This is a genomic window from Betaproteobacteria bacterium (genome assembly GCA_009377585.1).
Lineage (GTDB): Bacteria > Pseudomonadota > Gammaproteobacteria > Burkholderiales > WYBJ01 > WYBJ01.
Map to the genome: position 1 here is coordinate 1 of WHTS01000041.1, position 46,580 is coordinate 46,580.

Sequence of the window (46,580 nt, forward strand, 5' to 3'; positions counted from 1 at the left end):
GGAACACGCGCACGTCCTCCCCCAGCTCGCCCAGGTATTGCACCAGGTTGTAGGTGAAGGAATCGTAGTTGTCGAGCATCAGCAACATAGTTACTTATCCAATTGATTTTAAAATCAATTTCACGGCGTACGATTAATATAATATACACACTTGTATAGGCGCGACAAGGGGACGCAGTTTCCGGCCAGCTCAGCAGTTCGTGTGATTGTGATCTCGGACCCCGATCGGGAACTGGAATGGACGTGTTACTTCGGTCAGTCGGCGAGCGAAGCCTCGAACTCCGGGAAAACCTGCCGGGCGTCCTGCCGTTTAGAGACCAGCCCCTGTGCAAGCTGCTCGTCGCATAGCATCTGAATGACCTTCAGGTTCTGCTCGATGCCGTAAGGGGACCAATCCTCCCCGAAGAGAGTCGTAGTGTCCTCGATCTCAGCCAACGTCCAAGGAGTGAGGTCCGCTAGCTGCTTCCGATTCGCCTGCCAGCGCCGCTTTGAGTCCTCGAGCGCGTTGAACAGTCTTCGCAGTATGTCAGGGTCCCCGCTGGTAGACTTCCCGCCGCACCCCGACGATGTGAAAGATGGGGAAAATCCCTGTGTCACGATAGTAGTTCATCTCCGCCTGCCGGAAATTGCGCAGCAACCGGATGACCGGACTGCCTTCGACGTAGAACCCTTTTGGCGGCACGGGACACATCAAAGCATCCAACTCGCCGGCGAGCAGCATCGAGAGCAGCGCTTTGTCCGTCACCGCCTGCACGTGCGCCGGAAGAATTCCCTGAGGGCGGCTGGAGGGTGCGCCATCGATCGACCCGACCGACCAACGAATATCCTCGATGCGCACACCGGCATGCCGCAGCGCTGCACGACTCCACTTGTTGCCTGTCGCCGGCCACTCGTTACAACCAATCCGCTTACCCTGTAGCTGCTCCAGACTTTCGAGCTTGCTGTCATGGCGAACGAAGAAACAGCGGTGCCTAAAGCTGCGCGAAGGGAATACTGGAATCCCCACGAAGCTCGCATCCCCCTGTGCCAGCCGACTGAGGTGACGGCTCAACGACAGTTCGCCGGCGCCGATGCTGGTGTCGCTAAGGGTTCGATCTAGGGCGTTGGGACTATCCCGCTCGATGACAAGATCGATCCCCTCGGGAACGACATCGCCGCTCACAAGCGGCGATATGTGTCCGTAGTCCTTCATCATGAGCTTCAACTCAATTTTGTTCTGCGATGGTCTTGGCAGGCACCTTGGTGCTCACCATCAGAACACTCGGCGCAACCGCCAGCACTGTAATCGGGGTCAGGTCTTTAAGCGGATCGTATGGAAGCTTGTCAGACAGGATTACTTGGGTCGTAAGGGGACCAGGAGCGCTTACAAGAAGCGTGTAACCATCTGGAGTTGCCCTGCTAGCCAAGTCTGTCGCGATTACCCCCGAAGCACCGACTCGATTGTCCACGATGACGGACTGTTGCCAAACGCCTGAGAGATGCTTTGCGAGTTGCCTTGCAATCAGGTCTGCAGTACCGCCGGGAGGATTTCCAACCAATATCCGAACGGGTTTGACGGGGAACTCTTGCGCACTTGCCGATTGGTATACGGCAATCAGGGTTCCGACAAGAATCAAACGGATCAGCATACCTCAATCCTATGAAAGTACTGTTCACTCACTGGGAAAACCATCTCACCGAATCCGGCAGTGGCGAAACTTGGCACGCCTAGAGTCCTGCCACCAGGCGAAGTAGGCACGACCATGCGTACTGGGCGCTCGGGATAGATTTGCGCGCGAGCGACGCCGAACGGGCCTATGGTGAGAATGATGCCAATGACGCTGGCTATTATTCGTTTACTCATCTGCCGCCGTCCTCCTCCTGTACCGATGAAATGCAGCATATGGACGTAGCCCCGGCCAGAAAATTCGATCCGCCGGTGCGCGTGCGACGCGTATTCCATGTGCGATGATCTTGATGTTTTCCCGCAAGTAGCGCCGGACATCGTCCTAACTTCATTCACGTGCGATCCCGGGCTCAATAACGATGAGTGCATGCCAGCCGCCCCGCATTAGCCCAACGTGGGACCAGGACGCCAAATTGCCCACTATGTCGATCCACTTTGCGACATGTACCCGCGCAGGCTGGTCAGCTACAATCGCCGTCCATGGACTACAAGACCAAGGAAGAATTCGTCGCCGACTATCTGCGCGAAGGAATTCTCTCTGGACGCTACGAACGCGGTGCGCGTCTGAAGCAAGGCGACATAGCGCGGGAGTTGAATCTGAGCATCACGCCCGTCCGGGAAGCGTTTCGGATTCTCGAGGCGGAAGGGTACGTGCTGAGCGAGACGCATCGAGGTGTTATCGTCGCTCCGTTCGATGCACTTGCGACCCGTGAAATCAATGAGCTCCGCATCATGCTCGAAACCAAGCTCGCACTTGGGGCTATGAAGTACATGACACCGAAGGACTATGCCGAGCTCGCCGAATTGCAAAGGGAGTTTGAGCAAGCAGAGGCGCACGGGGACCGCAAAGCGCTACGCGCAGTCAACTACCGATTTCACCGGCAGATCTATTCCCTGGCGCAGTTACCGCAAACGTTTCATTTTGCACAAATCCTGTGGGCGAAATATCCATTTGACCTTATCAATCTCATTGCCGGCCGGCCCGGCCGCGCTACAGCGGAACACCGGCGTCTGCTGAAAGCGATGAAAGCGGGTGATAGAAAAGACGTCGTAGCCGCACTGCGCGAGCACGTCGACGCCGGATGGCGCGAGCTGCAGGCGCACATTGAGAAGCAGTAAACCCCACGCGGCAAGCCGCAGCCGTTCATCGAACGAATAGGAAAGCGCCCATAACGCCCAGTGCCGACATTCGCTTGCGCTTGTAATTGCGGGGAAGCGCGATCGGATCCTGAACTTCCTTGGGCCAGCCCTGAGCGGAGCGCCGAATCAAGTGCAGACATCCCGGTGCTTATCAGCGCGTTTCCTGCGCTGTCACGCCTGTTGTGCGAACGACCTGTCTCCACTTTGTGATCTCTTTTTCGAGATATTCGCGGAACTGTGCGGGCGAATCGCCAACCACGTCTGTTCCGTCGGCCGCGAGCCGCGCCGCGATGTCCGGCGCGTGTAGGACACGTACTATTGTGTCGTGAAGCTTCGTAACCGCACGCTCCGTTGTCTTTGCGGGTGCGAGCACGCCATACCAGTTGATGACCTCGAAGCCCGGGACGCCCGCTTCCGCGAGCGTCGGTACCGATGGCGCCGCCGCACTCCGCTTCAAGCTCGAAATGCCAAGGATTTTCACTTTACCAGCCTGTGCCTGGGGGAGCGTCGTCGGGAGGCTCGAGAAAAGCATTTCAACTTCGCCAGTGACGACTCCGACGAGCGCGGGACCGCCGCCCTTGTAGGGGACATGTACGAGCTTCACGCTAGCGATGCTCTGCAGAAGCTCCCCTGCGAGATGCGGGGCGGTACCGATGCCTCCCGATCCATAGTTGATCTGGCCGTTCCGAGACTTAGCGAGCGCGATGAATTCCTCGACAGTGCTTGCCGCAACGGAAGAATGAACGACCATCAGATACGGTTGCGCCGTGAGAAGACTGATAGGAGTGAAGTCCTTCACCGGATCGTACGGCGTACGAGTACCCATGGCAGGAACGATCGTGTGCGCGCTCGATGTCAAGAGCAGCGTATAACCGTCGGCAGGTGCGTGCGTCACGAGCTCAGTCCCCACAATGCCACCGGCACCGCTGCGATTGTCGACTACCACGGCCTGCCCGAACGTTTCGCTCAGCTTCTTCGCAAGCAGGCGCGCAATAACATCTGTGCCGCCGCTGGGTGCATAGGGCACGACTATGCGAATCGGTTTCGTAGGGTAGCTTTGCGCGGCCGTGGGTGAGGCGGCCGCGAATGCAACGCATGCCGTCAATGCTATCGCCAATGGTAATGCCGACATCGACATCTCCTCATCAGACACGGTAGAACTTTTGCAGCTCCCGTACGTTGTGCGCCTTTTCGATATCCCATACCGCCGCGATGAGGCCTTGGGCGCGCCGTGCGCCTAGTACGGGCGCTAGCAGATCGAGGGCCTTCGCGTTTTCCTCGTCGCGGCTCATTGGATTGTAGGAGCTACCGCGCGCTGCAAACGTGTAGTGGGCAAGGCTCCGGCCGCCTTTCAAGCGTATCTCCACGTGTGCGTGCCAGCGGCGCTTGGGATCGTTCAATTCGGGGCTGCCAATGAGGTCGACGCGCTTCCTCAACTTCAGTACGCGCGGATCGCGCATACGTTTGAAGTCGTGGGAGGCATTGAACGTCACGTTGCCGTCGAGCAGCATCACCGCGACACAGTGCTGCATACAGATATCGGGCATCGCGCGGTTGTCTACGACTAGTGACTCCTTGTCGCCGATCTTGACGGTCACGCGCTCGACCTCCGATACCTCGAAAGGGCTTTCGCTGCGGAGCGTGTCGATGGCGTCGAGAACCGCGAGAATCGGCGCACCGACGGGCCACTTCTTGATCGACGCATTCATGATTTCATAAGACTTCCCGAGGCCGCGAACGAGCTCGGCTGGCTTCCCGTTCTCCGGAGAGAACGCGAAGAAGAAATTGCGTGGACCTGAAAACACATCGGCGACGCCCGTGAAGCCATGCGCGACCAGAAGCGCGGCTTGCACACCGTTGTGTGCAGGCGCGCCGCTCATGTCAAACGACTTCTCGATATGCTGAGGATCGCTGAAGAGGCACGATATGCCGGAGGCTTGCTAAGCGGTATAGGAAAGCATGTAGCGCACGCGCTGAGGATCGAGTCGCGCGAGCGCGCCCGCTGCAGCCGCTGCACCGAAAAGATCGCCGAAGCAGGGCGGATGATGGCCGCGCAGGAAGAGATCCATCGCATTGAGCGACATGGTGAGACGCGCGCAGACATCGTAGCCCAGGACCACCGCGCGGAGCAGCGCCGTCCCGTTTCGGTTCTCGCGTTCGGCCATTGAGAGGGCCGCGGGCACGATTGCGGAGCCGGGATGCGTCATCGAGGCTGGATGCGAGTCATCGGTCTCGTCGGCGTGGCCAAACATGCCGTTGGCGAAGGCCGCGTTCACCGCGCTCGTCACGATGCGCGTGCCAACGACCGTCGCTTCCTTCGTGCCGCCAAGTCCTTTCACATAGTCGATCGCGCGTTGACCTGGCACGAGCCTCGACCCGGACACAAGCGCCGCAAGCGTATCCAGGAGATGGAGCTTACCGCGTTCTTCGACTTCACTCGGTAACCGCTTGCGTAGCGCGCCTGCGATGTACTCGCTTAGGACGCGCATTGTCCTTGATACTTCGACCATGCGTCCTACTCCATCGTTACAGATGCTGATGACTCTGGCGTGAGTCGCGGGCTCTTCTCAAATCATCCTTCGTGAGCTCGTCGAGCGAGCCACCGTTGATCTCGTTGCCGCTCCGAATATCGAACGGCGCTACGACGTTCAGCATCGTGAGCGCCGGTCGGCGTGTTGTTACTCCTGCGGCATCTTCATGCCGAGATCGCGCGCCTGCCGCTTTTCATAGTCGCGGCGGACGTCATCGTAGGAATGCCCGCGGATGCCGCCTCGCACAGTGCCCGGTTCGACGGCTCTGTAGAGATCGCGCCAACTCTGGGGCAAGCGCTCGCTGTCGGGGGGAGCGAGCCACAGCCGATATAGCAAGCGCTTGGATGCTGTCTCCTCGTAATCGACGAAAGCGGTCCGGGAATGCAGGGTGACGTGGCTGTTGACAATCTGGATGTCGCCGGGCTGCAACCACATCGAATAGGCCAAGTCCGGCCCCCGCACGATTTGATCGAACGTCCTGAGCGCAGTCCAATGCGTCTCGGAGAGCTGCGGTACCCCTTCGAGCTGCTGCGCCAACGTCACGCGATTCCAGTTCCAGCGGCTAAAGAGCCTGCCGTCCGCTTGGTCGAAGATCGGCTGCACGACGGATGCGCCTTCGTCGTGCGCCTGCTCGCCCTGTCGGCTGAAGTGGACCGGATGATGCAGCCACTCCAGCATCTCCGGATGCTCTTTTCGCATCACATCGTAGGCGGCGATGGAGCTCGTCACGATGGTCATGCCACCCGACGCCGCTCTGTTGTAGCAGCTGAGAAAGACGATGTCGGAGGAGTCGGTGTGATAGTCCAGCTCGGCGTTGGATGAATAACCGCGGCCGGTGCCCGTGCGATACGCCGTACCGGCGTCTCTCACGGCGGAAATGTACTGGGTTGCCTTGCCCTGGGGTCGCGCGACACCGGCATGCAAACCGATGACCCAGGTCAACAGCTCGAACTGCTTCTGATCAAGACCCTCGCGCGGCAGTCCGTGCACGAGCGCGACGCCACATCCCCTTTTCACCTCGTCGAGCGCCTCGCCGATGACGCGCCAGGCGGACCCCAGATCGAATTCATCCCGTCGATAGTCGAGAAGGTTCCTCTCCGGCGCCGCCGACTTACGCAGCGCTCCGAGCAGATCGCCGCGTGCGCGCTCGTCCAACTCGAATTCCCAGCGCGTATCCTTTTCCAGATCAGAGACACGCCATGCAGCTGCCGTATCGGTGTCTACCATTTTGCCTCCTCAACGCATGAGGTGATTAGCCCTTTTCGAATATCATGCATTATACTTCGGCGACGGGTTAATGACACAAACCGGGATCTGTGCGCGTCTGCACCGATGCGCCCGCTCAGCAATGGCCGCAGCGGGGCGGCTCCGCATCATTTGTGCCGTTTCCGCCGGAAAGCCCACGTATGACATCCCGTGCGATCTCGCGTCCACTGGCTAAGCAGGATAAGGAGGTGAGGAAAGAAATGAGGGCCACCCTTCTATTACTCGCAGTTCTTCTTGCATCCGCCTCCGCGTTTGCGCAGCAATGGCCTACGCGCCCGGTGCGCATCATCGTGCCTTTTCCGCCTGGTCAGGCCGCGGACATCATCTCGCGCACCGTTGCGGAACGTCTTTCGACCACGTTTGGACAGCAGTTCATCGTCGACAACCGTCCTGGAGCAGGCAGCGTTGTGGGCTCGGAGCTCGGCGCAAAGGCAGCCGCCGATGGCTACACGTATCTCGCCGGGGGCACGAGCGCGCTTGCGATCAATGTGAATCTCTACCGCAAGTTGCCGTACGATACGCTGCGCGTTTCGCACCCGTCAGCAACATGACCGAGGTTGCGATGATCTTCGTCATCAATCCCACCCTCCACGCAGCAAACGCGCAGCAGTTGATCGTCATTGCAAAGCAGAAGCCGGACGAGTTGAGCTACGGCTCATCGGGCGCCGGAACGGTCTCGCATCTCGCGCAAGAGATGCTCGCCTCGATGGCGGGCATAAAGTTGCGGCACATCCCGTACAAGGGTTCGGTGCCCAATCTCACCGACGTGATCGCCGGCCACATTTCAATGACGGCCGAGACCACGCCGGCGGTTCTTCCGCATGTTAAGGCGGGAAAGCTCCGCGCCATAGCCGTATCGCCGAACACGCGTGTACCGTTCATGCCGGACGTGCCGACGCTAGATGAACAAGGGGTCAAAGGCTATGACGTCAGGGCGTGGACGGGACTCGTCGCACCGATCGGCACGCCAGCGCCCATCCTCGATCGCATAAGCCGAGAGGTCATCAACGCGGTCACCGCACCGGAAATGCAGAAGCGCATACACGATCTTCAGCTCGTCCCAATAGGCAGCACGCGCCAGGAGTTTGCGGCATATTTGAAGTCCGAGATCGCCAAATGGGGACAGGCCGTGAAGATCTCGGGTGCACGCGTCGACTAAGGAAGCTTCGAAATGGCATTGATTTACAACCCAACGGCGTCGAGCTATCACGCGCCAAAGAACGGGCGGCTCAAGGTCTCGGCGCTTGCCGGCCAGACAATCGGCTTTATCGATAACGCGAAGCCGAACTTCAATGCGCTGGTGGATGATCTGGCCGAGCTCCTCGTCGCACGCTACGGCGTCGCGGGGGTCATCAAGCGCGCTAAGCGCGGCGCTGCAATGCCCGCGCCCGAGCTCGTTGTGAACGAGCTCGCCGAGAAGTGCGTGCTCGTCATCACCGGCTCGGGTGACTGAGGGTCCTGCACGTCGTGGAGTGTCCACGACAGTGTGGAGATCGCGAACCGCGGGAAAGCGAGTCTCACGGTCTGCTCGACTGCGTTCGTCGGTCTTGGCAACGCACAGGCGCGCGCGCTCGGACACCCGGATCTAGCAATCGCGGTGATTCCGCACCCGTTCGGCGCGCGCACGCGCGAGCAGGTGCGCGAGATTGCAGAAGCATGCCTTGAAGAAATCGTGAAGCTCATAGGAGCGGCGAAATGAGCATTCCGAGCGTGACGCACGTGCGCGCGGAACACCGCGCGATCCTGACCGAAGCCCCGGACGACCTCGACGAGCTCAATCGCTTTTTCGACGAGCGCGGCTGGACAGACGGATTTCCAATCGTGCCTCCGACGCCTGAGCGCGTGACGAATATGCTGCGTGCAATCCGCCGGGCGCCGGATGAGCTGATCGCTACCATATCCCCGGGTTTTGGCGCCGCGACCGTCGAGCACATCGCCGTCAACGCCGTGATGGCGGGCTGCCGCCCCGAATACATGCCGGTGCTGATCGCGGCAGTGCAGGCAGTGAGCGCGAGTGAGTTCAACCTGCAAGGCATTCAGGCGACTACGAATCCCGCGGCGGTATGGCTCGTGGTGAACGGGCCGATCGCATGCAAGCTCGGTGTTGCTTGTGGCACGAACTGCCTCGGGCAAGGCGTTTGGGCAAACGCGACGCTCGGCCGCGGCATGCGCCTCATCCTGCAGAACATCGGTGGCGCGAGACCCGCTGAAATGGACCGTGCGACACAGGGACAGCCTGGAAAGTACAGCTTCTGTTGTGCTGAGAACGAGGATGCATCGCCCTGGGACCCGCTACACGTCGAGCGCGGCTTCGCACGGGAGGAGAGCACAGTGACCGTCATCGGCCCTGCGGGCACCACGAACATGAATACCCATGCGAAGGATGCGGAGGACGTGATCCGCGTGATCGCGGAAACGATGGCGTTTCCGCCCAGCAATGACTACTGGATCGGCGGCGAGCCGTGGCTCGTGATCGCGCCCGAGCACGCCGAAATCATCCGGAAGGAGGGCTACAGCAAAGCTGACCTGAAGCGCGCGCTCTGGGAAAGGTCAAAAATGCGCGCAGGGCGCATGGCGGCGAAAGACTTCGAGCGCACGTGCTACTCGAGGCGCAGTGAGCTCGGGGAGATCAATGCCAATACGATGTTGCCGATCGCGAGCAAGCCTGAAGAAATCGGCATCATTGTCGCCGGGGGACCGGGCACACACTCGGTGTACGTACCGAGCTTCGGCGACACGCGGGCAGTGACTCGAAGGATCGAGTAAGCATGCAGCGGAGTGCGAAGGAAAGCAGCGCCCTTACCTTCGCCTTTAGCGAGCGCATGAGCCGGGTCTTCTATGCAACTGTGCGGTTGCGGCCGACTTTCTGCGCCCGTGGGATCGATCTGCCGGCGCCGCTTGATTTTGCCTTCTCCTTCCCTTTCTCGACCGTCTGCTGCTCGATCGCGTAGAACTGCTCGAGGCCGATAATGTCTTCGACTCCCTTTCGCGCGGCGATGAACTGCTCGTTCGTGAGGCCGGTGTAATCGCCGGTCTTCTTGAGCTCCTTCATGGCCTGACCGATGAAGTGGTAGGCAAGACAAATCGGTAGTGTCGCGTCGATGCAGCCCGCGTAGCCCATGTCCTTCAGCTGCCTGTAGCTGTAGAGCGGGCGACCGTCGCGCGTGCCGCGGCTCTGCACGTACACCATCGGCAGCTTTGCTTTCCTCGGCGTTAGCGCCGCCTCGTCGTGCGTGCGCGGGAAGACGAGTCCCATATCCGCGCCGACGTCGGCGGCGGCGTTCACCCGATCGATCGCTTCCCCGATGCCTTCGACGCGCGCCGCATCCGAGCGCGCAATGACCACGAAGTCGCGATCAGCTTCATCGCGCGCTTTGCAAGCATACTTGATCTTGTCGATGAACTCGCCACGCCGAATGTTGTGCACACGGTACGCGTGGTAATGCGCGCGCTTCGGGAAAATCTGGTCCTCGACGTGCACGCCAGCGATTCCCGCCCAGATGCACTCGCGTATGGTACGCATCGCGTGCAGCGGCTCGCCCCATGCTGCGCCTGCGTCCATAACGAGCGGGACCTTGACGCATTTCGCGATATCGGCGGCGGTGGCGATCTGATCGCTCATCGTGAGCAACGGCTCGCTGAGGCAGCTCTTTCCGCCGGTGACGAAGCCGCCGTTGTAGATCGTCTTGAACCCGGCGCTCTCCGCCAAGCGCGCAGTGATTGGGTCATACGTCGCGGGTAGCTCGAGGAACTGGCCGCGCTTCAGCATGGCGCGGAGCTGGGCTGTCATACGTTGCATAGGAAAGTTTCCCTTCATTGGGTGAATGTTCGGCGTTCGACCCCGCCAGTGCCAGGCTCAGCACGGACCATCCTGTCTCAATGCGTCCGTTGCTTGATAATCGATGACGCCTTCGGGCGAAACTGCGACGCGATAGACATCGCATGCACGCTCGACCGAAACTTTGCCGTCGCGCACGTCGCGCGCCACGAGCTGCGGATCGCGCTCGCCGGGCGCGCCATTCCCGCCTGCGCCGGGTGTCACGTGCAAATAGACCGTGCCGGCAGGCACGTGGATCGTTTCGAGACCTTTCAGCCTCCGCTCTTGCGATGTACCTGGATCCAGCACGTTTTGGCACGTCGAACCCGGATGTCCTCCGGCGGTGCCCCAAGGCGCCTGTTTCGCGCGCCCGGAACGAATCTGGAGTATCCCACCCTGCTCCGCAAGAATGCGTACCCGCCGCCGCACGCCCAGGCCGCCGCGCCGCGCACCCGCTCCTTCGGAATTGGGCTCGTACGCATATTCCTCGACCATCACCGGATAGGTGCTCTCGACCATCTCGATGGGTGAATTCGCCATGTTGGCCGCGATGTTGGCTACACCATCGATCCCATCGAGCGCGGCATGTCCGCCCCAAGCGCCCACCAACGCTTCGCTGAAAATGCTTGACTTGCCGTCGACGGTCGCTGCAAACGTGTAGCGTGTCGTACCGCCCTCGCTCGCCGCGCGCACCGCGTGCGGGGCGGCTTTCGCAAGTGCGCCGAAAATCGTGTCGGCGAGACGATAGCCACTGATCCCCATCGCGCCCACCGCACTCGGAAACTTCGGATTGATAATCGTGCCTTCGGGTGCAATCATGTGGAGCGGTCTAAAGAATCCCGCGGTGTTGGGAAGCTCTGCGGACATGATGGAGCGCACCGCGAGATAGAACGCAGAGCGCGAGTACGCGAGCGGCGAGTTGATCGCGGTCGGGACCTGCGCCGCCGTGCCCGTAAAATCGGCCGTGAGCTCATCGCCCTCGATACGAATCGTTACACTCAGCCGCTGCGGCGGACCATCCATACCGTCGTTGTCGAGGTGATCCTCGAAGCTGTATTCGCCGTCGGGCAGCGCCGCAATCTCGGCGCGCGCCATCTTTTCACTGCGATCCAGGAGCCCCTCCATCACGGCAAGAATCGTATGTGATCCGTAGCGCTGCGAAAGCGCCTGCAATCGCTTTTCGGCCGTGCGGCACGCGCTCACCTGAGACTCGAGATCGCCGAAAAAATCGCGCGGCACACGCACGTTGTGCTCGATCAACGCAAGCAGTGTGTCGTTGCGAACGCCGTTACGCACAAGCAGCATCGGCGGAATGCGCAAGCCCTCGCCGAAGATATCGCGGCTGTTCACTGGAACGCTTCCCGGCACGTGACCGCCAACGTCAGTGTGGTGCGCCATCGTCAGCGCATACCCAAGCAGATCGCTTTCCGCATAGCACGGCGTGAGCAGGATCACGTTCGGGAGATGCATCCCGCCCTCGTAGGCATCATTCATGATCGCGCAGTCGCCCGGTTGCAGTTGCGCGCCGAGCTTGCGCAGGATCGCATCGACAGCCGAAGGCAGCGCGCCGAGGTGGATCGCCATACCGACGCCCTGCACCACCATCTCGCCGCGCACGTTGCAGAGGGCAACGGTAAAGTCGTAGAGATCGCGCACGAGCGGCGAGTAGGCGGTCGAGACCACGACGTTCGCCATCTCGTCGGTAATGCTGCCGAGCCCGTGCTCGACTACAGAGGCGGTGACAGGGTCAAGCGGCGCGCCCATGTGTGCATATCGTAGCAAGCGAGGGGAGTTACTGAGGTATGATATATCAAATACGATCCTGGTCTAGCGATGGCCCGACACCTCGAGCGGCCGTACGCCCTTGGTATTGACATCGGTGGCACCTTCACCGATGTCGTTGTAATCGAGGCCGACGGCACGGTTCACGTCGGCAAGGGGATCTCGCGCCCCGACGCTTTCGAGCGCGGGATCTTCGCGATCCTCGACCCGATGCTGGAAGGCTTGGGGCTCATGTCGGCCGATTGCAGCGCAATCGTGCACGGCACCACCGTCGCGACCAACGCGATCATCGAACGCAAAGGCGCCGTGACAGGACTCATTACGACTAGCGGCTTTCGCGACGTGCTCGAGCTTCGCCGCATCCGTATCCCTCGCCTTTACGACCTCGAGTGGCAGAAGCCTGAGCCGCTGGTGCCCCGGTATCTTCGGGAGGAAGTGATTGAGCGCATGACTCACGACGGGCGCGTACAGACGCCGCTCGACGCGGGCTCGGTGAAGCAGGCGACGGCGAATCTCCGGGCGCGTGGCGTTAGCTCTATCGCGGTATGCCTTCTTAATTCGTACGTGAATTCGGCGCACGAAGAGGCCGTCCGGGAGATCGTGCGCAAGGAAGCGCCGGAGCTCTACGCCACCGTGTCTTCCGATCTGTTGCGGGAGATGCGCGAATACGAGCGCACAAGCACAGTCGTTATCAATGCTTATATCACCCCCGTCGTGCGGCGCTACGTCGCCTCGCTTTCCGAAGGGCTGGTCTCCCGAGGTTACCGCACACCGCTCATGATCATGCAGTCGAGCGGCGGCGCAATGAGTGCTGAAATCGCGTGCGACAGGCCCATACATGTCATCGAGTCCGGACCTGCCGCCGGCACGGTGGCTGCACAACACCTTGCACGCTCCATCGGCGAGAGGAACGCGGTTGCGCTGGACATCGGCGGCACGACGGCCAAGGCGGCATTGATCGAGAATGGGGCGATCTCATACTCGAGTGAGTACGAGATCGGCGGCGATTTCTCGCGGTCGGGACGGATGGCAAAAGGCGGCGGGTACGTGCTTCGCGCACCGACGCTCGACATCTCGGAGATCGGCGCCGGGGGCGGAAGCATCGTGTGGCTAGATAGCGGCGGCGCCCTGCATGTCGGCCCGCAGAGCGCAGGCGCGACACCAGGCCCGGCGTGTTACGGCCTCGGCGGTAGCGATCCCACGCTCACGGACGCCTGTCTCCTGCTCGGTTATCTCGGGGCGCCAGGGCTCGCAGATGGTGCGATACCGCTCGACACCAATCGTGCGCGCACCGCACTCGCAAGAATCGCGCAGCGGCTGGACATGGATCTCGTCGACTTCAGCCACGGTGTCTACCGTATTGCGGTGTCGAACATGACGCGCGCGATCCGGTCGGTTTCGACGGAGCGCGGCAAGGATCCGCGCGACTACAGTCTGGTCGCCTTCGGCGGGAATGGGGGCCTCTTCGCGGCAGCGATCGCGCGCGAGCTCGAGCTGCGGCGCGTCATCATCCCGCCCGCCGCCGGCATTTTCTCCGCGTTCGGCGCCCTTTACGCAGAGGTCGAGCATCACCTCACGCAGACGGTGCTGGGACTCACCGACGCGATCGACGTGAGCGCGCTCGAGGCGAGCTGGGGACTCCTCGAGAGGCAGGCACTTGCCACTCTCGAGCGCGAAGCCTACAGCCGAAATCGCTGCATCCTCGAGCGGATGGGCGAGCTCAGGTATCACGGTCAGCTCCAGGAGCTCTCGATCCCGTGGCCCGCAGGGGCGACGACGCGCGACTCGCTCGCGCGGCTCTCGGCCGCGTTCGAAGACGCACACGAGCGCACCTACGGACATCGCGCGCATGACAGCATGGTTGAGCTCGTGAACCTACGCCTCGTCGCGCGCGGTGTGCAGGAAAGGCTGCGGGTTCCCGAGAGGCTTCGCTTTGCCAGGGGGCGTGCGGTCCCCATAGGGGAGCGACGCGCCTACTTCGGAAGCGAGCATGGATGGGTAAATGTCAGCATCTGCGACCGGTCGGGTGTCGGCGCGAACCAGCGGCATGGTCCGTTGGTCATTCAGGAATTTGATTCGACCATCCTCGTACCACCGGATTTTTCGGTCCGCGTGGACGACCAGTCGAATGCCATTCTGCTATCGTCATGAGGTTCGAATGGCGAGAGTTAGGAGCACAGCGCTACCAGGAGAATGTCAACGTACGCCACATCGAGTCTCCAAGGCGCAGAAGGACCGTGCTTGGCGGTCTTGAGCTTCCTCTGGCCTGGAACAGCCTCCGAGCGCGAAGATCATCCGCTCGCTCCATGTGCATCTCAGGTCTCCGTGACACGCACTCCGTCATGTGCAAAATCGAATGCGGCGCCAGATCTGACGCTCCATCGGCTGCCGCGGTAACCAACAATGCAGCTCCCCGCTCTTCGCCCAATCTCGCAACCTGGAGGATGACATGCACGACCTGACCACGAAGCTCCGCTCGCTTATCGAGTCGCCGCAAATTTGCGTGCTGCCCGGCGTATTCGATGGTTACAGTGCGCGGCTGGTCGAACAGGCTGGGTTCCCCGCGGGTTTCATCTCCGGGGCAGGCCTGAGCGAAGCACTGCTGGGCCAAGCCGACGTGGGCCTGATGGGATTGGAGACCAACGTGAATTCCTGCAGGGCTCTTGCAGCATGCTGCACGATTCCGCTCCTCGCCGACGGGGATACAGGGTACGGCAATGCTCTCAACGTGTATCACATGGTGCGCGAGTTCGAGCAAGCGGGAATCTGCGGCGTAATGATCGAAGATCAGACGTGGCCCAAACGCTGCGGCCACATGAGCGGTAAGTCGGTCGTGAGCGCGGGAGAAATGGTGGAGAAGCTGCACGCGGCCGTGGAAGCGCGGCGCGATCGAGATTTCATCCTCAAGTCGCGTACCGACGCGTTCGCGACCCATGGCATCGAGGAAGTGATCCGCCGGTTGAACCTTTACGCGGAGGCGGGCGCCGATCTGCTCTTTGCCGATGCGCTTCTGTCGGAGCAGGACATCCGCACGGTTGCCCAAAGCGTGAGCAAGCCGCTTTGCGTCAACATGGGCTTCGGAATTCGGGCGCGGAGCACGACGCCGCTGCTTAGTGCCGAGCAGCTGCAGGAGCTCGGCGTGGCCGCCGTAATCTACCCGCGGCTCCTCACGGCCTGTGCGATCCAGGGGATGAAGAACGGCCTGGCAACGCTGTCCGAGCAGCTTCGGACCGGAAAAATCGTCGAGCGTCCCGACTACGCGCTGTCGTTCGACGAGCTCAACGATCTGGTCGGATTGCGCGAGGCGCGTGCACTGGAGCAGCGATTCGCCGCGAAGGAATAGTCCTGGCTAGGCTGCGAGCAGCCGGGCAAATTCGGCTGCCGAGCGCTTTTCCAGCTCGAGCACCGCTTCGCAAACTCGTTCAGCGCGCGCCTGGCTGATCGCCATCGTGGCATTCTCGAAGTACTTGCGCTGGATATCATCCGCGGAGAGCGCACGATCGCCCGCACCTCGGTTCACCTGCTCGTGGTGTCGGAAGGTACGACCGTCGAACATGCGGATTTCAACTCCGCCCGAAAAGTACTGTGGGTAGAGCGCGTTCGCATCCGGCACGCAGGTCACCTTCCGAGCGAGCTGCAGGATCTCCGCATCGCGCAGGGTCTCGTCCAGCAGCTCGGCGAGGCCGAACTGACCCTTCACGAGACAGGTCGCCAGCACGAACTGCGTGCTGAACTTTGCGTCGTATTCGTTGGCGGGCCGCACTTTGGCTTCGACGGGCTCCGCGATGATGTGCAGCGTGGGCTGCGGCACGTATGCAACGACACCCTCGATGTCGTCCGGACGGATCGCGTGCTTGTCGCGCAGGATGAGCGCGGAATCCGCTGCTGCGTGGATCAGATGACAGATGGGATAGGGCTTGATGGCGACGTTGTGGACCTCCCACGTCTTGCCAAATGACTCATGAATCGCCTCGTAGCGGACCCCCTCCTCGGTTTTGCCGAGATGACTTTTGAAAAGGCCGAAGCGTCCCTCGTAGGGCTTGGTCGGTCCTTTGAAGCCGGCGCGCGCAAGCTGTGCGGCGGTGATGCCGGCAGCGCCTGCCCAACCCGGGTGCACGCGCTTGTTCCAGGCACCCTCCTCCAGAAACTCCTGGCTTCCTGCCGCCGTGCTGCCGGCCAGCCCCTGCGCCATGACGAGCTGCCGCGGCGTAAGACCGTAAAGCCAGCCTGCTTGTAGGGCGCATGAGAAGTGCGCCGCGAGCCCCGTCGGATGAAAGCCGTAGTCGTGGAACTTCCCACCCGCCGCATCCGAGATCCTGCTGGCCGTTTCCATTCCGAGAACGTAGGCCGCGAGAAGTGACGTGCCGGGAGCATCGAGCGCCTCGGAGACACCCAGCGCACACGGAAATGCGCTCGCAGTCGCGTGAATGATCGCGCGGATGTGCGTGTCGTCGTAATCGAGGCCATGCACGAGCACCCCGTTCATTACGACGGAGTCGCGCAGCGAGAGTGTGCCAGGGAGCCCGATCAGGCTTGACCGCCCTCCCTCGTTCAGAGCGGACAAGCCGGTCAGCACCCGATGCGCGAAGTCGTACTGCGTCGACGCGTACGCGATCCCGACTGCATCAAGGATCAGAAGCTTCGCACGGTCGCCGGTTGCCTGTGGAATGTCCTCGTAACGGAAGCGGGCGACGTGCCGAGCGAGCTTGTGCGCAATCGTTTCGCTCTTGTCGCCGGCTATGGCGACTTCAGCGTCCGGGGAATTCATTGCGGCTCCAATCCGATCTGTTTGATGAGAGCACCCCACTTGGCGAGCTCGGCGCGCAAGAATCTGCCGAGCTCGTCCGGAGTTCCACCCCCGGGCACGAGTCCTTGGGATGAGAATCGCTTCTGCGTGTCGGGCACATGCAGAACCTCGTTGAGCCCCTTGTTGAGCTTGGCAATGACGGGTTTCGGCGTGCCGGCGGGCGCAAAGATGCCGAACCAGCCGACGATCTCGTATCCGGGCAGGCCGGACTCTGCCACGGTCGGGACCTCCGGCAAAAGGTTTACGCGTGCCTTGCTCGTTACGGCAAGACCGCGAAGCTTGCCCGCCTTCACTTGCGCGAGCGCGGCGGGAATGGTCGAGAAGTACATCTGGACGCGCCCCGCGACGAGATCGACGACGGCCGGCCCGCCGCCCTTGTACGGGACGCTCACCAGGTCGATGCCGGCCGTCTTCTTGAAGAGCTCACCGGCGAGATGCGCGCTCGTGCCATTGCCGGAATTCGCGTAGTTGAGCTGTCCCGGCCTTGCCTTCGCGAGCGCCACGAGCTCGCTTACGCTCTTCGCTGGAAGCGAGGGCGGGACGACGAGATAAAGGGGCGCGATCGATGCGAGCGTTACAGGCGCGAAATCCGCGACGGTGTCGAAGGGCAGCTCCTTGTAGAGATGCGGATTCATCGCAAATGACGTAATCGGCATCACGAGCGTATAGCCGTCTGGCGACGATTTCGCTGCGATCTCGACGCCCAGATTGCCCGCTGCACCCGGCCGGTTGTCGACGATGACCGTTTGGCCGATCGCTTCGGCGAGCTTCTGCGCGATGGTGCGCGCCGTGAAATCCGTCCCTCCGCCCGGCGCTGCGGGCACGATAAGGCGAATCGGTCGCGCGGGGTAATCCGTTCCACCCTGCGCGGCGGCAAACGGTGAAGCGACCGATACGCCGAGCGCAAGGGCGCTCAGCACAAACGCTCTCCGGTACATCCATCCTCCTGGTTTTTTCATGAAAACACGCCCGCTCCCTGAAGGGCCTGCCTGCGCTCCTGCGGATACCTCAGCACTTCGCTCAGCACGTACTCGTTGTGTTCACCCAGCAAGGGCGCGCGTCGGGTGAGCGACATAGGTGCGCCGTCGATATGCCAGGGAAGGCGATAAACGGGAAGCGCGCCGAGCACCGGATGCTCGATGGTCTCGAACAGCGCCCGCGCGCGATAGTGCCCGCCGGCGGCTATCCCGGATGGATCCAGCAGCGGTGCCGCCGGCACGCCGCTCGCCATCAGGCGCGACGCAAGCGTTTCGGCATCGTACTTCGCAGTCCCCAACGCCAGAAGCCGATTAAGCTCCTCGCGGTTTGCAACGCGTCCGGAGCCGGTCGAAAACATTTCGCCCGTCAGCGCTGCAGGCTGCTCCAGCACCGCACGAAGCGCCTGCCACTGCACATTGTTGGCGACCGAGATTGCGATCCAGCGATCGTGACCTGCCGCGGGGTAGTGGCCGTGCGGAGCGTTCTCTTCCTCACGCGTGCCGCGCGTCTGCGGCGCGGCTCCAGGGCAAGGATACTCGGAGAAGTACTCGCCCATAACGTTCACTGCTGCCTCCCATTGCGACAGGTCGAGGTAGGCACCTTCTCCCGTTCGGCTGCGCCGCCACAGCGCCGCCAGAATTCCGAGCGTCGCGTGCAAGCTGGCGTTCGGGTCGGCATAGGAGGACTGCGACCCGAGCACGCGACCGCCGGGATAGGAGACGAGACTGTCGAGACCGGCAAGACTCGCAATCATGGTCGCGTACGTGCGGATGCCGCGCAGCGGGCCATCCTGTCCGACCGCCGACATCGAGCACATCACAACGTCCGGCTTCACGCGCTTCAGGTCCTCGTAGCTGAGCCCGAACTTCTGCATGACGCCGGGCGAGAAGTTCTCGATCACGGCGTCGCTTGCGGCCACAAGATCCAGCAGCACCGCCCTCGAATCCGGGTGGTCGAGCTTCATGCGCATGCTGAGTTTGCCCCGATTGACGTTCTGGAACATCGGGTTCTGTTCAGGGTCCTTGTGCGTGCCGACGATCGGCCGTCCCTGACGCATGTAGTCGAGCGGGCTCGCGCTTTCGATCTTGATCACTTCCGCCCCGAGATCAGCGAGAACGTGGCCCGGAACCGCGCCGGCCCACACCCAGCCGAAGTCGACGACCCGCAGTCCGCTCAACGGGCGAGCCTTGTCCACGGCGCGAACGGAGTCCGTGCGCCTCGGCGATGGCGCTCCCGGGTCGCTTCCTCGGCCGCGCGTCAAGCTTGCGTAGACATTGCAAGTCGGAAAGTAAGCGCGCTGCGCGAGATGCGGATGATCGACCACCTCGCGCATGCAATAGACCGGTGCACCGGGAATCTTGTGCTCGAGGCACTCACGCAGAATTTCGTCCTTGGGACGTGCGAGGAACCAGGGCTCGATCAGCGCGTCGCACTCGTCACCGCGCTCGTCGTTCGCCTTGAACCGGTTCGCAAACAGAGGATGGGTGGCGAGGTCTTCGCGGCCGATCATCCGGAGGAAAGCCTGCCAGTGGCGGCTTTCGCCGCATTGGATCGCGAAGTCGCCGTCTTTGCAGCGAAAAATGGTGCGCGGATACGGCTGGCCCGAGACGCGATGTCCTGAACGTGTCTTCTTGTACCGTCCGAAATGAGTCAGCGCGACGTCGACTCCACTGTAGAAAGACGCCCATACATCCGCCGCGCTAACGTCGAGCAGCGCCCCACGCCGCGACATCAGCGCACCGGTCACGGCGATGGCCGCGACGAGGCCGGCTTGGTACGCGCTCTGATTGCCTGGTAGCTTGAGCGGCGGCTTTCCGGGCAACCCGATAGGCAAAGAAATTCCGCCCAATGCCTGGAGCGTAAGGTCATTGGCGGGCCGCCCGCTCGCCTCGCCGCGTGCGCCAAACGGCGAAATGACGGCGATGGCAAGATGCGGATGGTGGTGCGCAATCGATTCCGGGTCTATCGTGAGCGCGCTTGGGCCGTCCGTCGAGCCGCAGAGAAGAACCTGGCTCCCGGTCAACAGGTCGGGCGCAACGCTTCCGCGCACTGGGGTGACCTCGGCGCCCAGATCCCGGAAAAGCTTCCCGGCGTACGCGACCGCGGCAGAGTCACCATGCGCTATGACTCTTATACCGGCGAGAGGAGCTGACATCACGAGATGACTTTGGCAGCAACGAGCTCTTCCATTTCGCTCCGCTCAAGCCCGAGAAGCTCGCCAAAAACGTAATCGTTGTGCTCCCCAAGCTTCGGCGTCCAACGATCGATCGATGCCGGCGTACGCGAGAAGCGCCAAGGCGCCCCCACGACCTTGCGTATCTCGCCCTCGGGTCCAGTGAGGCTGGTGATCGCCCCACGCGCATCCATGTGGGCGTCGTCGACGATATCCTGCGCAGTGTACGAGGGGAATGCCGCGACACCGGCCGCCTGAAGCACGCGCGTTACCTCTTCACGTGTTCTCCCGCGGGTCCATGCGCCAATCTCTCTGTCGAGTTCGTGGCGATGCGTCCAGCGCGACGCAGCGGACTTGAAACGCGGGTTCTGAAGCCAGTCTTCGCGCTGGAGCACCTGCGCGAACGCGCGCCACTCGTCGTCGGTTGCGACGACGATCGACACCCAAGCGTCCTCGCCCTCGCACGCGTAGACATTGTGGGGCGCGATCCCTGGCGCATCGTTGCCGCCGCGGCGGGGCGCAACGCCCGTCGCCGCGTACTGCAACAGCGCATCGCCGATGAAACCGCAGGCAACTTCGCACGCGGCGACGTCGACATGTTGCCCAAGCCCCGTGCGCTGCCTGCGCAGGTACGCGGCAAGCGTCGCCATGGCGGCGGTGAGCCCGGTGCTGTGGTCCATCACGTGCCGGATTTCGGTCGGCGGCCCGTCTTCGTATCCTGTCAGGGTACCGAGGCCACCGGCCGCGCCGAAGAGCGGCGCGTAGCCGGCGTAGCCGCGCTCGGGCCCCGTCTGGCCCGATGCCGAGACCGACACCATGACGACGTCCGGTTTGACCCGCCTCAGCGCAGGATAGTCGAGGCCCAGGCGTTCCATCACGCCAGGCCGGAAGCTCTCGCATACGATGTCGCTTACCGCGACGATGCGCTTTGCGAGAGCGACGCCGCGCGGATCCTTCAGGTTCAACTGCACCGAAAGCTTGTTCGAGGCGACCTGATCGAATGTCGCCGCCGTCATGCGTCCATAGACCGGATGGGGCTTGCGGAAGATGTCCGGCCGCATGCTGGTCTCGATCTTGATGCATTCGGCGCCGAGCAGGGAGAGCAGGTGAGCGCAGAACGGTCCAGCGGCGTGGAGGGTAAAATCCGCGACGCGTACCCCGGCGAGCGGACCCGCTTTTCCTTGTGTTGCTTGCCGGCTCATCACGCGACGGCTCCTTTGGGGGGATTGCGTCCGCTGCGCGAGCTGTGCACCCTCATCTTCCGGCCAGGCGCACCAGGCCGTATCGTTGTCGGCGCCAGGCTCCGCGGCCGCGCGTCCGATCCGAAGCGGCTCGCCCCCGAGCTGAAACGGCGCAGTGAACGCCGGCAGGCTGCCGACGTGGGGAACTTCCAACGCTTGAAACACCTTTCGCGTCCGAAGTTGCTCCGAGGCGAGCAGATCCGAGGCCTCTTTGTACTTTGCGAGCGGCACGCCCAACGCCTGGCCGCGTGCCACCAGTTCGGCCACCGACTGCGTCTTGGCCCAGGCACGAATGTGCTCGTTGATCTCTCCGCCGCGCCGGCCGCGCTCGAGCGGATCCGCGAGTGCGGGCTCGAGCGTCCAGTTCGGCCTGCCCATGACCTCGGTCAGCCCCTCCCACTGCCGTTGCTCGAGCGTGAGCAGGCCGACGTAACCGTCCCTGCACTCAAGCACGCCGCCATACTTGAACGAGCGTGTGTGGCGCGTCTCGAGCACGCCCTCACCGAGGCGCTGTAGAGCAAAGCAGCCGACGAAGACGTTCGCGTCCTGCACGGAGACGTCAACGAACTGGCCGCCGACTTCGTCGCGCACGAGGAGCGCGGAAAGCGCCGCGCAGGCTGCCGACGTGCCGCCCATGAACTCCGCGAAGTGGCCGTAGATCTTGACCGGCGGCCGCTCCGGGAAAGTTTCCAGCGTCAGCCCGTTCGGCATGAGGTAGCCCTCACCGCCCGCATGCATGACATTGAGCTCGTAACCCCGATAGCGTGCGTGCGGGCCGATCGCGCCGAACGGCAGCACGGACAGGTACACGAGCTTGCGGTACCTGGCGGCGATCGCGTCCGGATCGAGACCGAGGTTCTCGCGCTTCGCGACCGGGGTGTCGTCGATCAGCAAGTCCGCGCGCTCGAGAAGCTGGCCGAAGAGCGAGCGGTCCTTGGACGTGCCCAAATCGCAAGTCGCAAATTGCTTCCCGACGTTGAGGTAGTGGAAGAGCGCGCTTACCGGCGGATCGGTGGTGAGCAGCGGTTCGCTACGGCGCAGAGCGCTTCCTGCGCCGGGCGGCTCAACCTTGACGACAGTCGCACCCATGACGGCCAGCATGCGCCCTGCATAGGACGCCGCGACGCCCTGCGCGTGCTCCACCACCGTATAGCCCGCGAGCGGGGCATGATCCGCGGCAGCCATCAGGCCACGCGCCACGTGCTATCGTCGTGCATGCGTTTGCACGTGAGGTGGCGTGACTTCGCCGGCAATATGCCGCCGTTCGTTCCCCTTCCGATGGCCATAGTGCGGCCAAGTACCTGACCGATCGGTCGCCTCGCGGCCGGTCTAACCATAAGTGGCGTGGCCGAGGTCGAGCCCGGAGCCGTCGCGGAACATCTTCGTCTTGACGTCTTTCGACGGCAGCATCACCGTGGCGGCGCCGTTGGTTACGGTCCTTTCGCCGCGCTGGTTCTCAGCCCACACGTCGATATCGACCAGCGCAAAGCCGTCCTGCTTGTATTTGCGCACGACCTTGCCTTTGCACCATGTCGTATCGCCCATGGTGTTGAAACGGCGCAACTCGGTCTTGACGCGCTTCAGAAAGCCCGAGTCGCCCATCCAGTTGGTGACGAGCGTGGCCACCCAGGCCGATCGCTGCGGGCCGTAGTCGTACACGCCCGGCACCCCGACTTCCTTCGCGACGGATTCACGGTGATGCCCGATGCCAGTGTACTCGACGCCGCCGCCCGCTTCGGGATTGCGGAAGAAGTGACCGGGATGCCGGACCGCACCCTTGAGCAGAATGCCATGCGTGTGGCCGCGACCGCAGCCGACGAGGAAGCCCATGGTGTCCATCATGGACAGCGGTCCGCGCGCGATCGGCGTGAGTTCCTGACCCTCCTCCACGTCTTCCCAATAGCGGACGTTGCGGCCGCAGACGTTCTTCTCTTCCTCGAGCACGGCCTTGTCGATCGCACTCAGCTCTTCGGCCTTGTACTCGTGCCTGGTCACGTCCTTGTACTTGCCTTTCTCTTTGGCGGCCCTACGTTCATGGCGCGTGCACCAGCCGAGGATGCGTGCGACCAGATTGTCGTGCTGGTCGAGGAAATGAGCCTCGACGTACTGGATCGCAAGCCGGCCCGAGAACTCACTGTCTTTTATGTCGACGCCGACGACCCGCTCTTCGGCACTGATGCGGTCTCCGGGACGGAGGTTCCTGAAGAGTTCCCAATCGTTTCCGGCATAGAAGCCGTGCACACCCGGAAAACCCCAGCGAGTGCGGCCGAGCCATCCGTACGCCATGGGGAACATCGGCGGGGCGATGACGTTTGCGTAGCGTGAGTTGCGGCCGTATTCCGCGTCGCGGTAGAGCGGATTCAGCTCGCCGATACCGTTGCAGAAGTTGCGGATCGTGTCGACCGTAACATCCTGCAGGTATGGGCCCTCGGGCCGTAGCCGCATTCCGATCATCGCCTTCGCGGCGGCAATCGCTTCGTCCGTGATTCTCCCCTGCACCGGCGCATCACGCATCTGCTCGGCTTCGTCGATGGATCCCATGAGGCCTAGTCTCCTGGCTGCAAAATATCGTTGGGTCGTTGGGAAATATAATGCACTATACTTCTGAATGCAATTGCAGGCAGTAGGATGTTCCGGCTCGCGTAAGCGTGCGAGGAGATTCAGAATGCGTGCGCGGAGATGCGTGGGCCCGAGCACCGCGCAGCACGACGACTTGCATGCACATCTGGGAGGACGCATGCCTGCGCCTTCATGAGTTACTAGAGTCGTAGACGATGTTGATGACCGAACACGCGGGCAAGAGCCTGCTAATGGTATATGGCGTCCCGGTTCCCACAGGAACCCTCATCGCGAAGAGCTACGATGTGCAGAAGTGGCGAGGCTCCTGGCCCGTGGCGCTCAAGGCACAGGTTTCCTCCGGCGGCCGCGGCAAGGCAGGCGGTGTTCTGCGCGCCGATGATGCGGACCAGGCGCGGGTCCAGGCGGAGACCCTTTTCGGCCGTCTGTTTGGTGGCGAGCGGCCCCAGCGGCTCCTGGTCGAGCCCTGGGTGGAACACACGCGCGAGCTCTATCTCGCGATGACCGTCGATGGACAAAGCGGCGGATACGTCCTGCTCTATAGCGCGAGCGGCGGAGTGGACGTCGAGCAGCAGGCACCGTGCAGGTACGCCTTCGGATCGCCGGGCGACTTTCGCGCGCACCGCCTACGCGCCTTGCTCTCGGACATCGAGCAGGACTCAGCATTGCGGGAACGCGTCGTCGCGCTCGCGCGGCGGCTCCTCTTCATCGTCATCGCGACGGACGCGCTGACCGTCGAAATCAACCCGCTTGCCGTGCTGCCGAACGGAAGGCTTCTCGCGCTCGACGCTAAGGTCGTGCGCGACGAGGCGGCAGCGTTCCGGCAGAGCGACATCGCCGACGAGATCGAGCAAGCGCGCAAACGCGAGCCGCGTATGGTGCGCAAGGCACTCGAAGGAAACCTCATGATGGTCGGGCTCGACGGCGAGATCGGGCTTATCTCGGGCGGCGCCGGCATGACGATGGCCGGCATGGACCTGATCGCACATGCGAGACTCAAGCCCGCATGCTTCCTCGATTGCAGCTCGAACCCCACGCCTGCGGGCTATCAGCTCGCGTTCGACGTCCTCGATGCGGAGCCGAGAGTGAAAGCAATCTTGGTCAGTATTTTCGGCGGAGGCACGCACATCGACCGGGTCGCGAAGGCGATGAACGAGATCATGAGGAAGAGGAAGTCGCGCAAACCGGTCGTCTTCCGCATGAATGGAACCGGGCGCGACCGCGCCGACGAGCTCATGCGGGAGTTCGGTCTTTGCAACCACTCCACTCTCGAATCGGCCATCGATGCGGTCGCTGCCGCAGTGAGGGCGCAATGAGCGTCCTCATCGATCAATCGACGCGCGTCCTCATCTACGGCATTGCCGGCAATTTCGGGCGCTTTTCGGCGCGCGACCTAGTCGCGACCGGGACGCAAGTCGTCGCAGGCATCGCACCGGGCAAGGACGAGCGCGAAGTGGAGCGCGTGCCGGTGTTTCAGGATGCGCGCACTGCCTGCGCGCGCACCGGCGCCGATGCGGCGCTCGTCTACGTGCCTGCGCCCAGCGCCCTCGATGCCGTGCTGGAAGTTATCGACGCCGGGTGCAAGGTGATCGTATATCCCGGCGATGGGCTGCCCGTTCAGGATGCTGTAGAGCTCCGAGCGGCCGCGATGCGGAAGGGCGCCGTGCTGATCGGCCCGAACACGCCGGGCGTGATCGCGCCGGGCAAGGCGAAGCTCGGTTTCATGCCTTCGTTCTGCTATACGCCCGGCCCTCTGGGAGTGATCTCGAGAAGCGGCTCGCTCTCATACGAAGCGGGCTGGCGTCTCACCACGGCCGGCATGGGACAGGCGACGGTGATCGGCATCGGCGGCGATCCGGTGAAGGGCACCAATGCGGCCGAAGCGCTCGAGCTCATGCACGCCGATGCGGAAACCGAGGCCATCCTGTACCTCGGTGAAATCGGAGGCGCCGACGAGTACGCCGTTGCTCGCTACGCCGAGCAGCCGGGCGCGAAGCCGACGGCGGCTCTTATCGTCGGCGCGGCTGCGCCGCCGGGCAAGAAGATGGGCCATGCTGCCGCACTGGTCGGCTCCGTCGCGGACAGCCAGGCAGCGAAGGTCGCGGCGCTGCGCCAAGCGTGCGTTCACGTTGCCGAGAATCTGCGCGAGCTCACAAACGCCGTTCGCTGCGCACTCGAACGGCGCAAAGCGGCAACGCATTAACAATGAACGGAGGAGGAGTCATGAGGATGGCTGTTCGTAAAGTAATAACGCTGGCTTACGCCGCGTTGGCGCTCGGCGGTCCAGCGTTCGCGCAGGGGTTTCCGACAAAGCCGATCCGGCTGGTCGTGCCGCTTGCTCCCGGTGGAGGCGGCGATCTCGTCTCGCGCATGATCGCGCAGAAGATTTCGGAGCCCTTGGGCCAGCCGGTCGTGGTCGACAATCGGCCGGGAGGTTCGACCATCATCGGTACGGAGCTTGTCGCGCGCTCCGCACCCGACGGCTATACGCTGGTCATGGCTACGAGCAGCCATGGCATCAATCCGAGCCTGTACAAGTTGCCGTTCGATCCGGTGAAGGATTTCAGCGGCATCGCATTCATCGCGACTTCCCCAATGATGCTCACGGTCCATCCGAGCGTGCCGGTGAAGACGGTCAAGGAACTCGTTGCATTCGCAAAACGTAACCCGGGCAAGCTCAATTACGGCTCGAGCGGCATTGCCAGCATCGTCCATCTCGCCGCCGAGCTCCTCAGCGTAACCGCCGGCATCAATATGGTGCACATTCCATACAAGGGTACCGGACCGGCGCTGAACGATCTCATCGCCGGCCAGATCGACCTGATGTTCGCGAGCCCTATACCGACCATTCCGCACGTGAAGAGCGGAAGACTGCGCGCCGTCGCGATGGCGAGCCAGCAGCGGCTTCCCGCCATGCCCGATCTCCCCACGGTTGCCGAGTCGGGTTTTCCCGGCTTCCAGGCCGCGAGCTACTACATCGTCCTCGGACCGGCGAACATCCCGGCGGGTGTGGTCAATCGCTTGAGCGCCCACATCATAAAGGCGACCCAGGCTCCCGACATCCGCAACCGCTTGATCACCGAAGGCGGAGAGGTCGTGGGCGGCGGCCCGGCGCAGGCGATGGCGCACATCGAAAGCGAGATCGCCCGTTGGAAGAAAGTGGTCGATGCTGCGCACATCAAGGCCGAATGAACTCGCATTATTGAGGTGACACATCGACGAGCCGTACCCAACGCCGGCCCAACCGAAGAATGGAGCAGGGAGACGCGTAGCGTCCCGGGCGCCGCGTGGTCCATAACTACCATCGAGGACATACACCATGGCTGAGCAATACCCGACGTATGAAGTGGTATGGCCGCTCGGCAAATCGCACTGGGACAAGCGCGATTTGAATCCGGGCCTGGACGATCTCAACGGCAAGATCATAGGCGAGGTCTGGGACCGCGTGTTTCGCGGCGAGGAGATCTTCCCGGCCATCCGCGAAGCGATGAAGAAGAAGTTTCCGCGCGTGCGCTTCATCGAGTACGACAAGTTCGGAGACACGCACGGAGTGAGCCAGAAGCAGGTCCTCGCGGATCTGCCGCGGGTCCTTCGCGAGCACCAAGTAGACGCTGTCATATCAGGGGTGGGCGCTTGAGGCGCCTGCACGCCCGCCGTGTTGCGGGCGAGTGCAGCAGTCGAACGCGCCGGCTATCCCACGGTTTCCATCGTCTCCACCGGCTTCCTCAAGCAGGCGGAAGTCGTCGCGCGCGGCCTGGGCATGGGCGATTTGAAGATCGCCCATTACCCTGGCACGCCGATGGTCGATGGCAGCGAGGAGCTCAAGCGCAAGATCGAGGAGCAGCTTCTACCGAAGATCGTGGAGGGACTTACTTCGACTCGTCACGGCGAGCGCAAAGCCGATGCGGCCGAACCCCTGCCGCGCGATATCGTGTTTCGCGGCGATCTCGAGGAGGTGAATGATCATTACTACCAAGCCGGTTGGACCGATGGCCTCCCCATTGTTCCGCCGACCATCGGACGCATCGAGCGGTTCCTACGCTATACCGATCGCGCGCCCGACGAGGTGATAGGCGTCTGCCCGCCAGACAATCGCGAAGCGACGATCTGGAACATCGCCGTGACCGGCGTAATGGCCGGATGCCGCCCGGAGTACATGCCGTTGCTGATCGCCATCGTGGAAGCGGTCACGCAGCCTGAATTTCGGCTCCAGGACGCGGGCTCGACGCCCGGATGGGAACCGGTCGTCACCGTGAACGGACCGATCGCGAAGCAGCTGGATTTCAACAGCGGCGCGAGCGTGAGTCGCATCGGCCGGCGTGCGAACTCGAGCGTGGGGCGTTTCCTGCGGCTCGTCCTGCGCAACATGGCCGGTTTCCGCTTCGCGCCGCACGCCGGCGACAAAGGCAGCATAGGCCAGAACTTCTTCATCGCGCTCGCGGAGAACGAGGATGCGTGCCGCGAGATAGGCTGGTCCCCCTACTCGGTCGATCGCGGCTTCGCGGCCGGCGACAACGTCGTCACGGTGCAGAGCGTGGTGAACGTCAGCCCGCCTATCTATACCGGCAGCGACGATCCCCTCGAGCACGCGCGCATTCTGGCGGAGGTTCTCGGTCAGAGCTGCGGCTACTGGTCGCCGGTCGGCATGACTTACTCGAGATACGACCCGCTCATCGTCATGAGCCCGAGCATCGCGAAGGTGTTCGCGGACCACGGCTGGAGCAAGGACAAGATTCGGCAGCATCTGTACAACAACTGCTGGATCGCGGCCGACGATGCCGAGCGGTATGCCTATTACATCGGGCTCACCGGCTTCAAGATCCGCGAGCACGTCGCCAGAGGCCTGCTCCCGCCGGAGTATGCGGCGAGCGACGATCCAAAGCGCCTTGTGCGTGTCTTTCAGCGGGCTGATTCGATCGGCATCGTCGTGGCGGGCGACGCGGGGCGCAACCAATCGAAATGCTATGCCAGCAATCACACCCAGGGCCCGCCCACAAGCCGCAGGATCGTCTTGCCTCGCAACTGGAACCAGCTCGTGCGGTAGCGGCTGCCACACGCGCAGGAAGGCTTCGACAACGTAAGGAGGAGGTTTAGAGATGGTCATTCAGAGCAGCACGCGTCTTATGCTGGCCGCCGCGCTTGTGGCACCCGCGCTCGCGGGCGCGCAGGCTTACCCTAACAGGCCGATCCAGTTCATCGTCCCATTCGCAGCGGCCGGGGCGGGGGACATCTTCGCGCGCACGGTCGCGCAGAAACTCACGGCCGCCCTGGGGCAGCAGGTCGTGGTGGTGAATCGCCCTGGCGCGAACGGAATCATCGGCACCGAGCAGGTCGCGAAGGCGGCACCGGACGGCTACACGCTCCTCATGGCGACGACGGCGACACTGGCGATCAACCCGAGTCTGTACGAGAAGCTGCCGTACGACAGCCCGAAGGACTTTGCACCAGTCACGCAAGGCACGCTCTACCAGTACATTCTCATCGTCCATCCATCCGTGCCGGCGCGCTCCGTCGCCGAGCTCGTAAAGCTCGCCAAGGCGAAACCAGGGCAGCTGCAGTACGGCTCATCCGGCATTGGGGGCTCGAATCATCTCGCCGGCGAGATGTTCAAGAGCGCCGCGAAGGTGGATATCGTGCATGTCCCGTTCAAAGGCAGCGCTCCCGCCCTCGCCGCCACGATTGCCGGACAAGTTTCCATGATGTTCGACACCATTGTGACCACGGTGCCGCGGCTGGAGGCAGGCAAGGTCCGCGCGCTTGCCGTGACGGGCGAAAAGCGCGCACCGCAGGCGCCCGACATCCCGACGTTGATCGAATTGGGTTACAAGAACTACAAGGTTACCGCGTGGCAGGCCATCGCAGCACCCGCGGGAACGCCTCGACCGATCATCCAGCGCTTGTATAAAGAGAGCGCACAGGCGCTCAAGATGCCGGACGTGGTCGAGCGCCTCGGTACGCAGGGGGGCAACGAGATCGTCGCGAGTACGCCCGAGGAATTCGCGCAGGTGATACGCGAAGAGATTGCGTTCTACGCGAGAGTTATCAAGGATGCAAAGATCCGCGTCGAGTAAGGAAGAAACACCGCCCGCACATTGTCACTGCCGGGTACCCATATGCAAATCTAAGCTGCGCTAGAAGATCGCGAGATTGACGCACTCCATTTTGGCTTAGGCCGAGCCGAAATCAAAGGATTTAGCCCGCTGCTGTGCTCGTAATGCTAATGGTGACAATAATGGGATTCGGGGGCTAATGATGGACACAGAAGTCGTACGTATGGTCTCTTCGAGCGGGATACTGGGCTACGGGTTTCCGGACAGCTCGCTCAAGGCGGGACTTGAGCGTAACCCGCACATGATCGGTGTTGACGGCGGCAGCTCGGATCCGGGACCGCATTACCTTGGCTCCGGCAAGACGTTCACGAATCGCATCGCGATCAAGCGCGACATGTCGCTCATGCTGCGTGGTGCGGTTGAGAACAAGATTCCGATGATGATCGGCACTTGCGGCGGTGCCGGCGGCGCGCCACATCTGAAAACGTGTGTCGATATCTTGCGCGAGATAGCGCGCGAGCATGATCTGCATTTCAAGCTCGCGATCATTCACTCCGAACAGGACAAGGGCTGGCTCAAGAAGAAGCTGCGTCAAGGACGCATCCATCCGCTTGGAATGGCCGCACCTCTCACCGAAGTGGTGATCGACCGCACCGAGCGCGTCGTCGGCATGATGGGCCCGGAGCCGCACATGCGAGCGCTCGCGGCCGGCGCCCAAGTGATCCTGGCCGGGCGGGGGACGGACCCGGCGCCGTGGGCCGCGCTAGCCATGCACCACGGCATCCCGCCGGCCCAGGCGTGGTTCGCAGGCAAGATGCTCGAGTGCGCGTGCAACGCGGCGCTCCCGAAGAAGCACGACTGCCTGATTGCGTCGGTTTCCAAGGACTACGTCGAAGTCGAGCCGCTGAATCCGGAACTGCGCTGCACACCTCTCTCCGTTGCAGTTCAGGCGCTCCACGAGAACGCGAGCCCGATCGTCCATACCGAGCCGGGCGGCGTGCTCGACACCAGTGCGTGCACGATCGCTGCGTATACAGATCGCGCCGTCCGTGTCTCGGGCATGCAATGGAGGCCGAAACCTTACTCGATCAAGCTCGAGGGCGCGCAGAGTGTCGGCTACAGCGCGATCACGTTCGCCGGCACGCGCGATCCTGGCCTGATCTCGCAACTCGACGACTTTACGCAAAACCTGCGCGAAGCCGTAGCTATTAAGGCGGCTGCCATCGATGTCCCGTGCGATCAATACCAGCTCGTGCTGAGGCTTTACGGAAGGAACGGTGTCATGGGAGAGTGGGAACCCGTGGAACACCCTACAACGCACGAGATCGGCATCCTCGGGGAGGTCGTTGCGAAGACGCAGGACATCGCGAACGCGGTTCTGTCGCTCACGCGCGTGACGTTGTTGCACAGCGATTTCCCGGGCCGCCTTTGCAAAGAAGGAAACATGGCCTTTCCCTTCTCGCCCTCGGATATCGAGCGCGGACCCGTGTACGAGTTTTCGCTGCGCCACGTCGTCGAGCCCGACGATCCACTGGAAATGTTCCCGATCGAATACGAGGACATCTGATGCCGAAGCTCAAAGAGATCGCCAAGGCGTGCAAAAGCAAGAACGCGGGCCCGTACGAGCTTACGCTGGACATCATGTTCGAAGACCAGGAGACGTTCGATAAGGTCCGAAAGACGGGCGCCATTTCACCCGAGCGCATCGCAAAACTCTACAACGTACCTGTGGATTCAGTCGTCTTCACGGAGTTTCCGCCGGCGTACGCCTACAAGGCCACGATCGAGCGCCGTGTGCCCTCTGGCTCCGTCGGCGATACCGACGTCTACGGGGCGCAGCAGCATGCGCCTCTTCTCGATATCGACGTGCCCATCTAGGGCTAGGTCACACCAGCCGTGGGATTTACAACGACCCAAGGAGGACTCGGATTGAAATTCTCATATCTGGCTTTGATCCCGCCGACGATCCTATTCGGCGCGAACGCGGGAGCTCAGACGGGTAGTGCTTACCCCGTAAAATCAATCCGTATGGTCGTGGCATACCCTCCAGGTGGTACCGTGGACTTGCTTGCACGGGCCGTTGGACAACAGCTGTCCCGACGATGGAAACAACCCGTGCTGGTGGACAATCGACCAGGCGGGGGTGCCAATATCGGAACCGAGTTTGCGGCAAGGGCGCCGGCCGATGGATACACCATATTCATGTCCACTGTCGCGAATGTCATCAACATATCGCTATATCGAAAACTGAACTATGACTTCCGGCGCGACTTCATCCATGTCACTCATCTAGCGACCGTGCCAGGGATTTTGGTCGTGCATCCAAGCCTGCCGGTGAAGGATGTCAAGGGGCTGATCGCGCTCGCAAAAGCGCGGCCGAACGAACTGCGGCATGGCTCCTCGGGAACAGGCAGCCCACATCACCTGGCAGGCGCCCTCTTCAAATCAATGGCGGGAGTGGAGATGGTCCATGTTCCCTACAAAGGCGCATCGCCTGCCATCAATGACATCCTCGGGGGACACATCGAGGTTCTTTTCGGTGCATTTGTCTCGACCGTTCCGCACGTAAAGACGAGCCGCCTACGAGCCTTGGGCGTTACGAGCATCAAGCGCGTGCCCGTCGCTCCGGACCTGCCCACGCTGGATGAGCAGGGCCTCAGCGGATTCGAGACAGCTTCATGGTTTGGTGTTGCTCTGCCGGCCGGCACGCCGAAGGATATCGCTGCCAAGTTGCACAGGGAGCTCATGCAGATCATTTCTCTTCCAGAAGTGCGTGATCCGTTTATAGCGCAGGGCGCCGAATGGATCGGAAGCACTCCCGAGGAGTTCGCAGCGTTCATCGAGGCGCAGATCGCAAAATGGGCAAAGGCCGTGAAGGCTTCGGGTGCGACGGCCGGGTGAGGTGGTCAATGTAGCGCACACTCCTCCTGGTGATCCCCGCAACACTGTCAGCTTTGCGCTGCTAATTCTAGGTTTTCGGCGCTACTCGAGCATATTGGTCGCGTTGCACGACGTTGGTTCTTCGTCGTGCCTATTCGTGGCAATCCGGAAACCAGAGCGTTGATCGACCGTAAATTGAGAATCCAGTAGCCACTCCCCAGTAAGGCCGGAGCTTTCCTGTCTTGATAACTTGATAATTGGCGGATTCTCAATAGGGCTGCGGCACCCCCAGCTCCTTTTTTTCGCACTCGTAGCGCGAGGACTGCGGCGTCACCCACACGCTTGGGTGCCTTTATTCAGCCGGCGCGACGCAATCCCTACGAAAGACCGCACAGCGCCTTTCCGCTAATGGTCTAATCGGTTGGTGAGACCAACTGCCTAGACGAGATCATCCGCGGCGGCGGATATCAGGCGAACGCCACGTCGACGGATGTCGTGACCGTACAGAAGCGCTTGAGCGATCCGATGGAATTCGCGTGCTCTTCCGTCGAGTGCGCGGTGCAGCAGTCCTCGAGCACGATACGAAGGTAAGTACGGCGTCTATGCTACCCATATGGCCGATTTGTACAAGGCCTGTGACCTTTCGCTGGCCACCGCGCACTTGGGTAGTGTATGGGAGACCATGCGCGTAGCCATCAAGCCAATGCCGGCATGCCACCTCGTGCATGCATGTGCCGATGCCGCTGCCATTCTGGCGAAGCAGCATGAGCTAAGGCCTCAGGAGATAGAGTCGATCCGCGCACTGGTACCGCCGGACGCGTTGTTCGTGGTGTGTGAGCCAGTGGCCAAGCGCCGTCGACCGGAGAGCAGCTATGCAGCACAATTCAGCGTTCAGTTCGCCGTCGCGGCGAGCATCATTCGCCAACGTTTTGGCTTCCGTGAACTGGAAGAGGATGTTTACACCGATCCAGCTATTCTCTCGCTCGCGGACAAAGTGGATTACGAGGCCGATGTGAAGTCCGGCCACCCAGTGCACTTCTCGGGAGAAGTTGTCATAAGGATGAAGGACGGCCGCGAACTCGCGCACCGCGAGCAGATAAATCGCGGTTGCGCAGACCGCCCGCTATCTACTGAGGACGTTATCAAGAAGTTCATGGACAATGCGACCCTTGTGCTCCCGGAATCGCGCGCGGAGCAAGTTCGCGATCGGATTCTCGCGCTGGAAGGCATGAAGGACCTGCGGCTCCTTCATGCTCTGCTTACTGGGTCAAGCAAGCAAGCGAAGGAAGCTTTCGTTGCAACCGCATGAACTGGCTGACCGTTCTAGAATTTCGCGAGCTTTCTGAGACAGAGGATCTGACCGATACATCGGAGAGGTTGCCGCAGAAGAGGAAAGGGCGGGCAGACTGAAATTCGAGCATCAGGCCGAGTCCCACAATTCAAACGTCGTGCGCGGTAAACTGAGGCATGTTTTCGGTGTCGCCACTGCTGACGTTTCTCCGCATGGCCGTCTCGGGCTGGGTGCACCGCCATCAGTTGATCGTTATCGAGTTCCTGCAGGCCCGATAATCGGATGCTGAAGAAGCGGCTGCGTGACAAACGCATCCGATTCACCGATGAGGAGCGAGCGCTACTCGCGCGGAAGGCGAAGGCGGTTGGGCGCAAAAGCCCGCTGGGGCTCGACACGAGCATATCTCCTGACACTTTAATGCGGTGGCACCGCCGGTTGGTGGCCGAGAAGTGGAACTTCAACAAGCGGCGAAGTCCAGGGCGGCCTGGAATCATGCGCGAGATCGGACAGTTGATCGTTCGGATGGCACACGAGAATCCCACGTGGGGCTATACGCGGATTCAAGGTGCGCTGGTCAACCTGAACCACCCGATGATTGCGCTCCTCGTGGAAGAAGTGCGCCATGTACTCCGCGATCGCCCGACGCAAGGACGCCTGCCCGACGAATATCATTTCTCGCCAGGCATTCTTCCTTGATCGAGCGAACGGTGCATGTCACCGGCATCACCAGGCGACCGGATGAGGCATGGATGCTTCTTCAGATTGGGCGTAACTTGGTCGACGAGCAGGATGGCGGGCTCGCCGGCAAGAAGTACCTCATCATCGATCGGGATACGAAGTACTCACAACGATTCCGGGTGTTCTCGGAGGAGGGCGGCACGAAGCTGATCCGGTTACCGCCACTGTCTCCGCATTTGAATGCGTACGCGGAGCGGGCTGAGGAATCGATTGATCCGCAAAAAGCCCGCGATTGCTGCGGACGGTGCGGCCATCCATCGTCGGACACGGCTCGGCGGAATGCTCATTACTATAACCGCATTGCTGCCTGAAGTCTGAGGTCTATTTTCTGCTGCTCGATTCGAGTAAGCGCCTCGGCGGCGGAGATGATAGGAATGCGCTGGTGTTGCTTTAGATTCAGCAGATCAGTGCGAGTACACATCTCCTCCGCACTTGGGAAAAAGGGCGACCGAGACAACCTAGCCGGTACAAACCTCGCCGCCGGGACCGATACTTTAGCTTTTCCGGGCGCGTCGCGACTTCGAACGTTCATTGGCCCTGACAACTAATCGTTCCTGGAACTCCAGTCGTTGAAGCTGTTTGATGGCGGCGTCACGTGTCGCAAGCGAGATCGTAGACGCTATCCTTTCGGCACGCTTCGCATCGCCCTTCCTGATTGCGTCGAGCAGAGTATCCCAGAGACGCGCTGATTCTCTGCGCCGCTCGCCGGCTGCTAAGGCGAGGCGCGTGTAACGACTGGTCTGCAGCGTAAGTGCCTGCAGCATTGAACGTAACCAGCGGTTGCTCAAACTTTCGGTGAACGCACGATTTATGGAAAACGCCACAGTGGTGTACTCGCTCGCGCCGTCCGATGACCTTGCAATCTCTCTCAACTTCGCGATAGGTCCTTCGACCTGCGCCACGAGGCTTGTGCGCCCGGGATCTTCAGCGAGCCATCGCGCACGCAGCCCCACGAGAGCCGCGCGTACCTGATAGATCTCCGTAACTTCACGGACAGTCAGGGCTGTGACTTCAGCGCCCCGGTACGGATGAATGACCACAAGGCCGGAATTTTGAAGGATACGGAATGCATCCCGTACCGGCCCATGGCTGACACCAAATTCCCTGACTAGTGCCGCCTCGATAAGCCTTGCTCCTGGGCAGTAGCTGCCGGAAACAACGCGCTCCGCTAACGTCGCTGCAATCTTTTCCGGCAACGTCTGGGTCAGTTCAGAATTACGGGCGCCACTTGAAGCTTCAAATGTCGAAGACATGGTGCGGTGCATTTGATGGCATTAGTAGGATTTCCCGGGGAATTCGAGAAGAATTCGAACCTACGGCGAACGAAAAACGCTGCAAAGATTACTACAGCGGTCGAGAATTCGTCATCGCGCGCAACAACCGTGCAATAGTCGTTTACATCTTACGCGAACGTCATCGCCTTGCTCCACAGTATACGGAACGTACGACGAAAGGCGCGGAATGCGCCTGCTTCTCGCGCATCGGGCGCATGCCGCAGTTTCTCGGATCGAACGCCGTATATGGAAACCTGTTGGTCCCTCGGCGCAGTCAGAAGATTTCTCTTGACAACCGGATTCATATCATCAATTATTAATAATATTAGGTGTGATCGAGACCCTGTTTGTAAATCCTCGCTTCTCACTCAGTAAGCTCCATGCCAAACAACGAGAGAAAGATCGCCACGAGTGTGTGCTATTCAAGTAGTTCCTACGGACAAGCCTATCGCCGCCGATATCGTCGGTGTTGATCTTTCAAAGCCGTTGACGGAAGAAGAGTTCCAGGCAATTCACGATGCTTGGATGGACCGGCAGGTGCTGCGCTTTCGTGGACAGACGCTCACTAAGGATCAATTGCTTGCATTCAGCAGCCGTTTCGGCGAGCTCGACAAGGCGCCCATCAATATCAAGGGGAAGCCATGGATCGCCGGATATCCCCATATCGCCGTAATGTCGAACATCATGGAAGACGGGCAGCCCGTCGGCAGCCTTGGCTACGGTGAAGCGGTTTGGCATACGGATATGTCGTACAACGAGATCACCGCCTCTGGCGCGCTCCTGTATGCGCTCGAAGTCACTGAGAGTGGTGGTGAGACCGCCTTTCTAAGTATGTACCATGCTTTTGAAACACTGCCCGCCGATCTGAAGGCGCAGATCTACGGTAAACAAATCAAGCACGATGCGAGCCGCAACAGCGCGGGGGAACTACGGAAAGGCTACAAGGAAGTGATTGATCCGCGCGAAGCACCCGGCGCGATGCATCCGATCATCATTCGTCACCCGGTAACGCAACGCCATGCGCTCTTCCTCGGGCGCAGGCCTAACGCGTATGTAGTCGGCCTGGCTCTTGAAGCGAGCGAAGCATTGCTCACCCGCTTATGGGCTCACGCGATACAAGAAGGCTACGCGTGGTTTCAAAAGTGGAGCATCGGTGACCTCTTGATCTGGGACAACCGTTGCGCGATGCACAAACGCACCGCTTTTGATCCCATCGAAAGGCGCTTAATGTTGCGTACCCAAATCAAAGGCGCCAAGCCCAAGGTTTAAGGGGGAGGGAACCACTCAAGGTTCGAGGCAAGCCAGATGCTTTCGATTACCGGCTCGAATAGTGCACCACTCTGAGGACCCACCATGGATCGCCCCACAACGAGACTTCGTAGTCTGATTGAATCCGAAAAACTTCTTATTGCGCCAGGCGTCGCAGACTGTCTGAATGCGCGCATCGCGGCGGCCGAGGGATTTGACGCGATCTACATGACAGGGAGCGGAACTGCAGCGGTTCGCCTTGGAACGCCAGACATAGGACTCTTGACGATGACCGAGATGGTGGACAACGCACAACGCATCGCAGAAGCGTCCCAGATGCCCGTAATCGCAGATGCGGATACAGGATACGGTGGTCCGCTGAACGTCCAACGCACGATCCGGGCTTACGAACGGGCCGGTGTTGCGGCTGTTCACATCGAAGATCAACAATGGCCTAAGCGATGCGGCCATTACGCTGGAAAGACGCTGGTACCTGTTGAGGAAATGGTATCGAAGATCAAGGCAGCAGTTGACGCGAGAAGCGATAGCGATTTTGCAATTATTGCTAGGACTGACGCCTATTCCGTAGAAGGCTTTGAGCAGGCAATCGAGCGCGGGAGGCATTATCAAGAGGCAGGCGCAGATATCTTGTTTATCGAGGAACTCCGTACGACAGAGCAGTTGGCGCAGGTGCCAGCGACTTTTCGCGTTCCCACTCTGTTCAACATGGCGGGGAGCGGCAAGACGCCGTTTTTAACAGGCGATGAGATTCAGAAACTGGGTTTCAAAATTGCGATCTACCCCAATTTCCTTCTGCTGGCAGGAATACGCGCGTCCCAACGCGTATTGCATGAGTTAAAGAAAGGCGCGTCCGTCGAGTGCCTGAAGGACCACCTTGCTGGCTGGGCCGAGCGCCACGAATTGCTAGGTATCTCAAGAATGCGGGAGCTCGAGGAACGCTATGGCGTCGACGACAAAAGTCGCGTCGGACTGGAGTCTTGACATGACTGGACCGATCTGCATTTTCGACAAGATTTGGAAGTCTCACACAATCGTCGAGGATGACGGCGGCCAGACGTTGCTTTATGTCGACTGGCTTATGGTAAGCGAAGGGTCCTTTCACGCATTTGACGTGATGAATTCGCAAGGCTTTCGTGTGCGGCGGCCTCGGCAAGTGATTGCCACGATAGACCATTACACAGCGAGTGCGGGGCCGCGCATGGACGATGTTGCCGACGACGAGCGTCGTAACGTGATTCGTATGCTCGAGCGCAACGTCGATGAGTCCAGCATCACGCTGTTTGGCTTGCAAAACAAATACCGCGGGATTCAGCATCTCGTCGGCCCGGAGCAAGGTTTAACCCAACCGGGCGTCGTTGTTCTATGCAGCGATTCGCATACCTCAACGCAGGGTGCGATGGGGGCGCTTGCGTTCGGGATCGGTGGCGAACTGGCTCACGTACTTGCAACGCAGACGATTTGGCAACGTAAGCCACGCACAATGCGTGTGCTAGTCGATGGTAAGCGTCCTCTCGGCGTATCGGCGAAGGACGTGATTTTGTCGATTGTCGCGAAACTGGGCCATGGCGGTGCGCTGCGGCACGCAATAGAGTATGACGGTGAAGCGATCCGCGAGATGTCAGTGGAGGAGCGGATGACGGTTTGCAACATGTCGATCGAGGCCGGGGCGCGGCTAGGCATTATTGGGCCAGACGATAAGACCTTTGCTTACGCAACAAATCGTCCATATTCACCGAAGGCCGGCGCTGCGATGGATGCAGCCCTCACTTACTGGAAGACCTTGCCAACCGACACGGGCGCAAAGTTCGACCAGGAGGTGCATGTCGACGCCGCCGCGCTCGCGCCAATGGTGACTTGGGGGAACAGTCCCGAAAACGCATCCCCGATTGATGGCGTTGTGCCGGACCCGGCGTCGGAAAGAGATCCGCAAAAGCGCGCTGCCATGGAGCGTTCATTGGAGTATATGGGGCTCAAACCCGGTACCCGCTTGCTGGATGTACGCATCGACCAAGTGTTCATCGGATCGTGCACGAACAGCCGCATCGAGGACTTACGGGCCGCTGCCGCAATTGCTCGCGGCCGGAGGGCCATCGTTCCGGCGCTCGTCGTACCCGGTTCCACGCAAGTGAAGTTGAAGGCTGAAGCGGAAGGGCTTGATCGCGTATTTCGCAGCGCGGGCTTTACCTGGGGCGAGGCGGGATGCTCGATGTGCGTGGGCATGAACGGCGACAACGTGCCAGAAGGGAAGCGGTGCGCTTCAACTTCCAACCGAAACTTCCGCGGACGCCAAGGTAAGGGTAGTCGCACGCATTTGGTCGGACCGGAAATGGCAGTGGCGGCCGCCATCACTGGCCGTCTCGCTGACGTTCGTGAGTTCGCGAAGGAGTCCTAGATGGACAGGTTTACACGGCTGACAGCCGTCGCGGTGCCAATCGACATGGACAATGTAGACAATGACCAGGTCTTTCCGGCCCGCCTAATGCGCAAATCGCGCCGGGACGGTGGATACGGGCGCTGGCTGTTTCACGATCTCAGATTCAATGAAGACGGCGGTGAGACGCCTGATTTTGTTCTGAACCGATCAGCATACCGTAAGGCTAAAATTATCGTGGCTGCGCACAATTACGCATGCGGCTCATCACGAATTGGAGCCGTATATACCCATTACGACTACGGAATTCGCGTCGTCGTTGCAACGAGCTTCGGTGATGTTTTCTTCAATAACTGTTTCAAGAATGGGATTTTGCCGGTGCGACTCCCCTCTGAAACGACTGCAGCTCTGCGCAAGCAGTTGCACCAAGAGCCCGGCGCGACGCTCACGGTCGATCTCGAACAACAGCTCGTAACAGACGTGGCGGGGATCGCCCACCCGTTTGAAGTCGATAGCTTTGGAAAGCGCTGCCTCCTTGAAGGACTTAGCGATATCGCGCTCACACTGGAGCGGGAGCGCGATATCGCCGCATTCGAAGCACGCCATCGCAGAGCATTCCATTGGTTATCGTCGGAGCAAGGTGAGCAAGCATGAATAGATTGAAGGTGATGTCAGTTCTTGTGAGTCTCGTGGCGTTGCCGCTGTGCGCGCACTCCGAGGGATATCCGGAGAGGCCGATTCGGCTCGTCGTGGCAACCGGTTCCGGTGGAACAGCCGACTTGGTCGCACGGCTGATCGGCCAGAAGTTGACTGAGACATTAGGACAGCAAGTTATCATTGACAATCGGCCCGGCGCTGGCGGCGTGATCGGTATGAACACTGTCGCGCGAGCGAACCCGGACGGTTACACGCTTTTGCTCAGCACCCCATCCTTCACTACGGCGCCCGCGTTGCCTCCCGATAGCGGGTTGCCATTTGACCCCATTGCGGATTTTTCGCCAATTACGCAAACGGCATCGCAACCGTATGTGCTCGTTGTGAACCCGACTTTAGGCGTCCGTTCAGTGAAGGAACTTATTCATGTGGCGCGCGCGCGGCCCGGTCAGATTAACTTTAGTTCTTCTGGTGTTGGGGCGGGGTCACATTTAGTGGCTGAACTATTCAAGGTGATGGCGTCGATTGATGTGGTCCACGTTCCTTATAAGGGCAGCGCCGCCGCCTTGGTTGATACGGTATCTGGTCAGGTTCAGATGATGTTCACCGGTACGCTGTCCGGCCTGCCCGTAGTGAAAAGCGGAAAGCTGCGAGCGCTAGGCGTCACAACGGTAAAGCGCTCGCGCTTACTTCCCGATGTGCCGGCAATCGCTGAGGCTGTGCCGGGCTATGACACGACCTCATGGTCAGGTGTTCTTGCGCCGGCGGGAACACCAAAAAGCATAGTGCAAAGCCTCAATAAGCAAATTGTATCTATCCTGCAAATGGAACCTGTAGTTGACCGTTTGGCCTCCAACGGCAGTGAGCCTCTTACAGGTACCCCGGAGGAGTTCTCGGATTTCATACGCTCTGACATCGCAAAATGGAAGAAGCTAGTCAAGGATGCGGGAATTAAGCGGCACTGATGCTGAAGGCCAGTGCGTGCGCCAGGGGTAATGAGGTGCGTGCAGGATCGAGGCTGGGGGCATTCGTCGAAGTGTGTGCGGCGGGAAGTCTATCAACGTGATCCCGACGTATTGCGTAGGCTTTTCAATGCGCTCGAGAGTTCCAAGCGGCGCTGGCAGGCGAATCGGAAGCAGCTAGCGGACCTCACTCCTTGGACGTTGGCTGAGATCGAGGACACTACGAGCCTCTTCGGGGAAGATTAGTCCCCTTACGGCATCGAGCAGAACCTGAAGGTGATTCAGATGCTATGCGACGAGCAGCTTGCACAGGGGCTGGTCTCCAAACGGCAAGACGGCGGGCAGGTTTTCCCGGAGTTCGAGGCTTCGCTCGCCGGCTGACCGAAGTGGCACGTCCGTTCCCGTTCCCAGTTAGGGCCCGAGATAAACAATCACACGAGCTGCTGGGCTGGTGCGCGTTCCGGACCATGACGGACACGATTCCGGTCTGATGGCGGACAGCGTTCGGCGTCATGGCGGACAGCATTCCGATTTGATGGCGGACACTTTTTGGGTCGCTCCGGAATGCTGTCCGCCATGATTCCGGAACGGCTCGGTCGATAGCCGTTGTCGAACTTCCCCGAGGCTCGAAGCCCTCGACGCAAGTCTTTCTGATTTCTGATCGCCACCCTTCGCCCTTTTTCTCGGGGAGCGAAGCGGTGGCCCAACAGAGGCTTGCGATGCGTAAGATCAAAGAGATTCTTCGGCTACGCCTACTGGGCGGGATCGTCGGCGCCCGACGTATCGGGTTGGCGGTGGGCTGCGGCAAGACCGCGGTGGCCGAGTGCCTGCGCCGGGCGCTCGCCGCCGGGCTCACGGACTGGGTGGCCGTCGAGGCGCTCGACGAGCCGACTCTCGACCAACGCCTGTATCCAGCCAAGTCGGGGGGTAGGCTGGCGCGTCAGCGCCCGTTTGCCCGACTGGGGGCGAATCCGCGAGGAGTTGGCGCGCCGCGACCACCAGGTGACGGTGGCGCTGCTATGGACCGAGTACAAGGCCGAGCATCCCGACGGCTACCAGTACTCGCAGTTCGCCGAGCTGTACCGACAGTACGAGAAGCGCCTGTCGGTGGTGCTGCGCCAGAACCACGCCCCCGGCGAGCGCAGCTTCGTCGACTATTGCGACGGCATCGCGATCACCGATCCGGTCAGCGGCGCGAAGGTGTCCACGGAACTGTTCGTCGGCGAACTGGGGGCGAGCTCGTACACCTTCGCGATGGCGAGCCTGTCGCAGGAGCTGCCGGCGTGGCTGGACAGCCACGTGCGCATGTACGAGCACTTCGGCGGTGTTCCGGCGCTGACCATCCCCGATAACCTTCGCTCGGGGGTCAATCGCGCCGATCGCTACGAACCCGAGATCAATCCCTCATACGAGGAACTGGCCCGGCACTACGGCACCTGCGTGATGCCCGCTCGGGTGCGCAAGCCCCGCGACAAGGCGTACGCATCAGACTGTCTCCTGTGTTGACGATTGAGCAGGGATTAGGGCGGGCGGCCGCGGCCGGTATCGACCGCCCTCGCCCTTGACGAAGGTCGCGCCGTCTAGCGGAGCATACAGACACCGCTCACCGTTGCCATGGCGCTCGCGAGGTAACACGCCGTGTGCACCGAGGTTGTGGACCTGGGTCACGCACACACCAATCGCGCGCGCCATTTCCGCGGCGGTCAGGTACCGCCGGCCGTACCTGTTCGTGATGACGCTGAAGTTCTCGGGCACCGCCTGTAGGGGTGCTCCAGGGTCCGGTGCGGTACGCTCAGAGGTAGGCAGTCGCGGTGCGCCCGGTGCCGGGATCGAGCGCCGGCACGGTGGTCTCGTCGGCGTGCAGGATCGGCTCCGCGTGCAGGTGCTTGATCAGCCGCTCGACCAGCGGCTCGATGAGCACCTCGAGTTGCCCGAGCCAACCAGCCAGTGTGGAGCGTCGAAGGGCCACGCCGAGCCGTGCGCATTGGCTCTCCTGGCGGTACAGCGGCTGGTGATCGAGGAATTTGCTGATCGCCACATGGGCAAGCAATCCCGGCGCCGGCACGCCTTTGTCGATCGGCTGCGCGAAAAGCAGCGAATCGAGAGCGGACTGCGCAACGCCCGCCTTGATCGCGAGTGGCGCATGCATCACCCATTCAAACTGATTGCTGGTGTGGCGCGCGACGGCGCAGGTGACGAGCTCGCGTACGTCGGCGGGCAAGACACTATCGAAGCGCAGGTACTCGCCCGTCCTCGCAACGCAATCGAGCAGCTTCGGGCTGCGCAGCAGCGGCAGGAACGGCCCGTAGACGCCCTTGCGCGGGCCGTCGGTCAGCGCCTGCTCGCCGGCTCGCTGCGCATCATTCATTGCATCGGCGGAAAGCATCGGGAGCCGCTCGCGCGCGTCCGGCGCGAAACCTTGCTTGACGGCATCAGCTGGCATGGGAAAACTCCTTCTCTTGGAAACGAGGGCCGCTTCGCGGCAGTTAATGCGCCACAGCCCCAGGGCCGCGGCAAAAACACTTAACGCGGCGAGCTGCAGCGCGATGTTCAAGCCGTCCTTCGTGAACGCGGGGACATGCAGCAGCAGCGAGGAAGCGATCGGGCCCGCGATCTGCCCGAGCGCGAACGCGGCTGTCATGCGGGCGACGAGCGGGGTTTCGTCGCCGCGCGCCCGCGCCCGCACCTCCTGCACACCCGCGAGCGTCACGATCATGAAAGTGCCGCCCACGCACAGCGCGGAGAGCGCGACTGTCCAGCCATTGAGCCATACGCTTGGCAGCAACACGCCGCTGCCCATCACGACGTTCGACCCAGCCCACACTTGCAGGCGCGTGAAGCGGCGCATCAAGGGTGCGGCGATGAAGGTCGATGCTGCCGCAATGAGTCCGAACACGGGCCATGCGAGGCCGAACAGGCGCGGGTCTTCCACGACGGAGCGTGCGAGACGGGGACCACCAGCACGACGCATATCACCGCTAGCTGCACCCATATTCCTGCCGAAGGCTCGTCGAACGACGCTGCCGCCACGCAGTAGCTCCCGACCAGCGCGATGCCGAAGCCGACGCCCGAGTACACGGCGCCTGCGAGCTGCGGGCGACCCTGCCGGGCCAGCGCGCCGAGGCACCACTTCGCCGTCGCGACGAACGCCCACGCGCTCGCGACGCCCGCGGCGAATCGCAGCACGGCCCAGGTCCACGAACCGAGCGGCAGCGCCATCATCGCCGTGAGGATCGGGGTCGCGATCAGTGCGACCATGCCGAGCCGCAAAGCACTCCAACGCATTCGCGACGCCGTGAGCGCACCGATCCAATAGCTCGCATAGTTCGCCGCCGCGATCCACCCGCCCGCCGGGAGGTCGATGTGCCCCTCGCGCAGCATCAGCGGCAGCAGCGGCGTGAACGCGAAGCGGCCGATGCCTATCGCGACCGCGAGCGACAGGATGCCGGCCAGCGCAACGGCGACAGCAGAAGCGCGGTGTGTGTTGCACATGGAAAGCCATTAGAGCGAGAATCGGCTTTACCCACAAATGAATAATCCAGAACAGTCGTTCTTTCCATGAGAACCATCGATCTGGACACCCTGGAGATCTTCCGCGCCGTGGTGGAAGAAGGCGGCGTGATCCGCGCGGCGAACAAGCTCAACCGCGTGCAGTCGAACGTCACCACGCGGATCAAGCAGCTGGAGGAAAGGCTCGGGCGCCAGCTCTTCCGCAAGCAAGGCCGCACGCTCACGCTTTCGCCCGAGGGCGAGCTGCTGCTCTCGTACGCGCAGCGGCTGTTCCGCATCGCCGACGAAGCGGAGCACGAGCTCAAGAAGGGCGACCCTATGGGCGTGCTGCGCATCGGCTCGCTCGAGAGCACGGCGGGCAGCCGGCTCGCGCCGATCCTGTCGAGGTTCCACAAGTTGTATCCCGGTGTCGTAGTCGGGCTGGTCACCGGCACCACGGTGGCCCTGGTGCAGCGCGTGTCGACCTTCGAGATCGAGGCGGCTTTCGTCTCCGAGCCCTTCACTGCGCAGGGCCTGAACGCGATGAAGGTGTTCGAAGAAGAGCTGGTGCTGATCACCGGCGACGACATGTCGCCCATCACACGTGCCGCGCAGCTTGCTGGCCACACGCTGATTGCGTTCGTGAGCGGCTGCTCGTACCGTAAGCGCATGGAAGAGTGGCTGGGGACCGGCGGCGTGCTGCCCGCGCGCACCCTGGAGCTCGCGTCGTACCAAGCGATGATCGCTTGCGTCGCGGCGGGCACCGGCTATGCGCTGGTGCCGAAGTCGCTGCTCGCGTCGGTGAAGGCCGGCAGCGAAGTCAAGCAGCACGAATTGCCCGGGCGCATCCGGCGCAACCGCACGCACCTCGTGTGGCATGGTGCGCCCTCGGCGGCGCTGGAGAAACTGCAGGCGCTACTGCAGCAGTGCGCACGCGGTCCGGCCTGATATCGTGGAGGCACCGCGTGTGCGCCCGTGGTCATTGGCGCGGGAACCAGGGCGAGCACTCTACCGGCGGCTGGTATGCGGGATCGTCGGGCAGCAATATCACCGAAGCGTGATCGTTGAGCTGCGGCGTGGTTGGTGCAATTACGACGTCAAGTCCATTCAATCCGTCAGCAATGGTGTCCAAAAGTCGAGAACAATCGCATATCGGCCTGGATGCCGCGCCGGTCAGCTGGCTGGCGAGAAGCTGCCCTGCGCTCCAAGCTGACTGCTTGACCGGATTGGCCGAACTGCTGTCACCCAGCCGTTGCTGCGCGTTCCGGCCCATAGCGGACACGATTCCGGTTTGTGGCGGACACTTTTGGGATCGGTCCGGAACGCTGTCCGCCATGATTGCGGAACGGCTCGGTCTGTAGCTGTTGTCGAATTTCCCCGAGGCCAGGAGCTCTCGACGCAAGTCTTTCTGATCGCCCCCCTTCGCCCTTTTTTTCGGGGAGCGAAGCGGTGGCCCAACAGAGGCTTGCGCCGCCGACCTCGAGGCTTGCCGGCTATCAGTATCGTGGCATCCCCTAACCTGCATTATTCATGAAATTTGCGAGCGAGGCCGTGGGGTGCATGATTTTTCCGTTATGCACGGTTGATCAGGTGTCGAGATGACGGTCCGAACCACGAACTCTGG

46 protein-coding genes and 1 pseudogene are annotated in these 46,580 nt (G+C 61.6%); 27 read left to right on the forward strand and 20 right to left on the reverse strand.

Annotated features, from left to right (window positions below; genetic code table 11):
* The 4 genes from GEV05_14450 to GEV05_14465 form a co-directional block, all read right to left on the reverse strand.
* A partial coding sequence (locus tag GEV05_14450; protein ID MPZ44571.1) for an aminodeoxychorismate/anthranilate synthase component II occupies positions 1–88 on the reverse strand: 88 nt, incomplete at its 3' end.
* Positions 89–255: 167 nt separating this feature from the next.
* Positions 256–435, reverse strand: a complete 180-nt coding sequence (locus tag GEV05_14455) for a hypothetical protein (GenBank protein MPZ44572.1) — start codon at positions 433–435, stop codon at positions 256–258.
* A 91-nt stretch (positions 436–526) separates the two neighbouring features.
* Positions 527–1,195 carry a hypothetical protein gene (locus GEV05_14460; GenBank protein ID MPZ44573.1) on the reverse strand — a complete coding sequence of 223 codons (669 nt, stop codon included), beginning with the start codon at positions 1,193–1,195 and terminating at the stop codon, positions 527–529.
* Between the two features lie 10 nt (positions 1,196–1,205).
* Complete coding sequence (locus GEV05_14465) at positions 1,206–1,628, reverse strand: hypothetical protein (protein ID MPZ44574.1); 423 nt, start codon at positions 1,626–1,628, stop codon at positions 1,206–1,208.
* Positions 1,629–2,146: 518 nt separating this feature from the next.
* On the opposite strand from GEV05_14465, the gene GEV05_14470 reads away from it, so the two are divergent.
* Positions 2,147–2,785: an FCD domain-containing protein gene (locus GEV05_14470; protein ID MPZ44575.1), complete on the forward strand. Its 639-nt coding sequence runs from the start codon at positions 2,147–2,149 to the stop codon at positions 2,783–2,785.
* A gap of 172 nt (positions 2,786–2,957) precedes the next feature.
* Here the strand turns inward: GEV05_14470 and GEV05_14475 are convergent, their stop codons facing one another.
* The 4 genes from GEV05_14475 to GEV05_14490 all read right to left on the reverse strand — a co-directional run bounded on the left by GEV05_14475 (position 2,958) and on the right by GEV05_14490 (position 6,564).
* Positions 2,958–3,959: a tripartite tricarboxylate transporter substrate binding protein gene (locus tag GEV05_14475; protein MPZ44576.1), complete on the reverse strand. Its 1,002-nt coding sequence runs from the start codon at positions 3,957–3,959 to the stop codon at positions 2,958–2,960.
* Positions 3,952–4,686, reverse strand: a complete 735-nt coding sequence (locus tag GEV05_14480; GenBank protein MPZ44577.1) for a hypothetical protein — start codon at positions 4,684–4,686, stop codon at positions 3,952–3,954. The genes GEV05_14475 and GEV05_14480 overlap by 8 nt, the downstream gene beginning before the upstream one ends.
* Positions 4,687–4,746: 60 nt before the next feature.
* On the reverse strand, positions 4,747–5,316 hold the full coding sequence (locus GEV05_14485; GenBank protein MPZ44578.1) for a hypothetical protein: 570 nt from the start codon (positions 5,314–5,316) through the stop codon (positions 4,747–4,749).
* Between the two features lie 168 nt (positions 5,317–5,484).
* Positions 5,485–6,564, reverse strand: a complete 1,080-nt coding sequence (locus GEV05_14490) for a hypothetical protein (protein MPZ44579.1) — start codon at positions 6,562–6,564, stop codon at positions 5,485–5,487.
* An 89-nt stretch (positions 6,565–6,653) separates the two neighbouring features.
* Between GEV05_14490 and GEV05_14495 the strand changes: the two genes are divergently transcribed.
* The 5 genes from GEV05_14495 to GEV05_14515 are packed head-to-tail and all read left to right on the forward strand — an operon-like array spanning position 6,654 to position 9,369.
* Complete coding sequence (locus GEV05_14495) at positions 6,654–7,154, forward strand: hypothetical protein (GenBank protein ID MPZ44580.1); 501 nt, start codon at positions 6,654–6,656, stop codon at positions 7,152–7,154.
* Positions 7,151–7,762 (forward strand): hypothetical protein, encoded by a 612-nt coding sequence (locus tag GEV05_14500; protein ID MPZ44581.1) that lies wholly within the window; start codon positions 7,151–7,153, stop codon positions 7,760–7,762. Before GEV05_14495 ends, GEV05_14500 begins: the two co-directional genes overlap by 4 nt.
* Positions 7,763–7,774: 12 nt before the next feature.
* Entirely contained in the window at positions 7,775–8,056 is a 282-nt protein-coding gene (locus GEV05_14505; protein ID MPZ44582.1) for a hypothetical protein, read from the forward strand.
* 33 nt (positions 8,057–8,089) lie between these two features.
* Positions 8,090–8,302: a hypothetical protein gene (locus GEV05_14510; GenBank protein MPZ44583.1), complete on the forward strand. Its 213-nt coding sequence runs from the start codon at positions 8,090–8,092 to the stop codon at positions 8,300–8,302.
* Positions 8,299–9,369, forward strand: a complete 1,071-nt coding sequence (locus GEV05_14515; protein MPZ44584.1) for a hypothetical protein — start codon at positions 8,299–8,301, stop codon at positions 9,367–9,369. Before GEV05_14510 ends, GEV05_14515 begins: the two co-directional genes overlap by 4 nt.
* Before the next feature lie 70 nt (positions 9,370–9,439).
* Here GEV05_14515 and GEV05_14520 read toward each other — a convergent pair whose 3' ends face one another.
* Both GEV05_14520 and GEV05_14525 read right to left on the reverse strand, forming a co-directional pair.
* Positions 9,440–10,420: a hypothetical protein gene (locus GEV05_14520; protein MPZ44585.1), complete on the reverse strand. Its 981-nt coding sequence runs from the start codon at positions 10,418–10,420 to the stop codon at positions 9,440–9,442.
* Positions 10,421–10,459: 39 nt separating this feature from the next.
* Entirely contained in the window at positions 10,460–12,184 is a 1,725-nt protein-coding gene (locus tag GEV05_14525) for a hydantoinase B/oxoprolinase family protein (protein MPZ44586.1), read from the reverse strand.
* A gap of 69 nt (positions 12,185–12,253) precedes the next feature.
* Between GEV05_14525 and GEV05_14530 the strand changes: the two genes are divergently transcribed.
* Complete coding sequence (locus tag GEV05_14530; protein MPZ44587.1) at positions 12,254–14,353, forward strand: hydantoinase/oxoprolinase family protein; 2,100 nt, start codon at positions 12,254–12,256, stop codon at positions 14,351–14,353.
* 298 nt (positions 14,354–14,651) lie between these two features.
* Positions 14,652–15,545, forward strand: a complete 894-nt coding sequence (locus tag GEV05_14535; protein ID MPZ44588.1) for a carboxyvinyl-carboxyphosphonate phosphorylmutase — start codon at positions 14,652–14,654, stop codon at positions 15,543–15,545.
* Between the two features lie 6 nt (positions 15,546–15,551).
* On the opposite strand, the gene GEV05_14540 is transcribed toward GEV05_14535, so the two are convergent.
* From GEV05_14540 to GEV05_14565, 6 genes and pseudogenes are all read right to left on the reverse strand, one after another.
* Complete coding sequence (locus GEV05_14540; protein MPZ44589.1) at positions 15,552–16,970, reverse strand: MmgE/PrpD family protein; 1,419 nt, start codon at positions 16,968–16,970, stop codon at positions 15,552–15,554.
* The gene (locus tag GEV05_14545; GenBank protein ID MPZ44590.1) at positions 16,967–17,968 is read right to left on the reverse strand and encodes a tripartite tricarboxylate transporter substrate binding protein; all 1,002 of its coding nucleotides are present in this window, start codon (positions 17,966–17,968) and stop codon (positions 16,967–16,969) included. The genes GEV05_14540 and GEV05_14545 overlap by 4 nt, the downstream gene beginning before the upstream one ends.
* Positions 17,965–20,145 carry a hypothetical protein gene (locus GEV05_14550; protein MPZ44591.1) on the reverse strand — a complete coding sequence of 727 codons (2,181 nt, stop codon included), beginning with the start codon at positions 20,143–20,145 and terminating at the stop codon, positions 17,965–17,967. Before GEV05_14550 ends, GEV05_14545 begins: the two co-directional genes overlap by 4 nt.
* Positions 20,142–21,362 (reverse strand): CoA transferase, encoded by a 1,221-nt coding sequence (locus GEV05_14555; GenBank protein MPZ44592.1) that lies wholly within the window; start codon positions 21,360–21,362, stop codon positions 20,142–20,144. The genes GEV05_14550 and GEV05_14555 overlap by 4 nt, the downstream gene beginning before the upstream one ends.
* An 87-nt stretch (positions 21,363–21,449) precedes the next feature.
* Positions 21,450–22,586 (reverse strand): annotated as a pseudogene (locus tag GEV05_14560) (CoA transferase).
* Positions 22,587–22,730: 144 nt separating this feature from the next.
* On the reverse strand, positions 22,731–23,942 hold the full coding sequence (locus tag GEV05_14565) for an acyl dehydratase (GenBank protein ID MPZ44593.1): 1,212 nt from the start codon (positions 23,940–23,942) through the stop codon (positions 22,731–22,733).
* Positions 23,943–24,175: 233 nt separating this feature from the next.
* Between GEV05_14565 and GEV05_14570 the strand changes: the two genes are divergently transcribed.
* The 9 genes from GEV05_14570 to GEV05_14610 all read left to right on the forward strand — a co-directional run bounded on the left by GEV05_14570 (position 24,176) and on the right by GEV05_14610 (position 32,929).
* Positions 24,176–25,294 (forward strand): hypothetical protein, encoded by a 1,119-nt coding sequence (locus tag GEV05_14570; GenBank protein ID MPZ44594.1) that lies wholly within the window; start codon positions 24,176–24,178, stop codon positions 25,292–25,294.
* The gene (locus GEV05_14575; GenBank protein ID MPZ44595.1) at positions 25,291–26,181 is read left to right on the forward strand and encodes a succinate--CoA ligase subunit alpha; all 891 of its coding nucleotides are present in this window, start codon (positions 25,291–25,293) and stop codon (positions 26,179–26,181) included. Before GEV05_14570 ends, GEV05_14575 begins: the two co-directional genes overlap by 4 nt.
* 2 nt (positions 26,182–26,183) lie before the next feature.
* Positions 26,184–27,170, forward strand: a complete 987-nt coding sequence (locus GEV05_14580; GenBank protein ID MPZ44596.1) for a tripartite tricarboxylate transporter substrate binding protein — start codon at positions 26,184–26,186, stop codon at positions 27,168–27,170.
* Positions 27,171–27,297: 127 nt separating this feature from the next.
* Positions 27,298–27,615, forward strand: a complete 318-nt coding sequence (locus tag GEV05_14585) for a hypothetical protein (GenBank protein MPZ44597.1) — start codon at positions 27,298–27,300, stop codon at positions 27,613–27,615.
* 18 nt (positions 27,616–27,633) lie between these two features.
* Positions 27,634–29,022 carry a hypothetical protein gene (locus GEV05_14590; protein MPZ44598.1) on the forward strand — a complete coding sequence of 463 codons (1,389 nt, stop codon included), beginning with the start codon at positions 27,634–27,636 and terminating at the stop codon, positions 29,020–29,022.
* A gap of 52 nt (positions 29,023–29,074) precedes the next feature.
* Positions 29,075–30,049 (forward strand): tripartite tricarboxylate transporter substrate binding protein, encoded by a 975-nt coding sequence (locus GEV05_14595; GenBank protein MPZ44599.1) that lies wholly within the window; start codon positions 29,075–29,077, stop codon positions 30,047–30,049.
* Positions 30,050–30,251: 202 nt separating this feature from the next.
* Positions 30,252–31,595 (forward strand): acyclic terpene utilization AtuA family protein, encoded by a 1,344-nt coding sequence (locus GEV05_14600; protein MPZ44600.1) that lies wholly within the window; start codon positions 30,252–30,254, stop codon positions 31,593–31,595.
* Positions 31,595–31,906, forward strand: a complete 312-nt coding sequence (locus GEV05_14605) for a DUF4387 family protein (GenBank protein MPZ44601.1) — start codon at positions 31,595–31,597, stop codon at positions 31,904–31,906. The genes GEV05_14600 and GEV05_14605 overlap by 1 nt, the downstream gene beginning before the upstream one ends.
* 150 nt (positions 31,907–32,056) lie before the next feature.
* Positions 32,057–32,929 (forward strand): tripartite tricarboxylate transporter substrate binding protein, encoded by an 873-nt coding sequence (locus GEV05_14610; GenBank protein MPZ44602.1) that lies wholly within the window; start codon positions 32,057–32,059, stop codon positions 32,927–32,929.
* A 446-nt stretch (positions 32,930–33,375) separates the two neighbouring features.
* Here GEV05_14610 and GEV05_14615 read toward each other — a convergent pair whose 3' ends face one another.
* A complete protein-coding gene (locus GEV05_14615; GenBank protein ID MPZ44603.1) occupies positions 33,376–33,489 on the reverse strand; it encodes a hypothetical protein in 114 nt (37 codons plus the stop codon).
* Here GEV05_14615 and GEV05_14620 point away from each other — a divergent pair.
* The 3 genes from GEV05_14620 (at position 33,429) to GEV05_14630 (ending at position 35,248) form a co-directional block, all read left to right on the forward strand.
* A complete protein-coding gene (locus tag GEV05_14620; protein ID MPZ44604.1) occupies positions 33,429–34,217 on the forward strand; it encodes a hypothetical protein in 789 nt (262 codons plus the stop codon). The genes GEV05_14615 and GEV05_14620 overlap by 61 nt on opposite strands.
* Positions 34,218–34,481: 264 nt before the next feature.
* On the forward strand, positions 34,482–34,895 hold the full coding sequence (locus tag GEV05_14625) for a helix-turn-helix domain-containing protein (GenBank protein ID MPZ44605.1): 414 nt from the start codon (positions 34,482–34,484) through the stop codon (positions 34,893–34,895).
* Positions 34,892–35,248: a hypothetical protein gene (locus GEV05_14630; protein MPZ44606.1), complete on the forward strand. Its 357-nt coding sequence runs from the start codon at positions 34,892–34,894 to the stop codon at positions 35,246–35,248. The genes GEV05_14625 and GEV05_14630 overlap by 4 nt, the downstream gene beginning before the upstream one ends.
* A gap of 183 nt (positions 35,249–35,431) precedes the next feature.
* Here GEV05_14630 and GEV05_14635 read toward each other — a convergent pair whose 3' ends face one another.
* The gene (locus GEV05_14635; protein MPZ44607.1) at positions 35,432–36,202 is read right to left on the reverse strand and encodes an FCD domain-containing protein; all 771 of its coding nucleotides are present in this window, start codon (positions 36,200–36,202) and stop codon (positions 35,432–35,434) included.
* Between the two features lie 429 nt (positions 36,203–36,631).
* Here GEV05_14635 and GEV05_14640 point away from each other — a divergent pair, with 429 nt between their 5' ends.
* The 6 genes from GEV05_14640 to GEV05_14665 all read left to right on the forward strand — a co-directional run bounded on the left by GEV05_14640 (position 36,632) and on the right by GEV05_14665 (position 42,973).
* Positions 36,632–37,480, forward strand: a complete 849-nt coding sequence (locus GEV05_14640) for a TauD/TfdA family dioxygenase (GenBank protein ID MPZ44608.1) — start codon at positions 36,632–36,634, stop codon at positions 37,478–37,480.
* Positions 37,481–37,564: 84 nt separating this feature from the next.
* Entirely contained in the window at positions 37,565–38,461 is an 897-nt protein-coding gene (locus GEV05_14645; GenBank protein ID MPZ44609.1) for a carboxyvinyl-carboxyphosphonate phosphorylmutase, read from the forward strand.
* 1 nt (position 38,462) lies between these two features.
* The gene (gene leuC, locus GEV05_14650) at positions 38,463–39,872 is read left to right on the forward strand and encodes a 3-isopropylmalate dehydratase large subunit (GenBank protein MPZ44610.1); all 1,410 of its coding nucleotides are present in this window, start codon (positions 38,463–38,465) and stop codon (positions 39,870–39,872) included.
* Positions 39,873–40,505 carry a 3-isopropylmalate dehydratase small subunit gene (leuD, locus tag GEV05_14655; protein MPZ44611.1) on the forward strand — a complete coding sequence of 211 codons (633 nt, stop codon included), beginning with the start codon at positions 39,873–39,875 and terminating at the stop codon, positions 40,503–40,505.
* A 14-nt stretch (positions 40,506–40,519) separates the two neighbouring features.
* The gene (locus GEV05_14660; protein MPZ44612.1) at positions 40,520–41,470 is read left to right on the forward strand and encodes a tripartite tricarboxylate transporter substrate binding protein; all 951 of its coding nucleotides are present in this window, start codon (positions 40,520–40,522) and stop codon (positions 41,468–41,470) included.
* A gap of 654 nt (positions 41,471–42,124) precedes the next feature.
* A complete protein-coding gene (locus GEV05_14665) occupies positions 42,125–42,973 on the forward strand; it encodes a DDE-type integrase/transposase/recombinase (protein ID MPZ44613.1) in 849 nt (282 codons plus the stop codon).
* Positions 42,974–43,259: 286 nt separating this feature from the next.
* On the opposite strand, the gene GEV05_14670 is transcribed toward GEV05_14665, so the two are convergent.
* Both GEV05_14670 and GEV05_14675 read right to left on the reverse strand, forming a co-directional pair.
* Positions 43,260–44,399: a YbfB/YjiJ family MFS transporter gene (locus tag GEV05_14670; GenBank protein MPZ44614.1), complete on the reverse strand. Its 1,140-nt coding sequence runs from the start codon at positions 44,397–44,399 to the stop codon at positions 43,260–43,262.
* Positions 44,315–44,959 carry a YbfB/YjiJ family MFS transporter gene (locus GEV05_14675; protein MPZ44615.1) on the reverse strand — a complete coding sequence of 215 codons (645 nt, stop codon included), beginning with the start codon at positions 44,957–44,959 and terminating at the stop codon, positions 44,315–44,317. The genes GEV05_14670 and GEV05_14675 overlap by 85 nt, the downstream gene beginning before the upstream one ends.
* Positions 44,960–45,025: 66 nt before the next feature.
* Here GEV05_14675 and GEV05_14680 point away from each other — a divergent pair, with 66 nt between their 5' ends.
* Positions 45,026–45,904, forward strand: a complete 879-nt coding sequence (locus GEV05_14680; protein ID MPZ44616.1) for a LysR family transcriptional regulator — start codon at positions 45,026–45,028, stop codon at positions 45,902–45,904.
* Positions 45,905–46,580 lie beyond the last annotated feature (676 nt).

Coding starts and splice junctions, on each gene's coding strand:
- GEV05_14525 (MPZ44586.1), bottom strand. CDS start 12,184: ATGGGCGCGCCGCTTGACCCTGTCACCGCCTCTGTAGTCGAGCACGGG.
- GEV05_14530 (MPZ44587.1), top strand. CDS start 12,254: ATGGCCCGACACCTCGAGCGGCCGTACGCCCTTGGTATTGACATCGGT.
- GEV05_14565 (MPZ44593.1), bottom strand. CDS start 23,942: ATGGGATCCATCGACGAAGCCGAGCAGATGCGTGATGCGCCGGTGCAG.
- GEV05_14460 (MPZ44573.1), bottom strand. CDS start 1,195: ATGATGAAGGACTACGGACACATATCGCCGCTTGTGAGCGGCGATGTC.
- GEV05_14680 (MPZ44616.1), top strand. CDS start 45,026: ATGAGAACCATCGATCTGGACACCCTGGAGATCTTCCGCGCCGTGGTG.
- GEV05_14520 (MPZ44585.1), bottom strand. CDS start 10,420: ATGAAGGGAAACTTTCCTATGCAACGTATGACAGCCCAGCTCCGCGCC.
- GEV05_14490 (MPZ44579.1), bottom strand. CDS start 6,564: ATGGTAGACACCGATACGGCAGCTGCATGGCGTGTCTCTGATCTGGAA.
- GEV05_14625 (MPZ44605.1), top strand. CDS start 34,482: ATGCTGAAGAAGCGGCTGCGTGACAAACGCATCCGATTCACCGATGAG.
- GEV05_14605 (MPZ44601.1), top strand. CDS start 31,595: ATGCCGAAGCTCAAAGAGATCGCCAAGGCGTGCAAAAGCAAGAACGCG.
- GEV05_14675 (MPZ44615.1), bottom strand. CDS start 44,959: ATGTGCAACACACACCGCGCTTCTGCTGTCGCCGTTGCGCTGGCCGGC.
- GEV05_14570 (MPZ44594.1), top strand. CDS start 24,176: ATGTTGATGACCGAACACGCGGGCAAGAGCCTGCTAATGGTATATGGC.
- GEV05_14575 (MPZ44595.1), top strand. CDS start 25,291: ATGAGCGTCCTCATCGATCAATCGACGCGCGTCCTCATCTACGGCATT.
- leuC (MPZ44610.1), top strand. CDS start 38,463: ATGACTGGACCGATCTGCATTTTCGACAAGATTTGGAAGTCTCACACA.
- GEV05_14470 (MPZ44575.1), top strand. CDS start 2,147: ATGGACTACAAGACCAAGGAAGAATTCGTCGCCGACTATCTGCGCGAA.
- GEV05_14600 (MPZ44600.1), top strand. CDS start 30,252: ATGGTCTCTTCGAGCGGGATACTGGGCTACGGGTTTCCGGACAGCTCG.
- GEV05_14635 (MPZ44607.1), bottom strand. CDS start 36,202: ATGCACCGCACCATGTCTTCGACATTTGAAGCTTCAAGTGGCGCCCGT.
- GEV05_14500 (MPZ44581.1), top strand. CDS start 7,151: ATGACCGAGGTTGCGATGATCTTCGTCATCAATCCCACCCTCCACGCA.
- GEV05_14540 (MPZ44589.1), bottom strand. CDS start 16,970: ATGAATTCCCCGGACGCTGAAGTCGCCATAGCCGGCGACAAGAGCGAA.
- GEV05_14610 (MPZ44602.1), top strand. CDS start 32,057: ATGGTCGTGGCATACCCTCCAGGTGGTACCGTGGACTTGCTTGCACGG.
- GEV05_14545 (MPZ44590.1), bottom strand. CDS start 17,968: ATGAAAAAACCAGGAGGATGGATGTACCGGAGAGCGTTTGTGCTGAGC.
- GEV05_14660 (MPZ44612.1), top strand. CDS start 40,520: ATGTCAGTTCTTGTGAGTCTCGTGGCGTTGCCGCTGTGCGCGCACTCC.
- GEV05_14465 (MPZ44574.1), bottom strand. CDS start 1,628: ATGCTGATCCGTTTGATTCTTGTCGGAACCCTGATTGCCGTATACCAA.
- leuD (MPZ44611.1), top strand. CDS start 39,873: ATGGACAGGTTTACACGGCTGACAGCCGTCGCGGTGCCAATCGACATG.
- GEV05_14585 (MPZ44597.1), top strand. CDS start 27,298: ATGGCTGAGCAATACCCGACGTATGAAGTGGTATGGCCGCTCGGCAAA.
- GEV05_14505 (MPZ44582.1), top strand. CDS start 7,775: ATGGCATTGATTTACAACCCAACGGCGTCGAGCTATCACGCGCCAAAG.
- GEV05_14480 (MPZ44577.1), bottom strand. CDS start 4,686: ATGAGCGGCGCGCCTGCACACAACGGTGTGCAAGCCGCGCTTCTGGTC.
- GEV05_14515 (MPZ44584.1), top strand. CDS start 8,299: ATGAGCATTCCGAGCGTGACGCACGTGCGCGCGGAACACCGCGCGATC.
- GEV05_14580 (MPZ44596.1), top strand. CDS start 26,184: ATGAACGGAGGAGGAGTCATGAGGATGGCTGTTCGTAAAGTAATAACG.
- GEV05_14555 (MPZ44592.1), bottom strand. CDS start 21,362: ATGAGCCGGCAAGCAACACAAGGAAAAGCGGGTCCGCTCGCCGGGGTA.
- GEV05_14485 (MPZ44578.1), bottom strand. CDS start 5,316: ATGGTCGAAGTATCAAGGACAATGCGCGTCCTAAGCGAGTACATCGCA.
- GEV05_14535 (MPZ44588.1), top strand. CDS start 14,652: ATGCACGACCTGACCACGAAGCTCCGCTCGCTTATCGAGTCGCCGCAA.
- GEV05_14645 (MPZ44609.1), top strand. CDS start 37,565: ATGGATCGCCCCACAACGAGACTTCGTAGTCTGATTGAATCCGAAAAA.
- GEV05_14595 (MPZ44599.1), top strand. CDS start 29,075: ATGGTCATTCAGAGCAGCACGCGTCTTATGCTGGCCGCCGCGCTTGTG.